At 46.6% G+C, this 57,671-nt stretch carries 49 protein-coding genes (2 of these 49 only partly in view); 25 read left to right on the top strand and 24 right to left on the bottom strand.

All coding sequences use genetic code 11. The features are described from left to right. Window positions 1-928, top strand: partial view of a chromate efflux transporter gene (gene chrA / locus Pcarn_RS16490; RefSeq protein ID WP_261837017.1) — the 3' portion only. The gene continues 218 nt to the left of window position 1, outside the view; only the last 928 of its 1,146 coding nucleotides appear in the window; the start codon falls outside the window, past its left edge; the stop codon is at window positions 926-928. 32 nt (window positions 929-960) lie between these two features. Here chrA and Pcarn_RS16495 read toward each other — a convergent pair whose 3' ends face one another. From Pcarn_RS16495 to traF, 4 genes are all read right to left on the bottom strand, one after another. Then, the gene (locus tag Pcarn_RS16495) at window positions 961-1,974 is read right to left on the bottom strand and encodes a helix-turn-helix transcriptional regulator (protein WP_261837018.1); all 1,014 of its coding nucleotides are present in this window, start codon (window positions 1,972-1,974) and stop codon (window positions 961-963) included. Window positions 1,975-2,080: 106 nt separating this feature from the next. After that, the gene (locus Pcarn_RS16500; protein WP_261837019.1) at window positions 2,081-2,926 is read right to left on the bottom strand and encodes a hypothetical protein; all 846 of its coding nucleotides are present in this window, start codon (window positions 2,924-2,926) and stop codon (window positions 2,081-2,083) included. 143 nt (window positions 2,927-3,069) lie between these two features. Then, entirely contained in the window at window positions 3,070-3,513 is a 444-nt protein-coding gene (locus Pcarn_RS16505) for a carboxymuconolactone decarboxylase family protein (protein WP_261837020.1), read from the bottom strand. 53 nt (window positions 3,514-3,566) lie between these two features. After that, complete coding sequence (traF, locus tag Pcarn_RS16510) at window positions 3,567-4,712, bottom strand: conjugal transfer protein TraF (protein WP_261837021.1); 1,146 nt, start codon at window positions 4,710-4,712, stop codon at window positions 3,567-3,569. A 159-nt stretch (window positions 4,713-4,871) separates the two neighbouring features. Between traF and Pcarn_RS16515 the strand changes: the two genes are divergently transcribed. Next, window positions 4,872-6,446 (top strand): sensor domain-containing diguanylate cyclase, encoded by a 1,575-nt coding sequence (locus Pcarn_RS16515; protein WP_261837022.1) that lies wholly within the window; start codon window positions 4,872-4,874, stop codon window positions 6,444-6,446. On the opposite strand, the gene Pcarn_RS16520 is transcribed toward Pcarn_RS16515, so the two are convergent. Beyond that, window positions 6,443-7,633 (bottom strand): multidrug effflux MFS transporter, encoded by a 1,191-nt coding sequence (locus Pcarn_RS16520; RefSeq protein ID WP_261837023.1) that lies wholly within the window; start codon window positions 7,631-7,633, stop codon window positions 6,443-6,445. The genes Pcarn_RS16515 and Pcarn_RS16520 overlap by 4 nt on opposite strands. 96 nt (window positions 7,634-7,729) lie before the next feature. On the opposite strand from Pcarn_RS16520, the gene Pcarn_RS16525 reads away from it, so the two are divergent. Next, the gene (locus Pcarn_RS16525) at window positions 7,730-8,623 is read left to right on the top strand and encodes a LysR family transcriptional regulator (protein WP_261837024.1); all 894 of its coding nucleotides are present in this window, start codon (window positions 7,730-7,732) and stop codon (window positions 8,621-8,623) included. A 231-nt stretch (window positions 8,624-8,854) separates the two neighbouring features. On the opposite strand, the gene Pcarn_RS16530 is transcribed toward Pcarn_RS16525, so the two are convergent. After that, entirely contained in the window at window positions 8,855-9,913 is a 1,059-nt protein-coding gene (locus tag Pcarn_RS16530; protein WP_261837025.1) for an MBL fold metallo-hydrolase, read from the bottom strand. A gap of 239 nt (window positions 9,914-10,152) precedes the next feature. On the opposite strand from Pcarn_RS16530, the gene Pcarn_RS16535 reads away from it, so the two are divergent. After that, window positions 10,153-10,755: a TetR/AcrR family transcriptional regulator gene (locus tag Pcarn_RS16535; protein ID WP_261837026.1), complete on the top strand. Its 603-nt coding sequence runs from the start codon at window positions 10,153-10,155 to the stop codon at window positions 10,753-10,755. 248 nt (window positions 10,756-11,003) lie between these two features. Next, window positions 11,004-12,056 carry a 3-deoxy-7-phosphoheptulonate synthase AroG gene (gene aroG / locus Pcarn_RS16540; protein ID WP_261837027.1) on the top strand — a complete coding sequence of 351 codons (1,053 nt, stop codon included), beginning with the start codon at window positions 11,004-11,006 and terminating at the stop codon, window positions 12,054-12,056. Between the two features lie 131 nt (window positions 12,057-12,187). Here aroG and Pcarn_RS16545 read toward each other — a convergent pair whose 3' ends face one another. The 3 genes from Pcarn_RS16545 to Pcarn_RS16555 form a co-directional block, all read right to left on the bottom strand. Continuing rightward, on the bottom strand, window positions 12,188-12,379 hold the full coding sequence (locus Pcarn_RS16545) for a hypothetical protein (RefSeq protein WP_261837028.1): 192 nt from the start codon (window positions 12,377-12,379) through the stop codon (window positions 12,188-12,190). A 312-nt stretch (window positions 12,380-12,691) separates the two neighbouring features. Beyond that, the gene (locus tag Pcarn_RS16550) at window positions 12,692-13,216 is read right to left on the bottom strand and encodes a porin family protein (RefSeq protein ID WP_261837029.1); all 525 of its coding nucleotides are present in this window, start codon (window positions 13,214-13,216) and stop codon (window positions 12,692-12,694) included. Between the two features lie 187 nt (window positions 13,217-13,403). Then, window positions 13,404-13,568: a hypothetical protein gene (locus tag Pcarn_RS16555; protein WP_261837030.1), complete on the bottom strand. Its 165-nt coding sequence runs from the start codon at window positions 13,566-13,568 to the stop codon at window positions 13,404-13,406. Between the two features lie 538 nt (window positions 13,569-14,106). Here Pcarn_RS16555 and Pcarn_RS16560 point away from each other — a divergent pair. Beyond that, entirely contained in the window at window positions 14,107-16,137 is a 2,031-nt protein-coding gene (locus tag Pcarn_RS16560; protein ID WP_261837031.1) for an ATP-binding response regulator, read from the top strand. A 38-nt stretch (window positions 16,138-16,175) separates the two neighbouring features. Here Pcarn_RS16560 and cqsA read toward each other — a convergent pair whose 3' ends face one another. From cqsA to glgX, 6 genes are all read right to left on the bottom strand, one after another. Then, on the bottom strand, window positions 16,176-17,357 hold the full coding sequence (gene cqsA, locus Pcarn_RS16565) for an alpha-hydroxyketone-type quorum-sensing autoinducer synthase (RefSeq protein WP_261837032.1): 1,182 nt from the start codon (window positions 17,355-17,357) through the stop codon (window positions 16,176-16,178). Between the two features lie 249 nt (window positions 17,358-17,606). Continuing rightward, window positions 17,607-18,962 (bottom strand): N-succinylarginine dihydrolase, encoded by a 1,356-nt coding sequence (astB, locus tag Pcarn_RS16570; protein ID WP_261837033.1) that lies wholly within the window; start codon window positions 18,960-18,962, stop codon window positions 17,607-17,609. A gap of 31 nt (window positions 18,963-18,993) precedes the next feature. After that, window positions 18,994-20,034, bottom strand: coding sequence for an arginine N-succinyltransferase (gene astA, locus Pcarn_RS16575; protein WP_261837034.1), 1,041 nt, complete (start codon window positions 20,032-20,034; stop codon window positions 18,994-18,996). Window positions 20,035-20,361: 327 nt separating this feature from the next. Next, on the bottom strand, window positions 20,362-22,200 hold the full coding sequence (locus tag Pcarn_RS16580; RefSeq protein WP_261837035.1) for an ABC transporter ATP-binding protein: 1,839 nt from the start codon (window positions 22,198-22,200) through the stop codon (window positions 20,362-20,364). Window positions 22,201-22,374: 174 nt separating this feature from the next. Next, complete coding sequence (locus tag Pcarn_RS16585; protein WP_261837036.1) at window positions 22,375-24,165, bottom strand: diguanylate cyclase domain-containing protein; 1,791 nt, start codon at window positions 24,163-24,165, stop codon at window positions 22,375-22,377. Between the two features lie 224 nt (window positions 24,166-24,389). Continuing rightward, window positions 24,390-26,390, bottom strand: a complete 2,001-nt coding sequence (glgX, locus tag Pcarn_RS16590; RefSeq protein WP_261837037.1) for a glycogen debranching protein GlgX — start codon at window positions 26,388-26,390, stop codon at window positions 24,390-24,392. Window positions 26,391-26,997: 607 nt separating this feature from the next. Here glgX and Pcarn_RS16595 point away from each other — a divergent pair. Next, complete coding sequence (locus Pcarn_RS16595; protein ID WP_261837038.1) at window positions 26,998-28,239, top strand: maltoporin; 1,242 nt, start codon at window positions 26,998-27,000, stop codon at window positions 28,237-28,239. A 122-nt stretch (window positions 28,240-28,361) separates the two neighbouring features. After that, complete coding sequence (locus Pcarn_RS16600; protein ID WP_261837039.1) at window positions 28,362-29,174, top strand: MalM family protein; 813 nt, start codon at window positions 28,362-28,364, stop codon at window positions 29,172-29,174. 285 nt (window positions 29,175-29,459) lie between these two features. On the opposite strand, the gene Pcarn_RS16605 is transcribed toward Pcarn_RS16600, so the two are convergent. Further along, window positions 29,460-31,244 carry an alpha-amylase family protein gene (locus Pcarn_RS16605; RefSeq protein ID WP_261837040.1) on the bottom strand — a complete coding sequence of 595 codons (1,785 nt, stop codon included), beginning with the start codon at window positions 31,242-31,244 and terminating at the stop codon, window positions 29,460-29,462. 243 nt (window positions 31,245-31,487) lie between these two features. Between Pcarn_RS16605 and Pcarn_RS16610 the strand changes: the two genes are divergently transcribed. The 5 genes from Pcarn_RS16610 to Pcarn_RS16630 all read left to right on the top strand — a co-directional run bounded on the left by Pcarn_RS16610 (window position 31,488) and on the right by Pcarn_RS16630 (window position 36,121). Continuing rightward, the gene (locus Pcarn_RS16610; protein ID WP_261837041.1) at window positions 31,488-32,126 is read left to right on the top strand and encodes a tetratricopeptide repeat protein; all 639 of its coding nucleotides are present in this window, start codon (window positions 31,488-31,490) and stop codon (window positions 32,124-32,126) included. Window positions 32,127-32,228: 102 nt separating this feature from the next. Continuing rightward, window positions 32,229-32,486, top strand: a complete 258-nt coding sequence (locus tag Pcarn_RS16615; RefSeq protein WP_261837042.1) for a hypothetical protein — start codon at window positions 32,229-32,231, stop codon at window positions 32,484-32,486. A 135-nt stretch (window positions 32,487-32,621) separates the two neighbouring features. Beyond that, a complete protein-coding gene (locus tag Pcarn_RS16620) occupies window positions 32,622-33,200 on the top strand; it encodes a YjbF family lipoprotein (protein WP_261837043.1) in 579 nt (192 codons plus the stop codon). 3 nt (window positions 33,201-33,203) lie between these two features. Then, window positions 33,204-33,956 carry a capsule biosynthesis GfcC family protein gene (locus Pcarn_RS16625; protein WP_261837044.1) on the top strand — a complete coding sequence of 251 codons (753 nt, stop codon included), beginning with the start codon at window positions 33,204-33,206 and terminating at the stop codon, window positions 33,954-33,956. Continuing rightward, complete coding sequence (locus Pcarn_RS16630) at window positions 33,953-36,121, top strand: YjbH domain-containing protein (RefSeq protein WP_261837045.1); 2,169 nt, start codon at window positions 33,953-33,955, stop codon at window positions 36,119-36,121. The genes Pcarn_RS16625 and Pcarn_RS16630 overlap by 4 nt, the downstream gene beginning before the upstream one ends. Window positions 36,122-36,150: 29 nt before the next feature. Here the strand turns inward: Pcarn_RS16630 and Pcarn_RS16635 are convergent, their stop codons facing one another. The 3 genes from Pcarn_RS16635 to Pcarn_RS16645 form a co-directional block, all read right to left on the bottom strand. Beyond that, on the bottom strand, window positions 36,151-38,220 hold the full coding sequence (locus Pcarn_RS16635; RefSeq protein WP_261837046.1) for a YjbH domain-containing protein: 2,070 nt from the start codon (window positions 38,218-38,220) through the stop codon (window positions 36,151-36,153). A 78-nt stretch (window positions 38,221-38,298) separates the two neighbouring features. Continuing rightward, window positions 38,299-39,258, bottom strand: a complete 960-nt coding sequence (locus tag Pcarn_RS16640; RefSeq protein ID WP_261837047.1) for a hypothetical protein — start codon at window positions 39,256-39,258, stop codon at window positions 38,299-38,301. Between the two features lie 59 nt (window positions 39,259-39,317). Then, the gene (locus tag Pcarn_RS16645) at window positions 39,318-39,878 is read right to left on the bottom strand and encodes an outer membrane beta-barrel protein (protein WP_261837048.1); all 561 of its coding nucleotides are present in this window, start codon (window positions 39,876-39,878) and stop codon (window positions 39,318-39,320) included. A 269-nt stretch (window positions 39,879-40,147) separates the two neighbouring features. Between Pcarn_RS16645 and Pcarn_RS16650 the strand changes: the two genes are divergently transcribed. Together Pcarn_RS16650 and Pcarn_RS16655 are read left to right on the top strand one after the other, a co-directional pair. Continuing rightward, window positions 40,148-41,044, top strand: coding sequence for a DMT family transporter (locus Pcarn_RS16650; RefSeq protein WP_261837049.1), 897 nt, complete (start codon window positions 40,148-40,150; stop codon window positions 41,042-41,044). Continuing rightward, window positions 41,034-41,876: a methylated-DNA--[protein]-cysteine S-methyltransferase gene (locus tag Pcarn_RS16655; protein WP_261837050.1), complete on the top strand. Its 843-nt coding sequence runs from the start codon at window positions 41,034-41,036 to the stop codon at window positions 41,874-41,876. The genes Pcarn_RS16650 and Pcarn_RS16655 overlap by 11 nt, the downstream gene beginning before the upstream one ends. A 49-nt stretch (window positions 41,877-41,925) precedes the next feature. On the opposite strand, the gene Pcarn_RS16660 is transcribed toward Pcarn_RS16655, so the two are convergent. Both Pcarn_RS16660 and Pcarn_RS16665 read right to left on the bottom strand, forming a co-directional pair. Beyond that, on the bottom strand, window positions 41,926-43,296 hold the full coding sequence (locus Pcarn_RS16660) for a YjiH family protein (RefSeq protein WP_261837051.1): 1,371 nt from the start codon (window positions 43,294-43,296) through the stop codon (window positions 41,926-41,928). 212 nt (window positions 43,297-43,508) lie between these two features. Then, window positions 43,509-43,907, bottom strand: a complete 399-nt coding sequence (locus tag Pcarn_RS16665; protein WP_261837052.1) for a GFA family protein — start codon at window positions 43,905-43,907, stop codon at window positions 43,509-43,511. Between the two features lie 894 nt (window positions 43,908-44,801). Between Pcarn_RS16665 and Pcarn_RS16670 the strand changes: the two genes are divergently transcribed. Then, complete coding sequence (locus Pcarn_RS16670; protein WP_261837053.1) at window positions 44,802-45,047, top strand: hypothetical protein; 246 nt, start codon at window positions 44,802-44,804, stop codon at window positions 45,045-45,047. A gap of 61 nt (window positions 45,048-45,108) precedes the next feature. Here Pcarn_RS16670 and Pcarn_RS16675 read toward each other — a convergent pair whose 3' ends face one another. Continuing rightward, on the bottom strand, window positions 45,109-46,746 hold the full coding sequence (locus tag Pcarn_RS16675; RefSeq protein WP_261837054.1) for a mechanosensitive ion channel family protein: 1,638 nt from the start codon (window positions 46,744-46,746) through the stop codon (window positions 45,109-45,111). A 388-nt stretch (window positions 46,747-47,134) separates the two neighbouring features. Here Pcarn_RS16675 and coxB point away from each other — a divergent pair, with 388 nt between their 5' ends. From coxB to Pcarn_RS16695, 4 genes are read left to right on the top strand one after another with little or no spacing between them, the layout of a single operon-like run. Then, window positions 47,135-48,289, top strand: a complete 1,155-nt coding sequence (coxB, locus tag Pcarn_RS16680; protein WP_449361601.1) for a cytochrome c oxidase subunit II — start codon at window positions 47,135-47,137, stop codon at window positions 48,287-48,289. Between the two features lie 15 nt (window positions 48,290-48,304). Then, window positions 48,305-49,933: a cytochrome c oxidase subunit I gene (gene ctaD, locus Pcarn_RS16685; RefSeq protein WP_261837055.1), complete on the top strand. Its 1,629-nt coding sequence runs from the start codon at window positions 48,305-48,307 to the stop codon at window positions 49,931-49,933. 5 nt (window positions 49,934-49,938) lie between these two features. Then, window positions 49,939-50,547, top strand: coding sequence for a cytochrome c oxidase assembly protein (locus Pcarn_RS16690; RefSeq protein ID WP_261837056.1), 609 nt, complete (start codon window positions 49,939-49,941; stop codon window positions 50,545-50,547). After that, window positions 50,544-51,419, top strand: coding sequence for a cytochrome c oxidase subunit 3 (locus Pcarn_RS16695; RefSeq protein WP_261837057.1), 876 nt, complete (start codon window positions 50,544-50,546; stop codon window positions 51,417-51,419). The genes Pcarn_RS16690 and Pcarn_RS16695 overlap by 4 nt, the downstream gene beginning before the upstream one ends. A 121-nt stretch (window positions 51,420-51,540) precedes the next feature. Here the strand turns inward: Pcarn_RS16695 and Pcarn_RS16700 are convergent, their stop codons facing one another. Then, window positions 51,541-51,756, bottom strand: a complete 216-nt coding sequence (locus tag Pcarn_RS16700; protein ID WP_261837058.1) for a DUF2909 domain-containing protein — start codon at window positions 51,754-51,756, stop codon at window positions 51,541-51,543. On the opposite strand from Pcarn_RS16700, the gene Pcarn_RS16705 reads away from it, so the two are divergent. Genes Pcarn_RS16705 through Pcarn_RS16725 form a run of 5 tightly spaced genes read left to right on the top strand, consistent with a single transcriptional unit; the run spans window position 51,755 to window position 56,903 of the window. Next, window positions 51,755-52,486, top strand: coding sequence for an SURF1 family protein (locus Pcarn_RS16705; RefSeq protein ID WP_261837059.1), 732 nt, complete (start codon window positions 51,755-51,757; stop codon window positions 52,484-52,486). The genes Pcarn_RS16700 and Pcarn_RS16705 overlap by 2 nt on opposite strands. Continuing rightward, complete coding sequence (locus Pcarn_RS16710; RefSeq protein WP_261837060.1) at window positions 52,476-53,036, top strand: hypothetical protein; 561 nt, start codon at window positions 52,476-52,478, stop codon at window positions 53,034-53,036. The genes Pcarn_RS16705 and Pcarn_RS16710 overlap by 11 nt, the downstream gene beginning before the upstream one ends. A 6-nt stretch (window positions 53,037-53,042) precedes the next feature. Then, window positions 53,043-54,107, top strand: a complete 1,065-nt coding sequence (locus Pcarn_RS16715; protein ID WP_261837061.1) for a COX15/CtaA family protein — start codon at window positions 53,043-53,045, stop codon at window positions 54,105-54,107. After that, complete coding sequence (gene cyoE / locus Pcarn_RS16720; RefSeq protein WP_261837062.1) at window positions 54,104-55,000, top strand: heme o synthase; 897 nt, start codon at window positions 54,104-54,106, stop codon at window positions 54,998-55,000. Before Pcarn_RS16715 ends, cyoE begins: the two co-directional genes overlap by 4 nt. A 49-nt stretch (window positions 55,001-55,049) precedes the next feature. Next, window positions 55,050-56,903, top strand: coding sequence for a M3 family metallopeptidase (locus Pcarn_RS16725; RefSeq protein ID WP_261837063.1), 1,854 nt, complete (start codon window positions 55,050-55,052; stop codon window positions 56,901-56,903). Between the two features lie 42 nt (window positions 56,904-56,945). Here Pcarn_RS16725 and Pcarn_RS16730 read toward each other — a convergent pair whose 3' ends face one another. Beyond that, a protein-coding gene (locus Pcarn_RS16730; protein WP_261837064.1) for an NAD(P)H-dependent oxidoreductase crosses the window boundary here: on the bottom strand, window positions 56,946-57,671 show its 3' portion. The gene runs 219 nt beyond the window's last position; only the last 726 of its 945 coding nucleotides appear in the window; its start codon lies beyond the right edge, outside the window; its stop codon occupies window positions 56,946-56,948.

The raw sequence follows: 57,671 nt of genomic DNA on the forward strand, positions 1-57,671 counted from the left end.
CGCGTTCGCAGCTTTTCTAGGATTTACCCTTCCTTCGATTCTTTTGATGATAACGCTGGCGCTACTCAGCAGTAGTTTGCTTGAGACCTCAATCTTTGTCTCAGTGATTCATGCCCTGAAATTGTTAGCAGTTGTGGTTGTGGCAGACGCAATCGTCGGAATGTACAAGAATTTCTGTCAGACCAAGCAATCTATCGGGCTTTGCTTGCTGGTGGCGGTGTCCATGCTGCTGTTTAGTGGCATTGCGGCTCAGATCATAGTGCTATTGGCGTGTGCAATCTTGGGCACCCTTTGGTTTAAATCAGAACCTGCAGAAAAGCCACAAGGTAAGGTTAAGTTGCAGATGCTGCCACTTGTGATCTTTGTTGCCGTGCTAGTGCTGGGTCCACTGCTCGCATCCCAAGCTCCTATCGCTAAGCTGTTCCACGACTTCTTCTATGCTGGCTCTCTGGTATTTGGTGGCGGCCATGTGGTACTTCCGCTTCTGCAAAACTTGATTGGTGACTCACTAAGCACAGATGCTTTCCTAACGGGTTATGCAGCAGCGCAGGCTGTACCGGGGCCTATGTTCACCTTTGCTACTTTCTTGGGTTATGAGCTATTGCCTCAGCAACCTATCTTGGGCTCTATTGTGGCAACTCTGGCTGTGTTCTTGCCAGGTTTCTTACTGGTGCTGAGCGTTATCCATAACTGGCAAGCATTGGCGAGTATTCCTTCGGTGTCGGCGGCACTTAAAGGTGTCAACGCGGGTGTAGTTGGCCTACTGATTGCGGCTCTCTATCAGCCTATCTTTGCGAGTGCAGTAAGCGGGGCACAAGACTTTGCGGTGGTGCTAGTAGGTTTCTTCCTACTCAAGCAGCTTAAGCTTCCTATTGTAGGCTTGGTTGCCAGCTTTATTGGCTACGGTGTGTTGGTTTCTTTCTTCTAAAAAGAATAATTAGGCATGCAAAGAGCTCAGAGTTATCTGGGCTCTTTTTGTATGTACTGCATGGGAGGCAGTCCGGTGATGCGTTTGAAGGCGCGGATAAACTTGGAGGAGTTGGCGTAGCCTAGGTGTGAAGCGACGTCGGCGACAGTGAATCTGTCCTCTCTCAGTACAGCCAGAGCGAACCTCACATGAAGCTTGTCGACGATATCTCGGAAGGTCATTCCCTCGCCTTGTAATTTTCTTTGTATGGTTCGCTTTGAGGTATTAAGGAGCTCACTGCACACGCCGAGTTCTAACTTACGCTCGCCGGTGTACGGCCAGAGCGCTGCTATCAATTGTTCCGAATATAAGCTCTGAACCGAGAGCTCAGGCAAAGAAACGCTCTGGGGTTCTATCTCAAGAGGCGTGTAGGCATCCTGTTTAGATAGAGTGATAGAGGTGACTTCGCGTTGAACAAATAACCCCTTGTGGGCAAGTGGGACATGTTTTTCAACTTCATCCACCTCTGCATGCTGCAGGCCCACCGATAAGGGAAGCCACTCATCTCCTAGTATGCGCCGAATGTACTGCACCAAGAACATCAGGCTCTGAAGCTCTAGCCAAATTGCAGTTCCGGAATAGCGCTCAAGATAGTGTTCATCTGTGCTTAGAGTCAAAGTGACCTGCTGTTCAAATCCCTCTTTTTCTATAGAGAGTAAAGACTGAGAGGAGTTGGATTGAAAATTCGCTACGTTGTACTCGAGTATGGAAACCAAGTTGTTACATTGGCTAGAGCTTGGAATCGGCCATAGCTTAGCCAGCTGTTTCATGCTCTCTTCTAGATAAAGAAAGAAGTCTTCACTGTCAGCGTGTTGGTGGAGTTGCTGCATAAAGTGAATGATGGCGTTTTCTGGAATCGCAGGGATAGTCAGTGTTCCGCGCTCAAGAGGAATAGGCAGAAACTCTTGCGCCTTGTGTAGCAAGCTCGATGGAAAGAAGTCTCGTGCGCTCTCTATGATGATGATGGCGCTTTCTACACGAATCAAGGGAAGCTGATTATCTGACACTGAATAGGCTATTGTTTTAAATGATGTTTTCAGTATATCCAGAAATCCTTGTATCTGCTTTTTAATAAAAAAACGCTCGATAGTGAGCTACCGAGCGTTTTGAAGATTAGAACAGACCAGCTAACTTATTCTCTACCACTGGAGTGATGTTAAGACCAATCATGAAGTCAGGACGGGTTCTTTCATCTTTTTCTATGTAGTAGTTAGCCTCAAGACCGAACTTCCAAGGGCGGTTACCTAGAATGACCGTTTTACTTACTTGGAAGTTAAGTGGAATTTCCGCTTGGTCTTCATTCCAGTCATAGCTCAGCGTTGGACTCGATGCGACTGTCCAGCCATTCCCTAGAAGCTCTACCCAACCAATCTGCACCGAGGTGCGGTTGATGTCTTTTGCATTCGGATTGTCAGACTGATTAGACACACCCCATAGATGGTTCGGGAAGAAGATAAAGATACGCTCTTTACTCAACTTACCAAGAAGCATCTCAGGACCTACTGCAAACTGGTCGGCAGTAAAGCCTTCCTGACCTGTTGGCAGTTGAGCAAATACACCAAATGCCATGATGCTGCCTGCCTCTGTCTTAGGGGCATAGGCAAGGTCGAAGCTGATGTCACCGAAGCCACTGTCGTCACCATACTCTCCGGCTTTGTCGTAGTTCATTGAGAAAGGTATCGCAGGGCGGAATAGGATCTTATCGCCGTTATCTAGCGGGAATGGCATTGAAGGTTGGAACAAAACAGTAGAGCTACTACCACCGTCGTCATAGCCGCCATAGTATTGAAATTTAAAGTTCAGGCTCGCTAGAGCCGTGTTTGGGTTCGCCAGTTCCTTTGCCGCTTTATCAGCTAACGCTTTTTTGTCCATCTGCTCTTGGTCCGCCATGGTTGGCAGAGCAATTAGGGATGCAAGCAGTGCGATAGCCGTTGTGGTTTTGCGTAGAATCTTGTTCATCAGTTCGCCCAATCAATCTTTCGAAGTTGAGGCGTAGTTTAATGATCAAAATCACACGCGATGCCCTTTACGCGCCACTATGTTTTTTGGTTTGTAATCTAGATAGCAGAAAAAGGCGGTAAGGGTTTACCGCCATGAGAGGTTTAGTATTTGGTTAGCTCGTTGGCGTGAGTTGCGACGCCTAGGCGGTTCCATGCATTCATCATGGTACAGAGCACGATAAATTGAGATATCTGGATTTCATCAAAGTGAGACTCTAGCGCTTGATAGGTTTCGTCACTGACACCCTTTTCAGTGATGTGTGCCATCTCTTCTACCAATGCCAATATCGAGCGCTCTTTTTCGTTAAACAGCTTGGACTCTTTCCATACTGATAGGGCAAAGATGCGCTCTTGTGTTTCTCCGTGCGCCAACGCTCCCTTGGTATGAACGTGAATACAATAGGCGCAGCCATTGATCTGAGAGGTACGCACACGCACCAGTTCTTCCAGGATAGGATCAAAGCCACACTGCTTAAGATAGGCTTCTACACCGAAGAAAGCTTTGTAGGCAGCGGGCTGATTTTTGTAGATGTTAACGCGGGACATGAGACTTCCTTATCATTCTAATTCCTTGCTAGGTCAAATCCTACACTAGCAAATTAAATCACCAGAGTTAACTGAGCCGATACGCCATAGTTGTCATCGTTGCCAAATTGTCCGGAGATATCAAAGCCAAATACGCCGTATGGCCTAAAGCCGATACCGGCAGTGAACACATCTTCGCTATAGCTAGTCATGCTGTGCATGTAGCCTGCGCGCAGTTGAGCCCATTTCCATAGGTCTGCTTCGGCACCTAGTCTTGCGTATTGGGTTTTGTAGCTCTGCTGCTTGAAGTAGCTACGGGAGTTGAGGTCGATATCGGCAGCTAGGGTGTACCAATTGGTGGAGTAAGCTGTACCGATTTTGTATTCGGGCTTTACCTCGAAGGTTGCACGCTCACCAAGCTGCATATTGGTATCTAGACTGTGAGAGATAAGGTTTCTTGCACTAATTGCTAGGTTCCAATGCTCTTGCACCTGCCAACTTGCGCCAAGATCAATATTGAAGGTGGTCTTAGATTCTAAGTCATCAAAGAAATCAGCATCGTCGATGTCATCCTCGGTTAGACGCTCTCTAAAGTAGGTGGTGTATATCTGCTGAACCTTAGGGGAGGCGCCAAAGCTCATATCTTGACCCCAGAGCTCTATGTTTTTAGCAAAGGTGAAACCATAGTCGAGCGTACCGCCGATAAGGCCAGTTGCGGTTGATTCAACCTCATCATCAGGACTGGTGTTATCAAGGTCGTTGTCGTCGATATCTGCAGTGGCGAGCATTGTCGCATGGGTGGAAACAAAGAAGTTAGTGTTCACAAACTTATTGGGGATAGCGAAAACCATACCAGCTGAGGCATCTGCTGTGATGTCCCCATTATTAAGATCCTGAAGTGCACGTCTCCATGCATTACGAGCTTCAATACTTCCTGGATTATCTATCCAGTCGTCTTCTGCATCGAAGTAGGTATCTAGCTTGTCCAACACGCCTTCCCCGTCATGAACCGAGGCGGTAACTGTTGGCAAGATCATGCCAAAGTTGTGCTCAGATTCGCCTTTTGCCGCTAGGGCAGGGTTGTGAAAGCTTGCTGACATAAAGTTGGCGGAGGCGACACCTGTTCCGCCCATGGCAACGCTGCGCGAGTCGGCAAGTGTAGGTGTTGAGAGTAGTAGTGAAATTGCCGAAAGCGGGATTCCTTGCTTAACTAAGTTCATGATATTCCTGTCATCAATGTATTTACCGTCTAATATTCTATATGCGTTATATTTGGTCGGAATAACATGGAAATTTTTAGCAACTTAAGCTAACAAGCTGTTACTTTTTAATCAGAAAACGTCTACAATTCTGCCGTTTTCATATCCCTGAGTTATTTAATGTCCTTATCAAAGAAGATCTTGCTAGCACTGTTCCCACTCTTTTTACTATTAGTGGGTGTGCTTGCGTGGCTTCAAATTAAGTATATTTATCCGGTATTTACCCAGTTAGAACAAGACTCTGCCATCAAGAACTTCGAGCGAGTAGTCTCTCGCTTTAATGAAGACTCTCAGACCCTAGATAAATTGAACCGAGACTGGGCGTCTTGGGATGACACCTATGCCTTTGTGCAAGGCCAAAATACCAACTATGAAAAGGCAAACCTAGGTGTTGAGTCGTTTAAGAATGGTGACTTCGATTTTTTGATGTTCTTTAACACCCGCGAGGAGTTGGTTTGGCACGGTATTTACAGTGAGACGGCGGACAATGTAGTTAAGAACAAAGATCTAGTGGATCAGACCATAGGTCAGCTTTCTCGTAAGTACGGTACAGACTCCTTCATGCCGAATACTCTAGACGGTAACTTCATGGGGCTGTTGGTAGTAAATGAGCGTCCGGTCTTGTTCTCTATCAGACCAATTCTTAAATCTAATAATCAGGGACCGATAATGGGTTATCTGATCCGCGGCAAACGCATAGATAGAGGCCTTATAACGGATTATATGAAGCAGACACAGGTGAGGTTTAAGCTCACTGCGGTGGAAAACGCAAATAAAGAGATCACGCCAGACCTTATGGTTGAGGTGATGGACGCACAGACTTTAGAGGTATCCCGTTATATCTACAGCAATGGTGTGCCGATTATATTGCTGGAATCCTACTACCCGAGAAATATAAGTCTGCAGGGTAAATTAGCAGTGCAAACCGCACTTATTGCTTCGGTTATCTTGGGCGTACTTTTGCTGGTGGTGCAGTGGTATGTTCTGCAAGTGGTTGTATTGGCTCCAATTTCTAAATTAAAAGAAACAGCTTCTTCAATCACTGAGAATCAGAACTATCGTCAGCGCACCAGTATTGAAACCAAGGATGAGATTGGTGGGTTGTCACTACAGCTGAACAATATGCTAGATGCCATCGAGACTCGAGAAGAGAAACTTCAAGAGGCTATGCGCGAGCTTAAACACCTTTCCGTGACAGACTCGCTAACAAAGATCCCTAACAGACTGCGCTTTGACTCAGCTTCTCGCACTGAGTGGCGTCGCATGAGTCGTGACAGAATGCCACTTTCTATCATTATGTGCGATGTGGACTATTTTAAGCAGTACAACGATTACTACGGTCATATTGGTGGTGATGACTGCTTGGTAACAATCGCTAATGCCTTGGCGAAGAGCGTGGCGCGTCCCGCGGATTTGGTGGCACGTTATGGCGGCGAAGAGTTTGTTTTGCTGTTGCCAAACACAGATATCAAGGGTGCTGAATTTATTGCTGAAAAGGTGATGAATAAGATAGCTGAGCTTAATATCGCTCACTCCAAGAGTGATGTTGCTGATCACGTGACCGTGAGTATGGGGATTTCGTCTGTCATTCCCAACTCGGGTAAGTCTCTGCGCCAGTTGCTGACTCATGCTGATGATGCCCTATATGAGGCCAAACTGACCGGTCGTAATCGCTATGTATCAGTGCGATATTAACAGTCTGAAGTCGAGGTCTCTCTAGCCTGTTTTGGGAGCATTACAGTTGCCAGAAGGACTGCGCCCATAGTCAGACCTAGTATCAGATAAAAGATCCCAAGTTCGGTTTTGTCTGATACCCAAGTACCTACCAAGTAGCTACCAAAAAAGCCTGCTAAACACATCTGAATCGAGCCTGCTAGCGCAGATACTGAGCCCGCATCTTTCTTATGTGGCTTGAGTAACAAGCTTATTGAGAGCGGGAAAGAGACTCCTTGCGCCACTGCTATCCAAGTGAAGGACCACACTAGGTTGAACACAGTGAACGGCGCAAATAGGAGCCATAAGCCCGCAAAGAAGAACATAGCTATGCTCAATCCAATCAACTGATAGGTTCCGAAACGGCGGTTGAGGGTGTTAAGTAAGATGCTACCCATCATCAAACCCGCCGATGGGATAATCATCACCACACCATAATCAGCGGCTGTCATACCCAGCTGTTGCTGCATCAAATATGGCATCAGTGACAAAGACACCACGGCAGCCAGATAACTTAACCAGTTATATGAGGCGCTAGAGATAACCTGCGGATTTTGGATAAGCTCAACATATTTCTTGAGCACGTTGCTGAGCTTAAAGCTACTTTTGGCATAGGGTAGGGTTTCTGGAAGTATGTACCAGCCCACCGCAAAGGTCGCAAGAAGATAGATTAAGACAAAGGTGAAGACCGCTTCCCAATGGATATGGAAGGCTATCCAACCACCAAATACCGGAGATATGATCGGCATGATAGAGGCGGTAATGGCGAGGTATGAGAGCGCCTTGGTGAGCTGACTACCATCGTAGCTATCGCGCAAGATGCTGCGCCCGAGCACTGACGCGCTACCTGCACCTAAGCCCTGTAGTAGTCTGCCCGATTCCAAGGCAATTAGGTTATCGGTAAAGCAAATACAAAGCAGGGTACCGCTTATGTAGACTGCCTGACCCATGAGAAATACTGGACGCCTGCCGATGGCGTCAGAGAGCGGACCATAGAACAGCTGTGATAAACCAAAACCAACCAAGAAAAGGGTGACGATAGATTGAAGGTCGGATTTGCTGACACCAAGGTCTGCGCTGATAAGGGGAAGAGAAGGTAAGTAAATACTTACACCTACTTGCCCTGTGGCGATAACCAGCATGGCAAGCATTAATGGGATGAGATTCATTTGAGACTTTTTATTCATGAATTGAATTTTATGTTGAAAATCATCGGATGATAATTGACCATTGAGGAACTAGATTGTTTCCATTTAGGAATTAATATGGATTGGATACAGAGTATTCGTAGCTATGTGATGGTAGTGGAGGAGGGAAGCTTTAACGGAGCAGCCCGCAGATTGTCCACCACCAGCTCAGCAGTTAGTAAGCGCGTACATTGGATAGAGGAGAAGATTGGCGTACAACTTCTCAAGCGCACAACACGCAGTGTCACCCAGACAGAGGCTGGCGCTCTTTTCTACAAACGTATGAAGCAATCGTTAGACAGCTTTCAGTCCATCATCGATGAAACCCGCTCGGTAAACGAGTCCCCAGTAGGGCTACTGAAGATAGGTGCAACCCTAGCGGTAGGCTCTAAGTTCCTGCTGCATTATATCGATGGATTCTTGCAACGTTATCCTGATATCCGTATTCAGCTCACCACCACCATTCCAGGCCAACTTCCCGAGATGAAGTTAGACCTTTTCATCAGTCGAGAGCTCGAGCAGTTCAACTCACTCAGTTTTCGTTCCAAGCTTTTATTCGAAGACAGGTTTCGCTTTTACGCCTCGCCGCAATATCTTGAGCAACATGGCGAGCCAAAATCGGTTGAGGAACTGCAACAGCACAACATCTTGATCTTCGGTGAGCAGCTTCAGCGGGAGTTCACCCTAGCCTCGGGCAAGCGTATTTCGGTATCGGGTAATTTTGCGACCACTAACCCAGAGGCTCTATTCCACGCAGGGAAGAATGGTATGGGGATATTGCCAACTAACTCAGTGATGATCCAGCAAGAGCTGCAACAGGGCGCATTAGTCCCTATCTTGCCAGAGGTGTATGCGCGAGATACTACCGTGTATGCCTACTATCCGAAGCTGGATTATGAGCACACGCGTACGCGGTTGTTTTTGGATTACCTTGTGGAGCAGATTGCTGAGGAGAAGCGGGTTAAGGATTGATGAGAATTGGTGTAGTGCAGTTGTTGGGAAGATCCCGGATAGTTGTTTCACAACTTCCGGGATGACTTCTTAATACTTGTTATTCAGTTAGTTAGTGTTAAAAACACCCGTCATACCGGAAGCCATAGGCTATCCGGTATCTAATGTGGTGCTGTAGTCATGAAGATCCCAGATCATTGCTTTGCAATTTCTGGAACGACAAGAGGGTATGTGCAGACTGCCCCAGTGAAATCACTTCACCGAAGCTGTTTGCATCTCACTTTCTGGTTGCTTCTGCACCTCTCGCCACCACGCATATTGTGCACTCGCCGGAATATCCTGCACTGGCATCATCTGGCCGAATATCGGGGTAACCAACTGCACGTTACGTGATTGTGCTGCGCTTAGTGCGCGGTCTAGGGGCTCAAACCAGTCGTGTACTGATAGGTCAAAGGTCGAGTTATGGATAGGCAGCATAGCCTTACCCTTGAGGTCAATGTGCGCCTGTACGCTTTGTTCTGGCATCATGTGGATTTGGCTCCACGCCTCTGAATACGCCCCAGTTTCCATCATGGTTAGATCAAATGGGCCGTATTTTTCGCCGATTGCTTTAAATCCAGAGAAGTAGCCTGAGTCACCACTGAAATACAGGTTCGCCTGTTCGCCTTTGATTACCCAACTTGCCCATAAAGTGCTGTCTTTGTCGAATAGACCACGACCAGAGAAGTGCTGAGTTGGTGTTGCCGCAAATAGGATAGAGTCGATCTGCTTCTCTTCCCACCAGTCCAGTTCTATCACCTTGTGCTCAGATACACCCCAATCGGTTAGGATCTTGGCAATTTTTAGCGGTACAAGGAAGTGATCTACCTTGTGATGCAGTGCTTTGATCGCCCCTTTATCTAAGTGATCATAATGGTCGTGACTGATTACCACCATGTCGATATGAGGCAGATCTTGCAAAGAGATCGCGGCATCTTGGAAGCGTTTTGGACCTGCCCACTGCACTGGTGAGGCGCGATCGCTAAACACGGGATCGGTAAGGATAGTTTTTCCATCGAGACGGATCAGCATGGTGCTGTGGCCCAGGCGGGCAACCGATGCCTGTTTGGTGTTTTCGATCTGCTCAGCGGTGAGCGTCATGCTAGGTAGCGGTTCGGTAGGTACAGGCTCGGTACGTGTGGTAGTGAAGTATGCCTTCATTGCACCGTAGATATCGCCCATCCCTGTGCTATAAGAGATTTCACTATTTTGAAACTTGCCATCAATCTGCTTTGATTCGAAGATTTCTGCTTGTAGTGGTGTCGCTGACATAAGAACCGCTCCTAACACGATATGTTTCATCACACTTACTCTCATAAAGTAAACTATACAGTGTAGTTTACATGCGAATTTCAAAAAGTAAACTAAGTAGTGTACTATTTTGGTATTGCTTAGTTCAGAGAGTGGTTAACTTGTTGAACATTAAGCCGTAATTTTGAACAATTATTTTTAAACTGATCTTAAGGTCACCCTCAACGATTAAGTTTGAATGACCATAGCGTTGAAGAAATATGAAGAAGACTCGAAGTGAATTAAAGCGAGAAGCTATCCTGGTTGCAGCCAAGCAAGCCTTTCTAGAATCAGGGGTTGCAGGTACCAGTATGGATAAGCTTGCAAGTCTAGCCAATGTTTCAAAGCGCACCGTATATAACCATTTCAGCAGCAAAGAAGAACTGGTGATAGAGCTTATTAGCTCACTATGGCGTGAAGCGGTTCAGCAGATAGATGTGACTTTTCACCCTGAACAAAGCCTGCATGACCAGTTCGAGAAGATACTGCTCGCGGAACTAAATGCCAGTTGCTCACCAGACTATATAGAGATAGCTCGAGTTATCTTTGGACACTACCTTTTCTCGCCAGAAGAGCTCAGAAAACAGGTAGACAAGTTCTCTAAGAAAGAGAGTGCGATAGCAAGTTGGATAAAAGCGGCTGTAGAGCATGGTTCTATCAAAGAGTGCGATATTGAGCTATTTACTGAGCAAAGCTACACATTAATTAAGGGAGTTTATTTTTGGCCACTTTTGGCTGGAATGCGTGATTTCCCTAGCCAAAAAGAGAAAGATGTACACGTTAAAAATAGCGTAGACTTGTTGCTAACCTATTATAAAGCATAGGTTTTCGAAGAAATTTAATTCATAGTAACTAGAATGAATATCCCTGTGTATTTAAATTTTTACATCTCATGTAAAATCAAATTTAATACTATCTATTGCCTTTTAAATAAAAAAGTGATTGCAACTCACGTTTTTCTTAGTTAAGTTGCACTCACTAGGCAAAATTATATAAGCCATGTAGCACTGCTTTTTAGCTAAAGCCCTGTTTAATTATTCTGCTACATGCATCAAAGCAAGGATTATTCGCTATGTATCAAACCGATGACGTACGTATCAACAAGGTAAAAGAACTACTTCCGCCAATCGCAATTTTGGAGCGTTTCCCAACATCTGAAACAGCGGCGGCAACCACCTTTAATGCTCGTACTGCTATCCACAATATTCTGAACGACAAGGACGACCGTCTATTAGTGATCGTAGGTCCTTGCTCAATTCATGACCCAGAAGCTGCTCTAGAGTACGGCAAGCGCCTTAAAGCACTGCGTGATGAGCTAAGCGATAACCTTGAAGTAGTAATGCGTGTTTACTTCGAGAAGCCACGTACTACAGTGGGTTGGAAAGGTCTGATCAACGACCCTTACCTAGATAACACCTTTAAGCTAAACGATGGTCTTCGTCTTGGTCGTAAGCTTCTTCTTGATCTTACTGATATGGGGCTACCAACAGCGGGTGAGTTCCTAGATATGATCACTCCACAGTATGTGGGTGACCTGATCAGCTGGGGTGCAATCGGTGCGCGTACTACTGAATCTCAGGTTCACCGTGAGCTAGCATCTGGCGTATCTTGCCCAGTTGGCTTCAAGAATGGTACCGACGGCAATATCAAGATCGCATCGGATGCAATCCGCTCTGCTGAATCTTCGCACCACTTCCTATCTGTAACCAAATACGGCCACTCAGCTATCGTAGAAACTGGCGGTAACCCAGATTGTCACCTTATCCTGCGTGGTGGTAAAGAGCCGAACTACAGCGCAGAACACGTTGCTGATGTTAAGTCAAAGCTAGATGCATCTGGCCTTCCTCAGAAGGTGATGATCGATTTCAGTCACGCTAACAGCTCTAAGCAGTTCCAGCGTCAAATGAACGTGTGTGAAGACGTTTCAGGTCAAATCGAAGGCGGTGAAAAGGCTATCTTTGGTGTAATGATCGAATCTCACCTTGTTGAAGGTCGCCAAGACCTAGTTGAGGGTGAAGAGCTAACCTATGGTCAATCTATTACCGATGCATGTATCGGTTGGGAAGACACCGAAACAGCTCTACGTCAGCTTGCTAAAGCGGTGGAAGCACGTCGCAACGCTTAATTGCTAGCACAACTTTTTAGAAGCCCTCGACCTAGTCGGGGGCTTTTTTGTAATTGCTATAAGGCATTGAATAACAGATAAAAAAAGACTCTCCAGTGGAGAGTCAAGGGCAGTTACGTAGTGCTTGTTAGCTACTTGTTAAAACTCACTTGCTCTAACATTTGTACTAATTCGTCTTCTGTTTGAGGCTCTTTCGACAGGTTGATCTCAGGGGAAGAGCCACCTCTTAGAACGTACGCCTTGGTACCGCAGTGATCATAGTGATACCAAAGTCCATTCACGCACACGTCTGTGTAACATCTTGGGTCTTGTTTCAGTTTCATGTGCATCTCCTGTTGCTTTACATTTCCTTAACAACACAAACCTTACCTCTGCTCGAAAGAATGAAAAATGATCGAGATCAATTTTGTTTCGGTTTTGTTGTTTTTATGTAAATAAAGAAAAATCCCGAGGGGACAGCCTCGGGATTGGAGAAAAGGGTCATCTTCGTAGTGCCAACTGACAGAGATATTGACCTGTTTTACGTTCTAGTTGTTTTGACGTCTTTACAACGTCTCTAAAGTCTAGCTTATTTAAACCGTACGAGCTGACTATAAACCGTAAATATTTGAATTAGGTCAATTTTTCCCATGTAACTAGAATTTGTAGTACACATTGGTGTTAATCATATAACCATCAACCGACACTCCGTTGTTCTCTTCATCGTAGAGGGATTGCCACTCAAGAGCGAAGATAAATGGAGTCTGATTGCGGAACGATACACCCAAACCATACACAAAATCTGAGTCTGACTCAGTGCTGCTGATGTAGTTGGCTTCTGTATTACCGTAACCAAGGATGAGATAAGGTTTGATCGCCGGCGTTGCTGGCCAGATAACCCTTACTAGAGCTGAATAGTGGTATTTGACCTGAACTTCATCGTCAGTGGTGCCACCATATCCTCTTATTTCAGCGGCGAGGTAGTCCCAGAACTGATATCCGAGAATGCCACCCACTAGAACGTCATGGGAGTCGCCTATCATGGAGTTGTCGAAGTTTGCGAAGCCGACGCCTAATCCGAAGTAAACTCCGTCATCGTCGTACACACCTGCGGCGTGAGAGGAAGGTGAGAAAGCGTAGCCTGCAACCACTGCGGTTAATGCGATAAGAGAATTGCGCATAATCCAAGTCCCTTTTATTTTTATGTTGATTGAGCTTTTTGGGTACCTAAATCGCGACTACTTTAATCGACTCAAGTACCGAATACATGCTTAAGCATAGCTCAAAGCATAAAATCGATAGGATTTTGAATATTATTCACAGGGGAGTAAAAGAAAGTCGAGGCAATTTATTACCTCGACTGGACAATCAAGCGGCGACTCCAAGGCGTTCAAATTTGATGCCATCGACCATTACAGGCCAGCCCGATTCAGCGTACTCCTTGGCAAGTGCAAGAGCCATATCGCGAGAAATGGTCACTGTGGTCCATTTACCAATGCCAAGTGGCTTATAAGCCAATTCTGCTTTGATCATTTTAATATCCTTATTACTGGGTGGTGCTCCCCAAGCGTGCTCCCTTGCATTGCTTGGTTTGTAGCGATTATCCCTAAGCAGGATAGAAAAACCATTCAAATAGGCTCGAATAATATTCTTATTAGCTCGTTATTGTCATAGTTTTAACTAGGTATATATAGAATTGTATATGGTATGCCCTCTGTGAATACTTAACGCTTTGGTGTGTCCATAGAAGGTTATGAATGTTTGTTTTAGTTGCCGATCTTTAGGCAAGGTTATTCTCATTTATTTGAAACCATCAGCCGGGCATTTTCTTCATATTGAGAGTGATTTTAAGCCACTAGTTATGGTAATTATTTGAGTAACCTTGTTGATGAAATGAGAGAATAACGACGGTTTACACTTTGTCTTTTGCGCCTAGCTAACGGTTGTGGGAGGCTAAATAAAAAATGTGTACCATTCGCACTTCATAAACAGTTAAATGTGTTTTAGTGGCAACTGAGCTTCAGGTTGTGTGTTTTTCAAAAACGGTTTCGCAATTTCACGGCGGTGGTTAATGGATGTAAAAAATGCTTCCCAGAAAGCGTATCAATATGCAGGCCCAAACCTAACACTGGTCGGTTGGATGGGTTTCGTTGGCTTTCCCATTTACTACATCACTTGGACCTACCTGTTCCCACAGCCCTATGAAAGCCTAGCGCTGAGAGTATTCTGTTCGTTACTGTTTCTAGGAGTTGTTCTGAGGGATAAGCTCGCGAGCCCTTGGAAAAAGCATTTCCATATTTATTACCAGATAGTCATAACCCTGTGTCTGCCCTTCTTCTTTTTCTACATGCTGATAATGAATGATTGGTCGACGATCTGGCTACTCTCCTATATGTCCGCCATTTTCCTGCATGTATTGCTGGTTCATGTGACCTGGCTGCTGTTTGCTCAGGGGATAGTTGGTGTCTTACTGGCAATAGCAATGACTTGGTTGTCTGGAGATCTGGCGGGAAATAGCGCCTTTGAATGGGCGTATGTCCCTATCTTCTTATTTGTGTATGTGTTTGGCAGTGCTTTTTATGTGCGTAATCAGAATCAGCATGAGGGCAGGGTTGCGTTAACTAAAACCCTCGGGGCAGGAATTGCACACGAGATGCGAAACCCCTTGGCGACGCTGTCTGCTGCAGTAGATGTATTTCAATCTCTTATCCCTAAACCAGACGGGAAAGACCTCACCACCTATCAGATTTCTGCATCCGAAGCTGAGCAACTGTTGCAAACCACTGAATTTGCTAAGAATTCAATCCAAGGTGGGCGAGAGGCCATCGACCTCTTATTGACATCCATAGACGAAAGTGAAATCTCCTGTGCGTCCTTTCAGTACTATTCCGCAAAGGATGTGGTGGAAAATGCCATTGAGAGCTTTGGCTACCAGCAGCCTCATTCAAAAGGCAACACCTCTTTATCTGTTTCTGGTGATTTTGAGTTTTTAGGTAGTGATGTATTACTGCGTTATGTGCTGTTTAATTTGCTGAAGAATGCGTATCAGCACGGTGTAGCCGATGGGCAGGAACTTCAAATCCAGGTTTCCATTGTGCCGTCGGAGCACGAAAACAGACTGGTTGTCACAGATAACGGCAAAGGCATGCCTCAAGAGGTAGTAGAGCGAATCTTTGATGACTTTTTCTCAACTGGGGGACAGAGCAACTCCGGTCTTGGACTACCGTTTTGTCAAAAGGTGATTCGCGCATTTGAGGGGAACATTCGATGTGAATCGCAGCTAGGTCAGGGCACGAGTTTTATCATCACAGTACCAAGGGTTGATTCTCAAGCGATCAAAAACCTTCAGCAGCAAGTACTTGGTTGTAAAACAGTGCATCTGGTCAGTGATGATAAATCACAGATACATTCGGTGCACAAGGTTGCAAGAAATATTGGTGTTAGCATTGAGACGCTGGATATTAATGCTTTGTTAGGCAATAAAAAGATTAAATCCGACCTGATTTTGATTGATAGCGATTGCTTAGAATTGCACCAAATCAAACAGTTAAGTGCAGTACCAAGGTTATCGAATACGGCGGTGTTGTCTAAGCATGAGCACGCTGGCATTGAGCTACTTTGGAGCAGCTATCCTAGATGGTCACAAGCCTCTGAGTTTATGTTGATAAATATGCTGTTGGGCAAACTTTCTAGTGACACGCAAGAGGTGCGCCCAACTAGTGCCAAGAAGTCTTATGCGGGCAGAACGGTTATGGTGGTGGATGACAACGATTCTCTGCGCATGCTGACATCGATTATTCTGCAGAAGCAGGGCTTTGAGGTTATCCAGAGCAATAGCGGCAGAAAAGCAATCTTGGCGCTGGAAGAGAACCAGATTGACTTAATTCTGATGGACGTGGATATGCCTGACATGAATGGCCTCGAAGCAACGGCAACAATCAGAAATTCACAGCGAGAGTTTTCGCACATACCGATTATCGCTCATACAGGGGATATCTCAGCGGATGCTGTGAATAATATAAAGCTCAGTGGTATGCATGATCATCTGCGCAAGCCTGCAAGCCAAGATGCATTGTTGGAGAAGATCTCCGACTGGATCTAATGACTCTCCGGCCAGTAAGCCGGAGAGTCACGATACGCTTAAATAAACTCCAACTCAGGGTTGTCATAGGCTAACTGACACACAGTTAGAATGTCGTCTATGTCTTGTTGATCCAAGTCGGCACAAAGTGAAAAACGAATGATGTTGCTGTTTTTGGTCGTCGCTGGTCGGCAAAAAACAGAGCCAAATATATTGTTATCTTCGAGAAAATCCCGCACACGCTCAGTATTCCTCTCATTGCCACATTCGAGCGCGACGATCTGTGATTGGCTACGAACCTTGAACCCAATACTCTTTAAACCCTTTCTAAGGGTTTGAGCATGACTAAACAATCGCTTTCGCTTGGTCTCGGCTAGCCGTATTTCTTCTAAAGTTGTATCCAGTCTGGCAATCTCGGAGGGAAGCATCGCTGAGCTAAATATTGCGGGAAAAGAGACGAAAGGCAGAGTTTGCGATATTTTCTTTGAGCCAAGGATAGCCCCCGCTCTGTATGCAAAAGTCTTAGCAAGACTCACGGTAATAAAATCCACCTGATGACTCAACCCAAGCTGTTTAACCAGTCCGGCACCTTGCGGTCCATGAGTACCCAGCGAATGTGATTCATCGACGACAAGGGCACACTCCGAGGTTTGTGCTATGTCGCAGATAGTTTCTAAAGGAGCAAGCGTACCTATAGTGCTGTAGACCGAGTCTACCAATATGATCCCTTTCCCATAGCGAGCGATCAGTTTGCGCAGATGATTGGTATTGTTGTGCATAAATGGATGTATATCGGCACCGGCTATTTTGGCTCCTTCCCATAGAGACATATGCGCGAAGAAGTCGATATAAACGGGAACCCCCTCTGCACAGATGGTTTGAAGCAAGCCTATGTTAGCGGCCCATCCTGATTGAGCCAGTAGGCAACTCTCCATCCCCATGAACTGGGCAAGTTCGGTTTCAAATTCAGGTTTAACCAATTCATCCTGTTGAAAGATGGCCGACATAACGACGTTATCATCATTCGCGGAAATAGCTCTTTGGTGGGCTCTTTGAATCTGGATATTTTGAGACAGAGACAAATAGTCATTGCTCTGCAACACAATGGCATCAGTAGTCGGTATTTTCCCTTGAACAAGGTGTTTTTTGTTCAAGTTACTCTCAATCCTATCTTGGAGGAAAAAGTCCAAGCGGTCTTCGATGAATCGGGGAAGTGATTTTTTAGGTGTATTAGCGTTCATACTCAGTTCTCTTTGTAATACTGAAAAAAACGCCAGCGCTGACTCTGTTTATCTTGCTGATTTTGTGCAGATAGTCACTAATAAATGTAGATTATTTAGAGTGTGCTTAGAAAAGTGTCCTCAGACAGGGGAAAGTGTTAGAACTCTCGAATGAGGAATTGATATTTTGGCTACCGAAGATTGTGTTCTATGACACGTAAAAAAAGAGCCGAGGCTATCAACCTCGGCTCTTCCTGTAATTGGCTTGGATTAAGCGCCAGTCTGCTGGAAGTCGTACACAGAGCCTAGATTTAGGATCTGGGTTAGCTCGTCCAGAGCGGCTTGGCTTTCACGCACTAGGCTTGGGTCGATCAAATCTTTGGCGTGGATCTCATCACGGTAGTGACGGTCGACCCACAGGTTCAGCGTCTCGAATAGGCTGTCATTCATGAGAACAGATGGATTCATCGCTGCTCGCTCTTGCTCAGAAAGAACAACACGCAGGCGCAGACAAGCAGGGCCACCACCGTTTTGCATGCTCTGTTTCAAGTCAAAGCACAGCAGTTTGTCGACGCCTTTTTTGCTGGTAATAAGGCTCTGTAGGTAGTCGTTTACGCGACTGTTCTCTTCACACTCACGTGGCACCACAAGGGTGGTTTCACCTGATGGTAGGGTTAGAAGTTGGCTGTTGAACAGATAGCTAGCAACAGCGTCTTGCACTGAAACCGATGCAGTTGGTACTTCGATGATCTTCATCTCTTTACCTAGCGCCTGGTTCAGATCTTGATATACCGATTCTTTGTTTAGGAATGCTTGTTCGTGGCAGAACAGCACATCACGGTTGCCTACAGCGATAACGTCGTTGTGGAATACACCCGCGTCAATCACATCTGGACATTGCTGAGCATACACAACCTTCTTATCAGCTAGGCCGTGGGTACGAGCGATAGCACTACTCGCTTCAAAGGTTTGGCGTGCAGGGAAGCGTTGTGGCTTAGGTGCATTATTATCAAATGCGGTTTCACCATAAACAAAGAAGCCTACGCCGTGATCGCCGTACTCATTACAGAAACGGGTGTGGTTAGCCGCGCCTTCATCACCAAAGTAGCTGCTCATTGGTAGGGCCTTGTGGTGAGCAAAGTGTTTCTCATCAGCAAACATCGCCTTTAGGATGCGACCCGTTTGTTCATGTTCGATTGAGCGGTGGAACTTGTTGACTAGGTTGGCAGGAGTGAAATGTAGGCGACCGTCCTCTGTATCCGCACTTGGGGATACGGTAGCAGCGTTTGCCGTCCACATGCTCGATGCTGAGCTACAAGCCGCTAAAAGCGCTGGAGAGTGCTCTGCTGCTTTCTTGAGTACGTTCGCATCATCACCACTGAAACCAAGCTCACGCAGTTTGCCAAGGTCTGGGCGAGATAGTGGTGCAATCACGCCTTGGGTCATACCAAGGTCGTGCAGTGATTTCATCTTCTTCAAACCTTCTTTCGCCGCAAGCTTAGGTTTTGAAGGTCGAGTCTTGTTGTTCAGCGAAGCTAGGTTACCGCCAGATAGGCCAGCGTAGTTATGGGTTGGGCCCACTAGGCCATCAAAATTCGCTTCTACGTGCGACTTAGTGTTGCTCATTGTAACTCCTTAGACAGTTATTGGGTCACACTTATTCAGCTTCGGCTGAAGAGTTAAACAGTGGTGCAATAGGGGCTAGGTCGCCCTCGGCTAGCTGAAGCACATCCGCAACCTTAGAGGTAATGTGTAGGTTGCCGTTGATGACTTCTGCTTCGCGAGTTGCGATAGCGCGGAATTCTTTCAACTTACCGTTACTTAGCATAAATGGGTTGCTAGTGTGCAGCTTGCGCTCATCATCGATCACAACGGTTAAGGTTTGCTGCTCACGTACCGCACGAATATCGCCCACTTGCGCTTCTAGCATAGGGCCCGCATCGAAGATATCGACGTAGTGGTTAAAGCGAAAGCCTTCTGATTCGAGTAGCTTGCGAGCTGGTAGCGTGTGTGGGTGGGTGTGACCAATCACCTCTTGCGCAGATTCTGGCAACAGGTTGGTATAAATCGGGTTCTTTGGCATTAGCTCGGCGATGAACACCTTGTCGTGCATCGAAAGCTTGTCTGCGGTTGCAAAGTCTAGGTTAAAGAAGTGGCGACCTAGACCCTCCCAGAATGGTGAGTTGCCTTCTTCGTCACTAAAACCGCGCATCTCTGCGATAACTGTGGAGTCGAATCTCTGTTGGTTTTGACCCATAAACAGGAAACGGCTTTTCGAAAGCAGGTGACCGTTGAAGTTCTTGCGCGCCTCAGGAAGTAAGAACAGGGTGCACATCTCACTGCAACCTGTGTGGAAGTTGCTTAGGCTTAGGGTTTGTACCTTGCTGTACACATCAAGCTCACGAGAAGCGTGTACTGTGGTATCTAGGTGATAGCTGTAGAAAGGTTCACTCAGACCAACGCCTGCCGCGATTGCACAGGTACCAACAAGCTTGTTTTGCTCTAGGTCTTCGGCAACAAATAGATAGTAACCATCGTCTAGTGGCTCACCGTCGGCGAAGGCTGCACAGCCAGAGCTGATCATGTCTTCGATACGCTTTGGACAATCCTGCATCGAGGTAAAGCCCGTGCCGGTTTCTTTTGCCAGTGCCGCTAATCCTTCGCGGTCGTTCTCTGTGATAGGTCGTACTATCAGCATCGTCCCTAAATCCTTTTTGAAAAATCCTTTTCTTCAAAATACAGACTTAGACTGGCCGATCAAGCGCTACAAAAGGTCATAAATGGAGGATTTGTGCACGTCCATCATCATTTATGCAGTTATATAACTTAAGTATGCAGAGATTTTCAAATTAACTGGTTGATGAGGGGAGCGGAGAGTGATTATTTATGGATTTGAAAAAATACGACAAAATTTGAGTGTGGATTTCAATATTTGTGATTGGATGCACTGTTTTAAAATCCAGTGTGCCATAGGTGAGGCTGATAAATGACCGCCCAAGACTCGGGCGGTCAATGATTTAGAGGACTAGTTTTCTACCTGTTCACCGATGAAACCACCGGTTTGGTGTGCCCAAAGTTGAGCGTAGATGCCCTTGTTATTGATCAGCTCCTGATGGGTGCCTTGTTCAACGATATGGCCCTTATCGAGCACTATCAATCTATCCATGGCAGCGATAGTCGATAAGCGGTGCGCGATAGCGATTACCGTCTTACCTTCCATCAATTGATTGAGCGATTCTTGGATGGCTGCCTCAACCTCTGAATCGAGTGCCGAGGTGGCTTCATCCAGTACCAGAATTGGCGCATCTTTCAGTAGCACACGTGAGATAGCGATACGCTGTCTCTGACCACCGGAGAGTTTCACCCCGCGCTCACCTACTTGAGCATCGTAGCCAACGTTACCGAACGGGTCGGTTAGGGTTTCGATAAACTCGTGGGCGTGTGCCTGAGTGGTGGCCGCAATTAACTCTTCCTCTGATGCGTCAGGATTGCCATACAGTATGTTGTCACGGATAGAGCGGTGCAGTAGCGAGGTGTCCTGAGTCACCATACCTATCTTGCTACGTAGGGAATCCTGAGTGACATCTGAGATAGTCTGACCATCGATCTGGATCTTACCGCCTTCTACATCGTGGAAACGCAGCAGCAGGTTCACGAGTGTTGATTTACCCGCACCAGAACGTCCAACAAGACCTACCTTTTCACCTGGCTTAATATCTAAGCTTAGGTTGCTGATCACGCCCTTGTTTTCACCATAGTGGAAGCTAACATCATCAAACTTGATGCCACCTTTCTCTACCTTGATAGGCTCGGCGCCTTTTTTGTCTTGGATATCTACTGGCTTAGATAGGGTAGACATACCGTCCACTGTGGTACCTAGGTTCTCAAATAACGCACCTACTTCCCACATGATCCACATCGACATACCGTTTAAGCGAAGTGCCAAACTGATGGCAATGGCGATAGCACCAACGCTAACTGCGCTGTCCATCCACAGCACGATAGAGATAGTAGCGATGGCGAACACCAACACATAGTTCACTATCTCTACGCTGACGTTAAAGCCAGTAACCAAGCGCATCTGGCGGTAAACCGTATCTAGAAAGCCCTCCATACCTTCTTCGGCATATTGGGTTTCACGCTTGCTGTGAGAGAACAGCTTAACGGTAGCGATATTGGTGTAGCTATCAACGATGCGGCCTGTCATTGTCGAACGTGCATCTGCTTGTTCCGAAGAAACCTTCTTCAGCTTAGGTACGAAGTAGATCTGAATGCCGATATAGGCAAGGAGCCAAACCAGCATAGGCAGCATCAAGCGATAATCCGCCTGTGCCAGCAGAACGATGATAGAAGTGAAGTAGACAGAGACATACACGAATACATCCAGCGTCTTCATCACTGTCTCACGTACCGATAGCGAGGTCTGCATTACCTTAGTCGCAATACGCCCTGCAAAGTCGTCTTGATAGAAAGAGAGGCTTTGTTTCAACAGGTAGCGGTGTGCTAGCCAGCGGATCGACATAGGGTAGTTGCCCAATAGCGTCTGGTGCTGAATAAGCGAGTGGGCCACTACCAACAAAGGCATAACGATAAGTAGCAAAACACCATAAAAAATCAGGGTGCTTGAGTTGTCAGCCCAAAAGGTTTCAGGGTTGCTGCTTCCTAGCCAGTCGACTAGCTTACCCATCATGCCGAAAAGGGAGACCTCGACAATAGCCACGATTGTACTCAGCGCCGCCATAAGAAGCAGAGGCTTCTCGAATCCACGAGTGTAATAGCGGCAAAAGGCAAACATGCTGTTTGGTGGCTGTTCAGGATCTTGTTTGGGGAAGGCCTTAGTGAATCCTTCGAATATCTTATACATACTGCTTTCCTAAACGATGAAAACGACTCATCCCCGCGAATGCGAGGATGAATCAAAAATAGCTTGAGATAAAAAATCGAGAAATCTCAATTAATTATATCCAAGGATAGTGAAAATGTAGGCACTCTTGAGCTAACAGCTCTACATTTTTAAACTTAGGATATAGCAATGAAGCTAGAGTACGTTCATTGTAGTCTGATTTTTACCATTTCGTTTGCTCTGTTCGAGCGCTTGCTGAGATTGTTTCAGGGTTTCGTCCACATTTATCTGCACTAGGCTGACACCGGCACTGGCAGTGAAAGAGATATCCTTGTCTTCATAGATGAAAGAGACCGACTCGATGTTCTGGCGCAGTTTTTCTGCCAGCGTAAAGCCCTGCGAATGATCTTCTGCTCTAAACAGAATTGCGAATTCGTCATCGCCAATACGCGCACTGCTGACGCTATCGGGGAAGTGCTCGTTGATAACGTCGGTCATCGCTAGAATCACTTGGTCCCCGCACAGATAGCCGTATTGGTAGTTAACCTGCTTTAGATCGTCTACATCTAAGGTCATCAGGTATAGGTCTTTTGCTCGGATATGGTTTCCCACGTGTTGACGCAGCGTTAGTTGGTTATCGAGGTCAGTCATGCTGTCGTGCAGATAGATCTTCTCGTTTAGTTCAAGATTCGATAATGAATTCTCGATATAAGTCTTAAGCAGATTGATAAGACTGGCGTAAGTAGCTAGCCAGCTCTCGGCGAATATCACACCGAGCAAGCGACCACGGCCATACAGTGGAATACGGTAGTAGCGTTTGGAAAACTGCAGGCGCTTAGCAAGCACATCGTCTTTTGCGCTTTTGATGAAACGGGTATGTTCACCAGAAATGGTGCGCGCATATTTCTCGTTCTTCATCACAAGCTGCTTCTTGCCGTGAAAATCTAAGGTATAGAAGTCACGAGTCTCGTTGTGGTAGAAGCACACCTGTACACGCTTAGAGGTTACAAAGCGACGGAAGATATGTAGCGTTTGATCCTTTGCTTTCTGCATGTTGGTGGCGCGGTTTAGGGTGTGAAGCTCCTTACGCAGGTTCAGCACTAGGTAGTTGAAGATAATCACCACCAGAATCAGGGTTGCTGAAACCAAGAAGATTAGGAAGTGCGAATAGGTGTAGGCGATAATATCAGAACGAAGCGCACCAGAAACAAACACCCAGTTAAGGTCGTTATAGGCGTTGTATTCAGCGATTTTGTATTGGTCTTCAAAGTAGTAGTTTACTCGACCAATCGGTTTATCTTGTTCAAGCTCTTTCTTTAGTGACTGATCAAAGATAACTGCTTTTTGTCCCACACGGTGTGGGTGAGGATGGAAGATGATCTGCCCATTGGTTTTGTCCATTACGAACACAAAGCCGAGATCTAGTGTGCGCAGGTCGATAAACAGCTGCGTCATATAGAGAAGGTCAAACTCGATATAGTAGCTAGGCCCTTTCGCCAGCTGCTCTTTGGTTAGGGCAAATACCCAGCGTCCCTCTATATTTCGATACATATTAGACAGCTGGTAGACGTGCTTACCTATGGTTACCGCTGACCAATTAAGGTTAGGTAGGGTGAAGCTTTGTACAGGCAAACCGTTATTTCTAGCTCTATGGGCCTGTTTTTCCGAGATGGCGGTAAGGGATTCGGTGTCGAAGCGAATGATATCGGCGAAGTTTTGGTTACTGCTTATCATCTGATAGGCAGTCTGGTTCGCGGCTACATCACCGCCGTTTCGCCATGCGTTTTGAAGTAGTGTGAAATTGCCGACACTGTTTTTCATCTGCTCACGGGCGAGCTTAGTTGCGGTGCGCAGGTTCGCTTGAGCCTGAGCGTATATCGCTTCTTTATTGGTCTGGTATTGCTGAAAGCTCGCGTATCCCACGAGTAAGGCAAGGCCGATTACATAGGGTCGCAGTGAGCGAATTAGTATTTTTGGTAAAGCCATCTGATGTTGTAACTGATTTATACTTGTTTATTTTTGTTCATTTCATGAACATGTTTGGCGCAGATACTAAAGAAAATATTTTTGTGATCAAGATCTCTTTGTAATTAATTGATTCCTTAATCATGTAGATGAATATATTTGTGCCCCACATATCAGGTTTACTTATTTTTAGACATTAAAAAGCCCTTACTGAGAGGGTAAGGGCTCTTAAGCTTTCAGAAGTCTTAGGCTTCTAAGGTTTCTTGCTTCACTGGAAGGTTCTTAGCCGGACCTTCCGCTTTCAAGATAACCATAGACTGGGGCTTGAGCAGCATATCGCGAGATAGGTTACCTTCGCCTGTCTTAGTAAAGGCAGTATCACAGATAATGCTCCAGCGCTCAGTTCCGCCTTGAGGCAGCTTAAAGCGTGCTGGGGTCTGCGATTGGTTGATGAAGTACAGAAGCTCTGCACCATCTTCACCGATACCTAGCTTTAGAGATACGGCGTTCAATCGGTTCCAATCATCCATCTCCATCAACTGACCGTCAGGGCGATGCCAGCTTACACGGTTGTCGTTGCGAGTCTCACCACTGAATGCCTCGATAAACGGCACCATGTGTTCCTGACGCGCAGCAATCATGTCCGCAAGCCAAGACTTAAATTCTTCGGCGTAGATGTTTAGGTCCCATTTCAGCCAGCTGATTTCGTTGTCCTGACAATAGGCGTTGTTGTTGCCCCACTGGGTATGCGACAGCACGTCTGCGGTCAGGATATGTGGGATACTGAACGAGAACAGCAGCGAACTCATAAAGTTACGCTTGCGTTTCTCACGCAGTAATTGAATCTCAGCGCTGTCTGTTTCACCCTCGACACCTAGGTTGTCAGAGCGGTTATCGCCATGACCATCGTGGTTATGCTCACCATTAGCCTCGTTGTGCTTCATTTTGTAAGACACTAGGTCCTGCATAGTGAAGCCATCGTGATAAGTGATGTAGTTAACCGTCATCTTATGTGGCCAGCGACTCGCGCTGTAGATGTCACGAGAACCCATGATGCGCGTGGCGAACTCTTTCAAGAAGCCTTGGTCACCGCGCCAGAAGCTGCGGGTAATATCTCTAAACTTATCGTTACACTCGTTCCAACCGTCAGGGAAGTTACCCACCTGATAACCGTTCGGGCCAATATCCCAAGGTTCAGCAATTAGCTTGGTCTGCTTTAAGATAGGGTCTTGCGCCACAGCCTTAAAGAAAGCTGCTTCACGATTAAAGTTATCGCCATTACGACCTAGGGTTGCCGCTAGGTCAAAACGGAAGCCGTCTACTTTAAACTCAGTTACCCAATAACGAAGGGTATCCATCACTAGGTTCATAGCTGGTTGATAGTTGAGGTCAACCGTATTGCCACAACCGGTGAAGTTAGCATAGTGACAGCCGTGTTTTAGGTAGTAGTCGTTGTCCAGCAGTTTAAGGTTAAACACTGGACCACCGTCACCGCCCTCGGCAGTGTGGTTGTAAACCACGTCTAGGATGACCTCAATGTCATTCTTGTGCAGCTCACGAATAGCCGTTTTTAGCTCATGTACCGCATCTACTTCTGCATAACGTGGATCTGGTGCCATAAACACATAAGGGTTGTAGCCCCAGTAGTTTACCTTCTCCATATCCAGAAGGTGCGGCTCATGCATGCAGGCCGCTACAGGAAGTAGCTGTAGACAGTTGATGTTCTGCTCTTTATAGAAAGAGATCATCTCATCGCTAACTAGACCTAGGTATTTACCTCGGTGCTGCATTGGCACTTTAGTGTTTAGCTTAGATGCACCCTTTACATGGGTCTCAAACAACACCATTTCAGAGCGTGGAATACGCGGATAGTCGCTTTCTTGCCAGTCGAAGTTATTTGCTGTGACCACAGACTTCGCCATCGACCAGCTTTTTTCTGGTGAGAATGGCGCATCATAATGAAGAGGCTTGCTTAGCGCCTTCGCGTACGGGTCAGATAATAGATATTGCTGATTGTTTTCGTCCGTAACCACAAAGCCATATTCTTGGCCTGCCACTACGTCCTCAATAAAGATATGTCGAATGCCACCGTATTGCTCGGTGATTGGGTAGGTTTTAAATTCTCCATTCTTATCAAATAGCACCAACGCAATGTCTTTACGGTGTGGCGCATGAATAGAGAAGTTACATCCACTTGCTTCCAGCTCGGCACCCAGTGGATAAGGGCGAGATCGCTTGTTACTCATTCTATTTAAAATTCGTTTTATATTATTTTTGAATGGCCTTCGCCTACGGTAAAAGGTTTGTGAATTTAACGCAACACCAAATGTCGAGAAGCTAGGTCTGATAACGGTTCGTTATAAAGCTTTAGATGTTTTATTTCTTTTAGAAATTTGAGAAAAACGGCTTATTTGCACTACTTCAAACTTTTGAGTGCACCGCGAGTGTGAATGTTTGCACCAGAATGAAACAATATTTTGCGAGAGCTCACATTTTTAAACGGAACCTGAAAAAAAATAAAAAAGAGATGAAACTTTTATAAATCGATCGGGATCTAACTTTGCACAAAATGGCTTGTGATCCATATCACTAGAGATCGCTAAAATACTCCCTAGATTTGTGATTCACCCTCCAAATCACTATTTCTACGCCCCCCTAATCCCGTCTACTTCCCCCTTCGCATTTTAGGGGGAGGAGTACAGAATTATTTTTTTATTCGCCCTATTATCTTTCTCGTCGAAAAGAAAAAGTTTTCGGATTTATCTTCACTACAGTATTTGCCAACGGAAAGGTGGTCAGCTGGAAGGTAATTAGGAAATTAAAAAAATAAAATCGTTCGGGAGTTAACGAGTAATGAAAAAGCTAAACCTATTAACTGCAGCGGTATCTGCTGCCCTACTATCAACCTCTGCTTTGGCAGTAGACTTTAATGGTTACATGCGTGCTGGTGTTGGCGTAAGTGGTCAAGGTCAAAACGTTTCTTTTGAAAGAAACAACCTAGGTCGTCTAGGTAACGAAGACGAGCTTTACGGTGAAATCGGCATCGGCAAAGACGTTTGGGAAAAAGATGGAGTTAAGTTCCGTGTGAACTCTATGCTTGCAGTTGTTTCTGACCAAGGTAACGACTACGAAGCTTTAGGTGGTGACAACCCTGATGAAATCGCTCTTCGTCAGTTTAACGTAGAAGCAACTGGTGTTCTAGGTTTTGCTCCAGAAGCTACTCTATGGGCTGGTAAGCGCTATAACCAACGTCATGACATCCACATCACTGACCGTTACTACTGGGATATTTCAGGTGCAGGTGCTGGTATCGACAACATCGAAATGGGTCCAGGTCGCCTATCTGTAATGTGGGTCCGTTCAGATCGTGAAGATTTCGGCTTCAGTGATCCAGGTTCAGCGTCACGTGGTGATGCAATGAATGTAAACATCTTCGACGTGCGCTATGCAGGCCTAGAACTTTGGTCAAACTCTTCTCTTGAGCTAGGTGTTGACTATGCTGTGACTAACGAGTCTGATGCTTATAACGGCAAGAGCCCTAAAGATGGTGTAATGCTTACTGCTGAGTTGACTCAGTCTATCTTCAATGGCTTCAACAAAACTGTGTTCCAGTATGGTACTGAAGGTTACGGTAAAGCAATCGCATACGGCGGTGCGGGTAACTGGTACGGCGCAGAAGCAGAAGACGGTGCAGCAGCTTACCGTATCATCAACCACGGTGTAATGACATTCGGTCAGTTCGACATCTCTCACCAGTTGTTGTGGCAAGCATCGACAGACGACGTTCAGCAATTCCAGACTGATAACATCGAGACTCTATCTGTAGTTGTTCGTCCTCAATACCGTTGGAACGAGCTACACACCACTATTCTTGAGCTAGGTGCGTTCACTGGTCAGACTGCTCTAGGTCAAGACACAGGCGGTCAGAAATACACAATCGCACAAGCAATCTCTGCTGGTGACAGCTTCTGGGCACGTCCTGAGTTCCGTGTATACGCGAGCTATGTTACAAACGACGAAGGCACTGTGGGTAACCCTCTAAACGACAGTGATTCTGAGCTGAACTTCGGTGTTCAGGTAGAAGCTTGGTGGTAAGGATTGATTCTTTGAATCAACTCTTAGCAATATAACGCTTTGATATAAAACGTGAAGGCCAGTCCGCAGGGCTGGCCTTTTTTGATACAGTTAGTCGCTTTGATAGCCAAAGGAAAACTAGAATGAAAAAGATTGTGCTAATGGTTGCGTTATCATCCGCGCTAGCAGGCTGTGCTTCAAATGTTCAGGTGTTGGACACCTCTGCAGCTGAAGATTTCAGTGCCGTAACCATTGAACAAATATCACAACTAAATAGTCAAAATGTAGCTTTGCCAGCTAATCTGGAATTCGTTATTAACGACCAGAGCCCGCAATTACAACAAGATTCACTTACAACTAACGTAGCCAGCTTTTCGGTTCCTGGTAACCGAGGTGCACTGAAGTTTGAAATCACCAGTGTTGCTACGCAAACCGTATATTCTCCAAATGTAGCGATTTATTCGAGTACAGGTGAATTACTGTTTAACTATGATGCGGACGAATTTAAGTATGAGTACGCGAAACTAATTTATCCTGATCGCTTGGAAGGTGAGTTCATCTTCTCACCACCGGCAGGGCAAGAGCAGCTTCAAGTTCTGATCTATACAACAGCAAAAGACTTGGCTGAAACTACAGAACTACTGCACCCAGCTAAAGCATTTGCAAGAAGCACTGGCAAGGTAGAGCCTGAAATCCCTAACCCGATTGCTGCACACGCTGATACGGGTGAGTTCAAGATTGAGATAACGTCACAGCTAGGTGTGACGCAGCCAGTGGAAGAGAACGTTGTTCGAGCAGACCAAGCTGGTGACTCGACAACCTATTACCACAGTGCAATTCGCCAAGCTGTTGCTGATAACAACATGCCAAAAGCCCTAGCTCTACTTGAAGAGGCTCAGGACCTAGGCGTTAAAGATGCGAAGAAGGTCTATATCGAGGCACTAGAAGCCCGATAAAAGAATGGTCAGTTAGATGTCTGAACTTTAACTGGCCTTTTAATCTAAATCCGGTTCAAAAAATAAAAGAAACTAGAAACGGTTTATATGTAATTCGATTGTTTACTTTGCTTGGTTCGTTGAGTTCTTAGAATCAATGTATCCAAAATCCTATGTAAATACTGTTAACTCCAAACCTTAGTGTTGTTCATTTTTGTTAACTTGTTAACCAGGGCTTAGACCCTGGTTTTTTTTATCTATTATCAAATAAAAAAGAGCTCCAATTGGAGCTCTTTGCACTTTTAGTTAGCTTCTAGTGAGAGCCAATGTCGCTAATGGCGGTAAATCCAGACTAAGCATACCTATGCCATCTTGAACTCTCAGCGTATGGCTTTGCGCTTCACCAATGTTCTGCTTCAGTTCATACTCACCATCTTCCAGTCTCCATTTAGCTACTAGAGATTGAGGTATTTCTATCTCAGTTTGGTAGCTTTGCTCTGTGCTGAAGTTGGTTGCAGCGATGACAAACTCTTTGTTGTCTTCACTGGTACGAGCAAATAGATAAACCTGGTCAGCCGCTTCACCTAGGCTCCCTTGGTTGTGCGGATAAAGAGGCTCGAAGTCACCGGTTAGAGATTTACACTGTAAACTAAAGGTCAACAGTTCTTGGTAGAACTCACGCAGTTGCTTCTCTTGCTTTGTTAGTTGACCACCATCGAATTCACCTTGGTTCATCCAACGTTGGTGATGCGGAACACCGATGTAGTCAAAGATAGAGGTGCGGCTTGGTTTACCAAAGCCTGCATCTTCAAACCCAGGTTCACCCACTTCTTGCCCAAAGTAAATCATGGTTGGTGCACTGCTTAGCAGAGCACTCACTAGCATGGCTGGGCGACCTAGTTCAGCATCTCCTGCAAACTCTGGATGAGCAACGCGCTGCTCATCGTGGTTATCTAGGAAGTGCAGCATGTGATGTTCGATATCCAACATCTGTTGCTGAATAGGGTCGATAGTCGCAGTAGATGCTTTACCTTGCATGATCAGTTTCACTGTATCGTACAGGTCTACCTTGTCGTATAGATAGTCCATCTTACCTAGGTGGATATAGTCACGATAAAGGTCTGGTTGGTAAACCTCAGCCATCAGGAAGGCATCTGGATTCTTCATCTTGATGCTTGAGTTCATAAAGCTCCAGAACTCTACTGGCACCATTTCAGCCATGTCGTAGCGGAAACCATCAACACCTTTGTCTAGCCAGTAAAGAGCGATGTCTCTGAACTTGATCCAAGAGCTAGGAACTGACTTGTCTTTCCAAAACTCAAAGTGCTCTTTGAAATCTTTCTCTGCGTAGTCTGCAGGCAGTTCATCGAAGTCTTTGTTGCCGTCTGGTTTGATGCCGTAGTTTACTTTGACCGTTTCGTACCAATCATCTAACTCTGGCTTGGCTAGGCGACTGCCGTTACCTGTCCACTTGGCTGGGAATTCTTTGAAAGGCTCTACTAGGTCTGGGTGTGCTTCGCCACCGAGAGGTGTGAATTCCTGAGGAATATCAGGTAGTTCAAAGCCTTGCTCTGGAATGTAGTAGAAGTTGTTGTCTCTGTGATAAACAACGTTGGTATCGTCTTCGGCGCCGAAATCTGTTACGCCCTCAGGGTTGTTTTTCCCTTCGTAACGACGCGCCACATGGTTAGGCACGATGTCGATGATCACCTTCATATCTGACTTGTGAGTGCGCTCAATTAGTTGCTCAAACTCTTGAAGACGCTTGGCTGGGTTATCGGCTAGATCAGGGTTGACTGAGTAGTAATCCTTTACCGCATAAGGAGAGCCTGCGCGGCCTTTCACTACCGATGGGTGGTCGTTGTTGATACCAAACTCGGCGTAGTCGGCAATTACCGCATGGTGTGGTACGCCAGTGTACCAAATGTGAGTTATGCCTAATTTTTGAATCTCTTGTAGCGCCTTGTCAGTGAAATCACTGAACTTGCCCACGCCGTTTTGCTGCGCGGTTCCCCAAGGTTGGAATTCGGTGTTAGTTATACCGAACAGACGAGTAAATACTTGATAAACATTGAACTTCTGATGAGACATCGCTGAGTTTCCAATAGGTGAGTTGAATGTGTTTGATGTTATTCATCTGTTTGTCAGTGAGCGTCACCCTTGGTTCAGATAAAAGGGGCGTAGAAATCGAAACTGTGATCTTGAACTATAATACTTTTGGGTAAACGTATTTTTTGTTTCGTTCCTAGGAAAGCGAGTCGAATCTCGCGAGTATTTGGCATTCATCCTTGAGGCAGAAACAGTGCACTCAAGGTGAGGAACAGCGGTGGTTGTATGGATGCAACAACTGAAATTGTATATACGATTGGTGCTATTGCCGGTTTCGTGGCACTGTTTTTCACCATAGGTAGATTCTTTGCCTACAGGGCAGAGCGTCTAAAGCGTAGTGAAATCGAAACAGAGCAGAGGCTAAAAAAGGCGGCTGCAGAACGCGTACGTCTCCACAATGAAAAGCTAGCTCTAGCCAGTGAAGGATTAGTATCTGCCCAACTTGAACTCGCGAGAGAAAGTGAGAAATCCAATCCCAAAGAAGCCCTTTTCTGGTATGAACGTGCTGCCGAACAAGATGACATGGAAGGTATTAAAGGTTTTGTTCGAGTCTGTGAAAGCTCCGACGAAGAGATAGTGGCGCAAGATAAATACCGTTATTGGAAAAACGCACTAGAAGCTGCAAAAGGTGATGAACAAGCCGAGTTTGAACAGGGCTTGGCACTGTTTGAAGGCTATGGCATCCGAAGCAATATGGACAGAGGTTTAGAGCTTATCGAACATGCTGCTTCGAAGCGCTGTGTTCGTGCTCAGATGTTTTTAGCTGAATGGTACAAGTCGCCAGAAAACCCATTTTCTAATAAAGAAACTGCCAAAATGTGGATGGATAGAGCGGATGGCAATATAGAGGATGAGTCCAAATAGAAGGTCTGCGAACTGCTTATTCGCGGTCTATACTTTTCGAGGTTGAGAAAGAAAAATGAGTAGGGGCAAAGGTTGTGCCCTGTTAGATCAGAAGGAATCGAGATGAAGAAGCTAGCTTTAGCGCTCGCTTTGGCGAGCAGCCTAGGAATGGCTCATGCAGCTGAAGAGGTGGCTGCAGAAGGAGCAGCAACAGGTTCAGCTCCAGCAACTGGAGCGGCTGCGGGAGCAGGAGCTGCAGGTGTCGCTACTGGGTCTGTAGTGGGTGCAGTAGTTGCTGTGAGTGCCGTGGTAATTGTTGGTGGCATAGCAATAGCCGATGCAGGTGATGACTCCCCATCTACCACCATAGATGTAGAATAAACCTTAGAGCCACCAAGATTTTGGTGGCTTTTTTGTGCCTGTTGCATGGAAGAATTTTTTAAACTCTTCGCTGTTCTCAAACACTCCACTCTTTCCACTCGAAGAGCTCTTTTTGTCTGCCTACTAGTCTTGCCTGTGTCTGCTTGTACCCAAAAGTTTAAAGACCTCGGGGCAACGGTAGACAATGCGGTATTCGGAGAGAAAGATATACAGCTTTCAGAGCAAGAATTGCGAGCCTCTCCCTATGCTAGCCTCTATGCTCGTGTGGATGACGGACGCCAGATCCACATGGTGCTGGCATTTGCTGAAACCGACCCATTAACGGGAAAACAGCTGTTGAAATGGATGTCGGCAGACAGAGCCATGATCGTTACCCTCGAAGGTCGTATCGTTAAGACCCTTGCCCTTCCAGATGCCAATTTAGCAGGCCTAACGCTTGATTCCGATAGAGCCAGTTATGATTGGCAACCTGGCTATCGCTACGGCTACACCGCAGCAATCTCTAGAGAGAGGATTGCTAGTGAGCTAGTTGAAACGCCATTGCAGGACTTCAAGACAGAGCACTACATAGAGACTGTTAAGTTCGCGCAATTGGACGAGAGCATAGAGAATCACTATTGGATTAACAAGAAGGGGCGGGTGATAAAAACCGTTCAATATCTAGGTCCGGATATGCACAAGATAGAACTTCTGCTGATAAAGGATTTTGGATAGCCGATGGGACGATTTTTATCATGGATGATAAGCCTATTTGTTAGCACTCATCTCTTCGCAGTAGAGTTAGTCGTAGAACTCCCATTGCAGAATAAGGCTCTGCAGTACACGGAAAAGACTAGGCTCAGCCAAATTCTGATAGATGTCCATGGTGTGGTGCCTGAGCGATACTCCTTAGGCTTGTTTCTAGCTGATCCAAGTAAGCAAGCAGAGGTAGAAGAGCTATTTCAAGAGATAGAATCGGAGCTTGTTCAACGAAAGAATAAACCTAACTACACAGCGCTTAATCAAGCCTCGCAGACGATTCTTGAGCAACTGACTGGCTTTCAATTCAAAAGCCGGATACTGCTCAACCTGGATTATGACTGGGCAAGAGTGCGTCCGATGAGCGACCCTATGCTCACCTATCTAGGTCAGTCTAAGTTTGAGGTGTACGCATTCCCGCGGACTGAGCACATCACCTTAATAGGCGCTGTTGATAGACCGGGAAAGTTGACCTTTGAACCCCATTTTCAACTCACTGACTATCTAGACGAGCATGGAATTGTTCTTCTTGATGGCGCAAATAAAACCGAGGCCTTTGCTATTCAACCCGATGGAAAAGTCGTTGAAATGGGGTTTGGATGGTGGAATAGCAAAGAAACGTACCTTGCTCCCGGAGCGATTGTTTTTGTCGGTCTAAGTAGCCTTTGGAATGAAAATGAAGAACTGAATCGGCAAATTGCTGAGTTACTCGTACACAAGGTGGGTCTATGAAAAGGACCGCCTTTATAGCTGTATGTCTAGCTCCAATGACTATTAGTGCTGATGAGTTTTATTCTGCAAAGCTTGAACCCTCCCAGTCGGATTTTGGTGGTGTGGGATTAATGCAGATGCCCACAGGGCGAATGGCAAGAGAGGGGCAGTTTAGCTTTAATGGTACCTGGAACAACGAATACCATTGGTACAGCATTAGTTTGCAAGTGATGCCTTGGTTGGAGGCGAGTATTCGCTACACCTTGGTTCAAGACCTGCTATACAGTGGTGACCTAGATTTTAGTGGCGACAATGAGTTGGCAGATAAAGGTATCGACTTTAAGGTGCGGCTGTTAAAGGAGAGTCGGTACATTCCTGAGGTTTCTCTAGGCTTTCGGGATTTTGGTGGTACCGGTTTATTTGATGGAGAATTTCTAGCCGCGACTAAACGCTTTGGTCCACTCGATGCCACTGTAGGTATAGGGTGGGGCTATCTGGGACAGAGCGGAAATATCTCCAACCCTATGTGTTCCATCGCCGACAGGTTCTGTTCTAGACCACAAGGTTTCAGCGGCAACGGTGGGCAGTTCGATGCAGATAGATGGTTTACTGGCCCTGCTTCTATCTACGCTGGGATCGAGTACCAAACGCCGTTTCAGCCCCTTTCAATCAAAGTAGAATACGATACTAACGATTACTCGCAAGATGCCCCTGTAGTTCGCGGTAGGGCGGATATGACTCAACATATTCCCGTCAACTTTGGCCTTGTTTATAAACACCAAGATTGGGCTCATCTTCGAATGAGCTACGAACGTGGGGATACTTTCACTGCGGGTCTAACTCTAACCACTAATTTCAATGACCTTTACGCTACTTGGCTCGATGAGCCTGAACCAGAGTTGCGTCCTAATGGTTCGAATAAAACAACCGACTATTCGAGGCTAGCTCAGGACCTTTACGATGTGGCGGGATACAAGGTCTCCCACATAGAATTGGAACAAGATACGCTGGTGGTCGTGGCTGAACAAAGCAAGTATCGCGACCGCACAAAAGCAAGGTCTCGCGCCTCTACGGTTATCGCCAATCACACGCCTGAAAGTATTAAGTCTTATCACATCATAGAAACCAAAGAGTCTCTAGCAGTGACTCAAGCAGAGATAGACCGTCAGTCTTATCTTGCCTACAAAACCCAGCAGAGCCTAGATGCGGATTTCTCTCAAGGAGAAAAGTCCTACCCAGTTTTAAGGCGAAAAGGTTTGTCAGAGTATGAGGAGTTTGACCGCTTTGATTATGCCTTTTCACCGCAATTGGTACAGTCGTTTGGCTCGGCGGAGAGTTTTTATCTGTACAGTATTGGTGTGAATGCGGAGGCAAGCTTTTGGCTAACCCGCAACCTACAAGCTAGCGGTTCTTTGTATCTCAACCTCATCGATAATTACGACAAGTTCAATTACATAGCACCGCCAGATGGCACCGATGTGCCAAGGGTGCGGACCCTATTTAGGGCTTATGTTGATGAAAGCGCCCTTCGCATGAATAACCTGCAATTGACCTGGTTCGAGGACTTTGGCGACAACTGGTTCTTCCAAGGCTACGGTGGGTATCTCGAGACCATGTTCGCTGGTGTAGGTGCAGAGGTGCTTTATCGCCCGGTTAATGCCAGCTGGGCAATCGGTGCAGATTTTAACTTTATTGCTCAACGTGACCCAGAGTCTTGGTTTGGTGTATTTGAAGATTCAAGGCAGTTTAGCGAGGCTGATCAGCGTTATTACAACGTGGTTGATAAAGGCACTACTGGTTTCTTAACCGCTTACTACATGCCACAGTGGTCATGGCTAGATGATACTTTGCTTAAAGTAGGTGCTGGTGAGTTCTTAGCTGGAGATATCGGTGCTCGTATCGATTTCTCTAAACAGTTTGATAGCGGGGTGATTGCAGGAGTGTTTGCCAGTATTACCGATCTAACCCCTGAAGAATACGGAGAAGGAAGCTTCACTAAGGGCTTTTATATCTCGGTACCCTTTGATGTGATGACGGTGAAACCAAGTGGCAATCGAGCTTCATTTAGCTGGCAACCTATTACCCGTGATGGCGGGCAGATGCTCAAGCGCAAGTATCAACTGTTCGACGTGACGGATGCGCGAAGTTCTTGGTATCAAAGACCTGCACAAAGAAATACCCCTTAGTAAGCTAAGGGGTATTTAGGGTCAACAGGTTAGTTTTCGTAAACCACCTCGTCTAGATAGCGCATATAAGCATTACGCAGACGAATTGGATTGCTGTCGAAGTAGTTCGGGTTGAGCCTAGCTCTATCGAAGTATTGTCTGTCTAGGTTGTGGTAGTTATTCGCTGTTTGACCAAGACCAGTGTTGAGCTCGTTTCGAGTATCACCAACGCGCGTCTGAACACCGAAGTTCCACTCGCTGACACCACGAACCGTCAGGTACTCTGGATTCATACCGCGCCAGAAGGTCAGTGGGATAGAGACATTCAGGGTAACGAATTGCTCGCGCTCGCTGTTTAGATAGGTCGCATCTAATCGAGTATCACCAAGCCAGTGGCTAGAGGTTGCCTTAACGCCCTGATCTCCACCCCAGAACTCACCACCTTGAACCTGCATTTGCCAGTTCCACTGTGCCACTGACAGTCGATAATGGGCAAGCATAGGGGTTTTTGCATCCTCAGTGCTGTTATCTGCATCAAAATAGCCAACCTCAAAGCCAAGGTTGTGCATACCTGATTGGCTGTACCACTGGGTCTCGTTTTGACCGCCGTAGTAGTCACTGCGCACCAAACCAAGGCTGAATTGAGTCATTAGGTCTGCTGGCAGGCGAAAGGCCTGATGCACAAGCGCTCGGTCTATCTCGTTCTCTAGCGCGTCTGGTGCGTAGTAGCCATCATCATAATCGTCACTATTTGCGATAGGCAGTATGTGGCGAATATCGATTGCGGCACCTTTCCATAGTGGCGTATACAGGTTAGTTCCAAGACCTATTGAATAGTCGAAGAAACCATACTCTGTGGCAACCGCGTAGTTCATCACTGGAGAGAAAATAAGCTCGCTGTAGCCAAAGCCATCGTTAACGGTTTCATAGCGCCAGTTTGTTTGCTCTAGTTTGGCATTCAGCCCTTCGTTTGAGAATTCAACTTGGCTACATTCAGCACCGGTTTTTAGGAAATCTCGATAGCAGTTAAGCTCGGTATTGATGGCGAGCATAGGGATCTTGTTCTGCAAAAGAACCAACTCAATCTTCTGGGCACTGTTAGAGCCTCGAGGCAATTCAGAGAACAAGTCTTCGCCAGAATTTGCAGAGATAATACCTAGAGCCACGCCTGCACCATCCATAGGGTTGTGCTGGTAGCGCTTACTTTCGAGGGCAATAACCAAGGTGTCTAGATTAGAACCAACTCGAATGTTTACAAAGCCCTCTTTTTCTAGCTGACCAATAAGCTGAGTAAGGCTACTTGCTTCAGCTTTGGCGAGCTCAGTTTCAAGTTGAGTTTGGGCGTTTGGCTTGATGTCTGAGTATTTTTTACGGGTGAAGGTATCTCCAAAGAAAGGAACTGAAGCACTTACACCCCATAGGGTTTGGTCTTGATTCTCATGACCAGAATAGAGTTGATACTGAGCCGCTAGTTGAGCACCGTATGGCAGCATATCCTGAGGCGTTATTAGACGAACAGCGGCATTGAATTCTTGGGCGTCGTACTCACCCGTTAGCTGAACAAAATCAAAGGGTTGCCACTCTGCACCAGCAAAAGGACCATCGAGTACACCTAGGCTCAAGTCAGACTTACCGTAACCGCCGCTCAAGCGAAGATTAAACGCATCGATCTCGGTATCGGCTACCACGAAGTAGGCATCGAAGTTGCTGGCCGCTCCGCCTATATCCTGGGCACCGAATGCTAGGTTGAATCCGGTCCACTCCTCGAGATAGGGAAGCTGGAATTTGGTGGTGGCTGACAGGTCGCGGATGCCACAGCCGGACTCGAAATAGCCATTACAGTCGTAGGTATCAGTAACGATACGACCACCTACTTCAAGGTGTGGGAACACCCCAGCATTTACGTACCAATGGTCAAGCTCGGCAATAGCTCCACGGTAGGGAACGCCCTGGCCAAATTGAGCACTGCCTCGGCCCGTTTCTAGGGTTTGCGCATTGGGTGTGAAGATTAGACCACTGAAGCCTTGTTGTGATGGCAATATATCGACCTTTGCCATAGCTGGGTAACTGAAAGCGGTGACGAGCGAGAGTGAGAGGGCTCGTGAAACAGGTGTGCGCATAGGAACATCCATATCCTAGGTTGCAAAGAAAAGAGAGACAAACAACGCCTCATGTGGAGGCGTTGTGATTGTTGGCTGTTAGCCTGTAGTACCGCCACCGCCGGTTGGTGGTGGAAGTTCCTCTTCAGGGATTGGTTCTTGTTCTTCACCCTCTTCCGGTGGTGGGACAGGAGGAGGTGTTGTATCTTCTGGGTCAGCAGCTTGTTCAAATACTGGTGGACTATTTGGATCGTCAGGGTCACTAGGAGAGTTGAATACCGATGCCATATCTACGTATGTAGGTACAACATTTCCATCGGCATCAGTTGTAGTCGGGAAGTCGGGATCTTCAGCTAAAACCTCTGCTGATTTTTTCGTTGCGGTTTGTAGTGCTGATGAATCAACAGTTCCATTATCAATACCATCTACCTGACTTGCGATAGCATCAGAAAGGATCATAGTTGAAGCTTGTAGGTTCTTAGAATCTTCTGCACTCAGGCCACTTAGAACTGATTGCGGATCGGTCAGGAATTGCTGACGCTGCGCCGCGGTAAGCTCTGTACCGCCAGGGATAGTCTCCGCAAACGCTTCTTCAAGAAATGCATCCACGTCCACTGGTTCGCCTTTTTCCTCCGCTTCAGCGATTTTCAGAGCAACAAGCGTCGAGTATGGTGTCGCTGCAATGGCTTGACCAGAAGTCATCAACTGAGAAGGCACGATATAACGAACATTGGTCATGTCTTTACCGTTACTTTCATCGATTGCGGCACGTGTACCACCAGCGCCGGTAAGATTCTCACCAAATTCAAAGAAACACTGAGCCGGGTCTTCGTCAAACAGTGGGAAGTTACCAACCCCAATATTGATAGTACCGTTACCGCCGGTTTCTCCAATGTAATCTAAGCCATTGCCACAATCGATGTAAGCATCGAGGTAACGAACTGCTCCATCGAAGGCTTGTAATGGTGTCGACTGAGGCTCGACTCGGTTTTCGTTATCACTGCCGCAAGCTACTAGCAATCCCGCGCTCACAGCTAAAGTTAGAATTTTATATTTCACAGTATCCTCCTGTGTGAAATAACTGTCTCGTGGACAATTCGAAAAAGGTTTACTTCACATTAGTGCCAGTGATAGGCCACTGAAATCCCGAAATAATCGATATCAGGTCCACCGATGTCGTTGTACCAAGTGTACTCAAGAGCGCCTGACCAATTCTTGTGGAACTGATACTCTAAGCCGGCACCAAGGTGCGGGGTCCAACCGTTTTCGCTCTCATAAACACCAGAGCCATTTGCATTCCAGTCGAACCATTGTGTCCCTGCCTTACCAAAGATAGACAGTTTCTCAACAATCTCATAAGAGGCTTTTGCGGTTAGGTTGATAACTTGAGCGTCGTAACTACCAGAAACGTCTTTTAGGTCTGCTTCACCAAGATCATGATAGCCCAATTCCACCGCTAGCCACGGTAGAGCTTGCATGCCTACAAATGCACCCCAAGAGAAGTCAGAGTCGTCAACGCCAGTGACGTCAGTTACTGCAGAGCCGAGACTTCCAAAGTTAGCTGAACCAAATTTCAGACCACCGTAGTAATGTGGAGAGAAGGTACTGTCAGTTTCAGCAGCGAATGCTGTTGATGAGATGGCCAACATTAATGGAACAGCTAAGGTTATTTTTTTCATTGGCTGATTTCCTTTTCTAGCTTTAAAAAAGAACCGTTGTTAGTGAGTTCAATATTTAACCTAACATATTGTTCTGTATAAGACTTTACAGTTTGTTTACTATTTATCTAAGGTTGTTGGCTTTGTGTTGTTATTGTGATCTATGCATCATTTTGTTGAATGTCGTTATTGAACTTTTCTTGTCTTGAATGAATGAGAGCAAGAATCGGGTTGCTTGAAACTAGGTCCTCTTACAAACTTTAAGTATCAGAAATATCGAGGAAAACAGTGTGAATCTTGCCAGTATGTTGCGTCTTATCTCTCTTGCAGCGATATGGGGTGGCTCTTTCTTGTTTATGCGAATGTCGGCGAATGCTTTGGGTCCTGCCTATCTTATTGAGGCTAGGGTAGCTCTAGCGGCAATCAGTCTTCTTGCTGTGGCGATTTACTTCAAACGTAGCCTGCCTTTGATAGCGCATAGAAAGCACTTCTTTATTATTGGTCTGTTCAATACGGCGCTTCCGTTTTTGTTATTTGCCTATGCAGCTCAGACTCTACCCGCATCTGTGCTTTCTATCTTGAACTCTACAGCAGCGATCTGGGGGGCGGCGATTGCGATTATTTGGACACGAACTCTGCCGAGCCTTAAAGCTGTGTTTGGTTTGATGTCCGGTGTTATTGGGGTGATTATCTTGGTCGGTGTCGATAAGACTAACCTAGGTGATGGCTCGGGTTGGGCGATGCTGGCTGGGGTAATGGCAGCCTGTTGCTACGGTATTGCCAGTAATTATGCCAAGAACGCGCCGAAGATATCTTCGTTTAACAATGCGCATGGCAGTATGTGGATGGCGAGCCTAATCGTTTTGCCGTTACTGCCTCTGATGCCGATGCGAGAAGAGCCGACTCTGACTATTTCTGTGTCTGTGATTGCCCTTGGGGTTGTCTGTACTGGTTTGGCTTATCTGCTTTACTTCCGATTAATTGAAGACATTGGCGCTGCGTCTGCGCTCTCTGTTACCTTCCTAATCCCTTTATTTGGCATCTTGTGGGGCAACCTGTTTTTGAATGAACAGGTTGGTTGGAATACTGTATTGGGGGCTGTATTTGTAGTTGGCGGCACTATGTTGGTAACGGGCTTTTCTATTAAATCCTTTGTGATGTCGAGGACTGCGCGCAATGAATCTTAATGAAACAGAGCGCCACTATGATGTGGTCAAGCGTGCTATCGAGTTCATCCGTGATAATACTTTGAATCAACCTAGTTTAGCTGAGGTCGCAGAGTCGGTTCATATGAGTGAATATCATTTGCAACGCTTGTTTGTGCAGTGGGCTGGGATATCTCCCAAGCGCTTTATGCAGTCTTTGACTAAGCAACATGCAATGCAAATGTTGAGACAGTCTGACTCGCTGCTTGACGTTGCCCATGAAGTAGGGCTCTCCGGTACTGGTCGTTTGCATGACCTTATGGTCACCTGTGAGGCTATGACTCCGGGTGAGATTCAAAGCTTGGGTGACAAACTGGTTATTGAATATGGGGTGGCTGTAACGCCCTTTGGTCAGGCTTTGATAGGGTGGACCAAACGCGGCATCTGTTATTTGCAGTTTGTTGATCAAGATATCAAGCTCAAAGAAACCCACCTTCGGGAGCAATGGCCATTGGCGAGTTTCCAGTTGTCTGATGCGCAATTTATCGCAGACAAGATATTCCCATCAGAAAAAGGGCATACACCTGAGAGGTTAAACCTGCTAGTTAAAGGGAGTAACTTCCAGATTAAGGTCTGGGAAGCGCTTATCAACAGCCAGCCTGGTGAGCTTTATTCTTACGGCCAAATAGCCAAGAAGATAGATTCACCCAAGGCATCAAGAGCAGTAGGCACAGCACTTGCCAACAACAACATCGGCTTTTTGATTCCTTGTCATCGTGTGATTCGGGGAGATGGAGAGGTAGGGCAATTTAGATGGGGAGCAAGCCGAAAGCTTGCTATCCAAAGCTGGGAATCTGCTCCAACCGCTGGATAAAAAAATGCCCCGAAATTGTTCGGGGCATTTTCATGTTTGTCTTGCTAACTTAGAAGATAAGGTGGGCAACACCTGCAATCACTGGAAGCGTGATAATGGTACGCAGGATAAAGATGATAAATAGCTCACCAATATTTACTGGGATCTTACTACCTAATAGCAGTGCACCCACCTCAGACATATAGATAAGCTGAGTAACAGACATAGCTGCAATAACAAAACGAGTCAGCTCGCTATCGATAGATGCCGCTAGGATTGATGGGATAAACATATCCGCAAAACCAACCACGATAGTTTGTGATGCTGCCGCCGCCTCTGGGATGGCTAGAAGCTCTAGGAAAGGAATAAATGGCTTACCTAGGATGGCAAATACTGAAGTGTATTCTGCGATAACCAGCGCAATGGTACCTAGACCCATAACCACAGGTAGTACGCCAAATACCATGTCTACAGCATTCTTAACGCCTTCTTGAGCAACTGATTTAACAGACTTCACTTGTGCCGCTTTAGTCAGTGCTAGCTCCATACCCCAAGAGAAGGTCGAGTGACCTGCTGGGATAGCGTTGTGCTCATGGTGAGGAGCTGTGCCATCGATAAATAGGTCTTTCTTACGGCTAAGTGGTGGAAGACGAGGAATGATGATCGCCGCAACCAGACCTGCAAGACAGATAGCGCCATAGAAAGGTAGGAACAGGTGCTCCAACTCAACCTGAGCGATAACCACAAGGCTGAAAGTAATAGATACAGCTGAGAAGGTAGTACCCACAACCGCAGCTTCACGCTGGGTATAAAAGTTGTTCTCATACTGCTTGCTGGTCATCAGGATACCAACACTGCCGTCACCCAACCATGAAGCGATACAGTCGATTGCAGAGCGACCAGGAAGGTTGAAGATAGGACGCATTACCTTACTAAGCAGGGTGCCGAATAGTTCAAGCAGACCAAAGTTCAGTAGGAAAGGAAGCAGCAAGCCCGCGAAGATAAACACTGAGAACAGAGTTGGCAGAAGACCGTCTAGAACCAGACCACCAGTGTTCTCTTCCCAAACCGCTTCAGGACCCACTTGGAAGTAAGTCATCACTACCGCGATACCACCGATTACACGTACGGCTAGCCATAGTGGCGATGGGTTGAATAGGCTATTAAGGAACGGGCTGCGTTCAATAAATTCAGGGTTCTTTACTTTGCAGGCAAGGGATGCCGCTGCCATAAGCGCAATAACAAGGGTAACGATAGTTACAAGATGCGTTTCTAGTACAGATTGCAATGTCTTAGCTAGAACGGCCACTGGGATAGTCAGTGAGTCGTTATAGCTGATCGGTGCCATAAACAGGAATAGACCGATCACAGACGGGATAAAGAACTTCCAGAAATTCGCTTTTTTTGGCGCTTCTGATTGTGTTGTGCTGTTGTTTTGCATAGTTCGCTCGCGAGCAACGTGATTAGTTCGAGAATCACGAAGATCGTATTCTCGTTTTGCTGAAATTTTAGTTGGCGCGAATCATATATGCACAATTGTTTCTTGGCAATAGTATTCACTAAACACGTTTAAGTATTCAGTTGGTAATATGAGGCTGATCGGAATTGGTAGATTTATGTAAATGAGATTGGGTTAATGTTGATATTTCGTACTTAATTGAAGTGTTCCATCTGACTGGCAAATTCTACCCAATCTTGTTTATGTTGCTCGTAAACAGAGAAACTTGGCGGTGGGAAGTCTTGCACATCAAACACACCCATAGGAATCACTGCGAATTCACGCGCCACTGATAGCGACAACATCATAGTAGTGCCGCAAGCTGGGCAAAAGCTGTGCTTTACTGAATTCTGGCTATCCGCAATACGGGTAAAGTGGTTGAGATTGCCATTTATAGAAACATTTTCCTGAAGGAACCTTACCTGAACACCGAATACGCTCCCCGTCCTCTTTTGGCAGGAAATGCAGTGGCACAGGGCTGAGCGGATTGGCTCACCACGGGTCACTATTTCTACCTCGCCACAACTGCAGGATGCTTTGCGTATTTTGGTCATCGTTTATCTCCGAACTTTGTTACTGAAATCTTAGCGCAAAGGCGTTTTGTTGCACCAAACTCGTGTTTAAATCTGCGACATATTCATTGGTAAGGTGAGATTTACGACCGTTTTGCCAGAGGCTTTGTGAGAGATCTCTTACAAATGCGTGAGAAAAGGGGCTTTTATTACTGGAATAAAACAGAATTCTTACTCTAAATTATTGTTATATATGGTTATTTTTTGTTTTTATCGATCCCATAAATTATCTGAATGCCATACATCTATTGTTAGATCAGCAGAAAAAGACGAAACTTTAGTTGTAGGCAGGAAGCCGAGGAAATGGATACCTCAGGATGAGGGACGATGACTAGGATAGTCATTGAAAAAGGACTTAGGACATTGTACGGATACATTAGTTACTAGGATGGTAGCTAGCAAAGGATCGCAATGGACACCTCTAGGATAGAGGAAAGGAACAACATCAGGATGATGTAAAGGATACCGCTCAAGGATATGAGTGAGCAGCACCAAAAAGGACATTGGTCAGCCGGGATAAGGCGTTGGACACCGCTAGGAAGGCGAGAAAGGAATAAGCTTAGGATAAGCAGGCTATCAAGGATTAGATGCAAGGAGCACTTTTTAGTAGCCGGATTGCTGCGAGTAAGACTATAACCCCGTCGGGCTTTCGCCCTTCGGGGTTTTTCTTTATCTGCTCTTGATAAAACCCTTCCCAGAGTCGCACCTTACTCTCCACCACATTTTGTCATCTTGATCGCGTTTCTTAGTTAAATCCGTTTCCTCATAACCGTTATTCATTGCAATTCATATGCTGAGTGGGAGCATAGTTTGTACAAGCGAAAAGGCTTGCTGTATCTGATACAAGATTTGCGTAACTTAAGGGGGAAATTAGTTATGAGTGTTCAGGGATGTATAGATTATCTTGCGTCGGTGAGAAACCTAAAGTCGAAAGAGAGCGACAGTAAACAATCTCGAATGTTAGACGTTGACCACTATTTTGAAGAGAAACGCCTGCAGCGCTTGGAAGACGGTTTGTTTGAGAGTGAGAGTATCTATCTGATGGGTGCGAGCAACAAAGGAACTAACAATTCAAGCGTCTCGCTAGACCAGGGAATGGTGTTTAGAAGCAGCGACGACTAGAAAAGTTTCATTAAAAATCCCGGAGCATGTCGGCACACTCCGGGATGGTTTCTTGCGTCTATTAAACGGAGTTTTTCAGCTCTGTCGTGATCTCTGCAGCACTGCCATTGACCACATTAAGATGAACATCTCGTTGTGGGAATGGGATGGTAATGCCTTTCGCGTCGAACTGACGTTTGATCTCTTCGGTGACATCCCAATAGGTATCCCAATAGTCGTCGGTCTTAACCCAAGGACGGACAATCAGGTCTACTGAAGATTCGTTTAGGGTATGAACACGCACGTTCGGTTCAGGCTTCTTCAGAACCATATCGTTCGCTTCAAGCACATCCATTGCAATTTTCTTCGCATAGTCGAAGTCGTCTTCGTAGGCGATACCAAATACCATATCCACACGGCGAACACGTTCAGCGGTCATGTTGTTGATCACATCACCCCAAATCTTATTGTTTGGAATGACTAGTGTTTGGTTATCTAGGGTTCGGATGGTGGTCGATACTAGGCTCATATGGCTCACAGTGCCTTGGATGCCAGCTACCTGAACCAAGTCTTTTACATCGAATGGACGGTAGATCAGTATCATCAAGCCAGATGCGAAGTTGGAGAGGGTATCTTGCAATGCAAAACCAATGATGACACCAGCGACACCGAAACCAGTAAGCAGTGGACCAAGGTTAATGCCCAGTTGTGATAGACCAATCAATAGGCCGATAAAGGTCACTGCCTTGGACGCGATAGAAATAAAGAAGTCCTGCATCAAGACGCTGAAATCCATCTTGGAGTGCGAGACACTCTTTTTGACCAGATTAGCGACTACCTTAGCCAGTGAACGTGTGATCCAAAGGATGACACAGAACACCAGTAGCTTAACTACTAGCGACGGTGTGCTGTCGAGCGCCCAGTCTTTAAATGAATCTATCCATTCACTCAAAAGCCCCCAAGCCACGTTTACATCCAGTACATCGGCATTGATATCACCCGTCATCGCAAACAGTGTTTGCTTGTAGTCGGTAACATCTAGGCCATATTTCTCCATCAGACTAACAGTGTTGTTCAGACTCGCGAGGAGGAACTTTTGAAGCTGAACCAAAGCGATGGTTTGTTTGGTCACGTTGCCTTTGTCTTCTTCAGCAGTGAAGTTGAGGCGCTCATCTAGGGCTTTTTTACGTGAATCTAAATAGATAGCGATGTCGTATAATTGTTCACCACGGGTAGCTAGGTCTTGTTTAAATTGAGTCTCGTCAATCTCAATTCCCAAGCTTTTAGCCCAATCCAAGGTCGTAGAAAGCTCGTTGTAATAAACATCTACCGTGCTGAGTCTCTGCTGTGCTAAGAACTGGAGTTCTGCTTTATCCGCAGCTTCTGCCCTACGTGAATCTTCAAATAACTGCGCTGACTTTATCTCTGAAAAATCGATGAGTGCTTGCAGGAGCGTGGCTTGCTCAGTCACCAAAAGCTTTAGCTTCTCTGGGTCAGATTTAGCACTGATTTCTGCTCCAATCTGCTCTCGCAGCACGCTGTTCTTACGACGTAAAACGTCTTCAAGGAAAAGGCTTTCTTCTTTCTCTGAGGCCTTCACCTTCTTGACTTGAGCAGAAATTGCAGTCTGCTGTTTTATTAGATGATCGATATCGGCGGCGTGCGCCAGACCGATACAAAGTGGAAGCAGTATCGCTAGCAGGAGTCTACCTAGTTTCATGCTCGTATCTCTTTGAATTTATGTGAAAAAATAGATGCCGAGTTGGCTAGCATGAGTATAGGAAACAAAGTTCGGTTTTGCTGACAGATGATTGTCAGGAAAATTTGGCGAACAAAGAAACGGCGGATTCCTTGAACAATATTTATTCTAAACTAGCATTTATTAACATAAAAATAACATTAAGTGATGTCAGTCCGTTGTCGGCATTAAGCATTTGGGTTGCGCATATCTGACGCCTCTGCTGTAGCAGAATCGGGTTCAGTTATGTTTTGAAGCTAAGCATAGAGGCTTAGCACAATGCATCAGTCGTCCTGAGCTTGGTCCTGACTCCCAATTGAGTCAGCTTCCTGGCCTCAAACCATGGCTCACCAGGAGGGTGAAACGCCAAATGAGAGACCACATCAAATCGCTCGTATCGATAGCGCCTCTAGGCGCGTGCGCTCTTGCGGGCGCTGCACATGCTCAAACAGAGCCCTCTTACAACATGACAAAAGGTGTTACCGAGATTAGCGGTAAGGTCTATGACCTGCACATGCTCATCTTCTACATCTGTGTCGCGATCGCCGTGGTGGTGTTTGGGGTAATGTTTTACTCCATTTACGCCCACAGGAAATCCAAGGGCGCGGTTGCCGCCAACTTCCACGAAAGTACCAAGGTCGAGATTATCTGGACCGTCATCCCTATCTTGATTCTGGTGGCAATGGCGATCCCCGCCACCAAGACCTTGATTGAGATGGAAGACACCAGTGAATCAGAACTTACGGTCAAAATCACCGGCTCACAGTGGAAGTGGCACTACAGCTACTTCGACCATGATGTTGAGTTTTTTAGTTACCTCTCCACCTCCAATGAACAGATCGAAGGCACAGACGAGAAAGGGGAAAACTACCTGCTTGAGGTAGACAATCCGCTCGTTCTGCCAATCGGCAAGAAGATTCGATTCTTGATGACCGCAGACGATGTTATCCACTCTTGGTGGGTGCCTGATTTTGCTGTGAAGAAAGATACTATCCCGGGCTTCATCAACGAAGCGTGGACCAAGATAGACAAGCCAGGCATTTATCGCGGTCAGTGCGCTGAATTGTGTGGTCGTAACCACGGCTTCATGCCAATCGTAGTGCACGCAGTCGAGGCAGCGGAGTTCGATGATTGGATTGCGAACAAAGAAGCTGAGCTAGCAGAGCAGAAGCTCGCACAAGAGCAGGCTCTACAAACTACCCTGACTATGGATGAATTGATGGTGAAGGGTAAGGAAGTGTACGAAGGCCGCTGTGCGGTGTGTCACCAGAGCAATGGCTTGGGTGTGACGAATGTATTCCCTGCGATGAAAGACAGCCCTGTGGTGTTGGGTGATGTCAACAATCACATCGATATCATCGTCAACGGCGTCAGTGGCACAGCGATGCAGGCGTTTGGCACTCAGTTAACTGCAGAAGAGATTGCGGCGGTTGTGACCTATGAGCGAAATGCTTGGGAGAACAACACCGGAGATGTGGTTCAGGCATCAGATGTGAACGCACAGATGGGCTCGCAAGGGGAATAGAGGAAGGGCGAAACTATGAAAGAGTACGATAAAACCTCTACTTACGAGAGCACTGCGGTCGATGACACCCATGTAGGGGGCGGTGCAGATCATGACGATCATGGGCCTGCCAAAGGGATCGCTCGCTGGATCTATTCCACTAACCACAAAGACATAGGCACTTTGTATCTGTGGTTCAGTTTAATCATGTTCTTCACCGGTGGCGCTATGGCCATGGTGATACGAGCTGAGCTGTTTCAACCAGGCCTGCAATTAGTCGACCCTCAGTTTTTCAACCAGATGACTACAGTCCACGGTTTGATCATGGTATTTGGTGCTGTGATGCCCGCCTTTACCGGCCTTGCCAACTGGATGATCCCTATGATGATAGGAGCGCCGGATATGGCGCTTCCACGGATGAACAACCTTAGCTTCTGGATCTTACCGTTTGCCTTCTTGATTCTACTGAGTTCGCTGTTTATGCCGGGCGGTGGTCCTGACTTCGGTTGGACCTTCTACGCACCGCTTTCCACCACCTATGGCCCTGACAGTACCGCTCTGTTTGTATTCTCGGTGCACATCATGGGTATCAGCTCCATCATGGGTGCCATCAACGTTATCGTAACCATCTTCAATATGCGTGCCCCTGGCATGACCTGGATGAAGATGCCTCTATTCGTTTGGACTTGGTTGATCACCGCTTTCTTGTTGATTGCGGTAATGCCAGTATTGGCTGGTGCAGTAACCATGGTGCTCACCGACAAGTACTTTGGAACTAGCTTCTTTGATGCGGCTGGTGGCGGCGATCCTGTGATGTTCCAACACATCTTCTGGTTCTTCGGACACCCAGAGGTGTACATCATGATTCTGCCATCCTTTGGCATCATCTCAGCTATCGTTCCAGCGTTCAGTGGTAAGAAGCTCTTTGGTTACCACTCTATGGTGTACGCAACCTGCTCCATCGCGCTGTTGTCGTTTTTGGTTTGGGCGCACCACATGTTCACCACGGGGATGCCGGTGTTTGCCGAGATATTCTTTATGTACTGCACCATGTTGATAGCCGTGCCGACAGGGGTGAAGGTGTTTAACTGGGTGGCGACCATGTGGCGAGGGGCATTAACCTTTGAAACCCCTATGCTATTTGCTATCGCCTTTATTGTGCTCTTCACCATTGGTGGCTTCTCTGGTTTGATGCTGGCGATAGTCCCGGCCGATTTCCAGTACCATGATACCTATTTTGTGGTGGCTCACTTCCACTATGTATTAGTGTCCGGAGCCGTGTTCTCCATTATGGCGGCCGCCTATTATTGGCTTCCTAAATGGACTGGCAATATGTATGACCACAAGCTTAGTCTGTGGCACTTCTGGACCTCAATCATCTCAGTAAATCTATTGTTCTTCCCGATGCATTTCCTAGGTCTTGCGGGCATGCCAAGACGTATCCCTGATTACGCTATCCAGTTTGCTGATGTGAATCAGATCGTTTCTATCGGTGGCTTTGCCTTCGGTCTGTCACAGCTTCTGTTCCTCTGGGTAGTGGTGAAATGTATTCGCGGTGGTGAGAAGGCTAAAGCTAAGCCTTGGGAGCGCGCGGAGGGTCTCGAGTGGACGGTGCCAAGCCCTGCGCCACACCACACCTTTAGCGTACCGCCAAAAGTGGAGTAGTAGTTATGGCTAAATCCATGTCGAACAAGAAGTTAACCCTAGTGCTATGTGGCGCTACTCTGGCTATGTTTGGCTTTGGATTTGCCTTGGTCCCTTTGTACGACATCCTATGCGAACAGCTAGGTATCAATGGCAAGACCTCAACAGAGGCTGCTGTCGCGCCTGAGACCATGCAGGTGGACACCAGTCGCACCATTAAAGTCGAGTTTATCTCGCATATCTCTAAGGGCTTACCTCTTTCATTCGAACCTGAAAAGCGAGTGATGAAGGTTCACCCTGGGCAGGTGATTCGCACGGCCTACTTCGCGACTAACAAATCCGGTAATTCTATGGTGGCGCAGGCAGTACCATCTGTGTCCCCAGGTTTAGGTGCGACACACTTCAATAAGATTGAATGCTTCTGCTTTAATCATCAGCCTTTAGAAGGACGAGAGAAAGCTGAGCTACCTTTGATATTTTACGTGGAGCATGACCTTCCAGAGTCAATCCACACTTTGACTCTTTCCTACACCCTTTACGATATTTCCCCTGAGCTTGCTTCTACGGCGTCGATTTCCAATGAGATTGTGAAGCCCTCTGTCAATGCGGATGACACACTAGGAGACACCTTATGAGTAATAAGCATCAGGCTTACTACGTACCTGCTCAGAGTCACTGGCCCTTGGTCGGTGCTATCGCTCTGTTCTTCATTGCTGTTGGCGCAGGCCTAACTGTACAGACTAAGGATACTGGTGGGATCCTTGGCCCTTGGGTGCTGGCGATTGGCATGGTCATTTTGTTGGTGATGCTAGCGGGCTGGTTTACCAACGTGGTGCAGGAGTCTTTGGCAGGTTATTACACAGACCAGATAGCACGCTCATTCAGACAGGGCATGAGTTGGTTTATCTTCTCCGAGGTGATGTTCTTCGGTGCCTTCTTCGGCGCACTCTTCTATGCGCGTATGTTCTCCGTACCTTGGCTAGGTGGTGCCGATAATAACGCCATGACCCACGAGGTGTTGTGGCCGACCTTTGAGGCATTCTGGCCACTGACCACCACCCCTGATGGAACCACTACCCAAGCCATGGGCTGGGAAGGTCTGCCACTTAAAAACACCATTATCCTGCTTATCTCATCCGTTACTCTGCATATGGCACACGTCAGCCTAGAGCAAAACAAGCGTATGGCGCTGATTGTGTGGCTCGAGATCACCATAGTGTTAGCCGCCTTCTTCCTTTACTACCAAGGCGTGGAATACATCCATGCCTATCAGGATATGGGACTGACCCTGCAATCGGGCATTTACGGTAACACTTTCTTCTTGCTCACTGGTTTCCATGGTTTGCATGTATTCCTCGGAACAACCGTGCTGGTGGTGTTGCTGTTCAGGATTGCGAAAGACCACTTTACGCCAAAAGACCATTTTGCCTTCCAAGCGGGCAGTTGGTATTGGCACTTTGTAGACGTGGTCTGGTTGTGTTTGTTTGTGTTTGTGTACGTGATTTAAAGCTATGTGGAGTGGGTGTTCAGTGAGATAAAAGGTGTCACTCGCATGGAAGCGAGTGTCAAGCCTATAGGGATATATTCACGGCGTCCTTTTAGCTCGCGGAATACCCATCTAAGAAACATCAATAAGGACGAGGATTAGGAGTCACCCACCCAAGTTTAAGGGCAAGTATTAGAAACAAGATAACAGACGCAGAGAGCAAAACACGTCTGCCTAGATAGCGAGTCATGGGTTTCGACCCGTCTTCTTTCACCATGATGAACAGAGCCTTAGCGAGATTCACTAGGATAAAGAGCAGTAGTCCAATGATGATTAACTTAAAGATGAATGGTGACATGAGTGCCCCTGCGTTGATGGTGCGAGTGACCGTGACCCTATTAACTGTGGGAGTGTTTGTTCTGCTCGTCAAACTTGGATTTTGGCAACTCTCCCGTGGTGAAGAAAAGCTAGGCTTTGAGGAAGATCTAAGTGCAAGAGATTCGATGGCTCCCCTCTCTTTGGAGCAGATTGAGAGTAAGGTTGGCAAAGAGGTATTAACTGGATACCCACTTAAAGCTAAGGTGGGGACAACCTCGAGCCCCCTCATTTATTGGGACAACGTGACCCATGAATCTCAGGTTGGATATCGAGTGTTTCAGGTAATGAAAGTAGTGGTTGATGGAGAGCCCCAAGGCTTGTTGGTGGAGCTAGGTTTTATCAAAGGAGAAAGCTCCAGAGAAAGCGTGCCCAAGGTTGAAACAGTGTTAGACACGCAGGAAGTCACTGGAAGGGTATTCGAAAAAAGTCACAATCCGCTTAGTTCGGATCTGCTACCTGAGATGCTCGATGGTGGTTTAAGAATCCAGAACCTTAACATGACGCAATTGAGTGCTTATCTTGACCTGCCAATCCTACCATTTGCACTACAACCAGAGATTAGTGAGTCGTCACTCCCCCTTATCTGGAAGCCTTATCCAATGACCTCAGAAAAGCATTTCGGGTATGCCTTTCAGTGGTTCTCTATGGCGGGTGTCTATGCCCTGCTGGTGGTACTCATTGTTGTAAGAAGGAAACTACATGCAAGCTAGTTTGGCAAAAGAGAAACAGCGCAATGGACGAATCAAACTACTCGCCATCCTTGCCCTGTTCGTTATCCCTGTTATTGCCGCCAAAGTTATTCTCTATATGAACTGGTATGAGGGTGGGGCCACCAACAAGGGTACTCTCATAGAGCCAAGGTTCACCTTCGAACAAGTGGGGCTTTCAAATCCTATTCCTGAGTCTTGGCAGCTGGTATTTATCGTCCCTGAGGTGTGTGACTCGGTGTGCGAAGAGCGCTGGTATCTGCTCAACCAAAGCAAAATCGCACTGGGCGCTTATTCTGAGCGTGTAGAAGTGGCGCTGTATGTGTCCACTTCATCAGATGCCAAATGGGTAGAGGCGCTTGATATTGAGCACAAGGTCCTTGTGCTACCAGAGCAAGAGCTACCAATCGCAGACCAAGATTATTTGCTGGTGGATCCTCTCGGTCAGTGGGTTATCCGCTACCCAGAAGTGGACTCAGAGCAAGCGGTGAGCCAAAGCAAGGGGCTCATCTCAGATGTTAGGAAGATACTCAAGCTATCACGAGTGGGGTAAGGATAGATGCAAGGAAGCACAGCACCACAGCAAAGACTACAGAAAATCACATTGGGCGCCCTTGCTCTCACCTTTGTGGTGATTGGACTAGGTGCCTACACTAGGCTTGCTGATGCAGGTTTGGGTTGTCCAGATTGGCCGGGATGCTATGGGCAACTTTCAGTCCCAATGAAAAGCCAAGACGTGATGGCTGCTGAGCAAGCCTTTCCGGAAAGACCTGTGGAAGCCTATAAAGCTTGGCTAGAGATGATTCACAGATATTTTGCCGGCACCCTTGGTTTGGTGGTGTTTGCGCTGGCATATCTTCTTAGTAAACATCAACCTAGCATGCGCAATCTTGGGATTGGGATGAGCGTACTTATCGTGGCACAAGCCGCTCTGGGTATGTGGACGGTCACCCTCAAGCTTATGCCGGTTATCGTCATGCTACACCTCCTCGGGGGCTTTACACTCTTCTGCTTGTTAGCACTCACTTTCTGCAGACTCAGGTTTGCCAATGCCGAACCGAAACTCCTACCTATGAGGCCTCTGTTTAATCTTAGAAGCTTTGCGGCCGTCGCAACTGTGGTCTTGGTATTACAGATCTTGCTCGGCGGATGGACTTCTTCCAACTATGCCGCCTTGATGTGTACTTCCCTACCTATTTGCCAAGGCGAGTGGGCCACACATCTAGACTTTGCCAATGCTTTTGCCTTCATTCAGCTAGGTCATGATAACTATGAGTTTGGGGTATTGGATTACGGGGCTCGCATGACCATACATGTCTCCCATCGCATCGGTGCCATGATCACCACCATCTGTTTATTGTTCTTGATAGTGCAGTTGATCCGCAGTGAATCTCAGATGCTGAAGAGCTTCGCTAAAGTTATCGGCGTGGGTTTAGCCATACAGGTATGGCTGGGTATCGCCAACGTAATCTTCCACCTTCCCCTAATTAATGCCGTCATGCATAACCTAGGTGCGGCCTTGCTACTGGTCACCTTGGTAGCCACCAATCACGCTCTCTGGTCTCGAGTCACAACGGATCCTCTCTCATCACAAGTCTCATCAGATAAGGAACTGTCGCTATGAGTCAATATTCAGCCTCCACCGAATCGATAAAAGCGCGCAGTAATTGGCGCAGTTACTATGAACTGACTAAACCGAAAGTGGTTGCCTTAATGTTGTTAACGGCTGTGGTGGGAATGTGCCTTGCAGTGCCGGGCGCTTTACCGTTGAAAGCCTCTCTGCTTGGTTTGTTTGGCATTGCCTTGATGGCAGGTTCTGCGGCGGCCTACAACCACCTTATTGATCAACGTATCGATGCCATCATGGCGCGCACCTACAAGCGCCCGCTACCTTCTGGTGAGCTTTCCTCAAACAAGGTATTCGTGTTCGCGACTAGCATAGGCGCAATTGGATTTGCGGTGCTTTGGCTTGGAGTAAATGCTCTCACTGCAGTGCTTACCTTTGCCAGCCTACTTGGATATGCGGTGGTTTATACCTTGTATCTGAAAAGGGCAACACCACAGAATATCGTGATTGCCGGAATCGCTGGTGCTATGCCACCACTGCTAGGTTGGACAGCAGTGACAGGAGAACTGCATGCCAATGCGTGGCTGTTGGTGATGATCATTTTTGTCTGGACGCCTCCACACTTTTGGGCGCTCGCTATCCATAGGAAAGACGACTACGCAAAAGCAGATGTGCCTATGCTGCCCGTGACTCATGGTGTGGAATACACCAAGACCAGTGTTCTGCTCTACACCGTGCTCCTGGCCCTTGTGTGCGCCATGCCCATCTTGGTGGGTATGAGTGGTTATATCTATATGATTGGTTCAACCGTTCTCAGCGCTGGCTTTATCTATCATGCGTGGAAGCTGAAGTATCGCAGTGATGAGAAACAGGCGATGGAGACATTTAAGTTTTCCATTTATCACCTGATGTTGTTATTCGTTTTCTTGCTGGTGGATCACTATATCTAATTTCTGCTACCGTAGATTAAGTAACGGATATAAAAGGCATAAATAGAAAATGGAACGAACCCCTACACAATTTCTCAACCAACTGAATCAAGACTATCTAGCAATCCACCGCAGTAAAGAAGACCTGTTCTGGAGCACTTATATGGGCACCAGTGATGACCATAAAGGCTCTACAGCGGCTCAAACAAATTGGACTCAGTTTCTAAGCGATGCCAACCAGATCTCTGAGGTGGAAGCTCAGATAGAGTTGGCAAAATCTATCTCTGATGCCACAGAAAAACAGCAAACCCTGCAAGGCTTGACTGGTTGGCTGAATACTTTCAAGGCACACGCCATTCAAGGCGAACAGTCTCAGGCTCTAAAGAAAGAGTTGATCGAGTTTGAGGCGGAGCTTTTTGAGAAGAAACAGGCTCATCAACTTAGCTACGTAGATGAGAACGGTAATTCAGTAGATGCCTCTCTACCTGTATTGGCTTCGATAATCCGCACCAATGAAAACGCTGATGTACGTCAGTCCGCTCATAAAGCCTTGCTTGATTTAGAGCAATGGCTATTGCAAAACGGTTTTATTGAGTTGGTTAAACTGCGTAACAAGTTTGCTCAATCACTAGGGTATGGCTCTTTCTTCGATTACTCGGTAGAAAAGACCGAGCACATGACCACAGAAGAGCTATTCACCATTCTTGATGATTTTGAACAGCGCACGCGCGAGGCCAATGAGCGTAGCTTAAAACAACTGGCGAGTGACAAAGGAGAGCAGGCTTTAACAGGGTATAACTTCAACTTCTCATTCTCCGGCGATGTTATGAGAGACCTAGACCCTTATGTGCCTTTCTCTAAGTCTTTGCGTCGATGGGTGGAGTCGTTCGGTCGTCTTAATATCGATTATTCAAAGGCTGAGCTATGCCTAGATCTGTTGGATCGCAAAGGTAAGTATCCGAATGGCTTCTGCCATGGACCTATTCCGTCGTTCTATGACAATGGCGATTGGGTAGCGGCTCAGGTTAACTTCACCAGTAACGCAAAGCCAGACCAAGTAGGCAGTGGCTTCGACGGCATTAATACCCTGTTTCATGAGGGCGGCCATGCGGCCCATTTTGCTAACGTGAAAATGAATGCTCCGTGCTTCTCGCAAGAGTTTGCGCCTACCTCAATGGCGTACGCAGAAACCCAGTCTATGTTCTGCGACTCATTGTTAAATGACGCCGATTGGCTTAAGCAATACGCCACCAATGAGGCAGGCGAGAGTGTGCCTGACTCGGTTATCAAATCCATGATAGAGAGTCGTCAGCCATTCAAAGCGTATCAAGAGCGCAGTATCTTGGTGGTGCCATACTTCGAGCGTGCCTTGTATGAGCTTGCTGAGGACGAGTTGACGCCTGAACGTATCACTAATCTGGCTCGTGAGTGTGAGCAAGATATCCTTGGTTTAGAGTGCAGTCCGAGGCCGCTAATCGCAATTCCACATCTGCTATCAGATGAGGCTGCCTGTGCATACCAAGGCTACCTTCTAGCGCATATGGCGGTATACCAAACTCGCGCATACTTTATTGAGAAGTTTGGTTACCTCACAGATAACCCAGAGATAGGTCCGCTACTTGCTGAGCACTATTGGAAGCCGGGTAATAGTCAGTCTCACAATGAGACTATCTTGGCACTGACCGGAGAGGGCTTTAATGCCAAGTATCTTGCTGATGACTGTAATCGCACCGTAGAAGAAACATGGCGTGAAGAGCAGCAGAAGATCGACTCTCTAGCCACTCGCAAAAGGGCAGAGATTGCCTCTTTGAATGCTAGTATCAGAGTGGTTGATGGTGATGCAGAGCTGGCGAGTAACACAGAGTCGGATACTCAGATGTGTGATCAGTTTGAGGCCTATATAGCCAAAACCTACGCTAGTTAATTGAGAACACCCCGCTTTATAGCGGGGTGTTCTTTTATTGCATTAGCCTTGCACTGGCTCAACAAGATATTTCGTGATGATCAGCTTGCCATCGTGCTCTACTAGGTTCCATTTCTCATTGACCAGTAGGTTGATAGATTCGCCTTGATAGGTATCCGCAATCAATCGAATGCGAAGCTCGGCTGTAATTGCGCCATCTTGCTCAGATACCTCGACGTTCTCCACAATATGTTCGCAGTTTGGCTTAAAGATGCCGCGCACTGTTGTGTACCAATCGTTAAAGCCAGCATGTCCCCTGAACTCACCCTCAGGTGAAGTCCATCGGATCTCTTCAGATAGAGACTCTAGGAAGTAGTCATTGCTTTCTGGAAGCACATCAAACTCGGCAAACCACTCTTTAACCAGTTTCTTCACGCGATTTTCAGTTGAGCCAAGCAGCTCATTGATGTTCTCGGCAAGCTCAGCGCCATGCTGCATCGCTTTCACCTCAACCCCTTCTTGAGTGTTGTAGACGCCAGGGATGAATACCATGCCATGGGTGTAGATTGGTTTACGGTAGTTCATGCCCGCTAGATAAGCGGTTTGTTGAAGAGGCATCAACAGCTGCTCAATGGTGAAATGGTTGTATCCTAATGGGTCATAAGACTCTTCAGGACCGCCGATAGTCACAGACAATAAGAAGTCTTTGCCCTTAAGTTTGTCGCCTCTTGAGCCGTAGGCAAAGTTGTACGAGAACACATCGTCTACCCACTTCTTCAGCAGTGCTGG

Source organism: Vibrio ishigakensis (assembly GCF_024347675.1).
GTDB lineage: Bacteria > Pseudomonadota > Gammaproteobacteria > Enterobacterales > Vibrionaceae > Vibrio > Vibrio ishigakensis.

Bases quoted from the DNA above. Each gene is read 5' to 3' on its own strand.
- Pcarn_RS16705 (WP_261837059.1), top strand. From the start codon at position 51,755: ATGAGTGCCCCTGCGTTGATGGTGCGAGTGACCGTGACCCTATTAACT.
- Pcarn_RS16670 (WP_261837053.1), top strand. From the start codon at position 44,802: ATGAGTGTTCAGGGATGTATAGATTATCTTGCGTCGGTGAGAAACCTA.
- Pcarn_RS16615 (WP_261837042.1), top strand. From the start codon at position 32,229: ATGAAGAAGCTAGCTTTAGCGCTCGCTTTGGCGAGCAGCCTAGGAATG.
- traF (WP_261837021.1), bottom strand. From the start codon at position 4,712: ATGAACTTAGTTAAGCAAGGAATCCCGCTTTCGGCAATTTCACTACTA.
- Pcarn_RS16505 (WP_261837020.1), bottom strand. From the start codon at position 3,513: ATGTCCCGCGTTAACATCTACAAAAATCAGCCCGCTGCCTACAAAGCT.
- Pcarn_RS16635 (WP_261837046.1), bottom strand. From the start codon at position 38,220: ATGCGCACACCTGTTTCACGAGCCCTCTCACTCTCGCTCGTCACCGCT.
- glgX (WP_261837037.1), bottom strand. From the start codon at position 26,390: ATGAGTAACAAGCGATCTCGCCCTTATCCACTGGGTGCCGAGCTGGAA.
- Pcarn_RS16715 (WP_261837061.1), top strand. From the start codon at position 53,043: ATGCAAGGAAGCACAGCACCACAGCAAAGACTACAGAAAATCACATTG.
- Pcarn_RS16660 (WP_261837051.1), bottom strand. From the start codon at position 43,296: ATGCAAAACAACAGCACAACACAATCAGAAGCGCCAAAAAAAGCGAAT.
- Pcarn_RS16580 (WP_261837035.1), bottom strand. From the start codon at position 22,200: ATGTATAAGATATTCGAAGGATTCACTAAGGCCTTCCCCAAACAAGAT.
- aroG (WP_261837027.1), top strand. From the start codon at position 11,004: ATGTATCAAACCGATGACGTACGTATCAACAAGGTAAAAGAACTACTT.
- Pcarn_RS16695 (WP_261837057.1), top strand. From the start codon at position 50,544: ATGAGTAATAAGCATCAGGCTTACTACGTACCTGCTCAGAGTCACTGG.
- Pcarn_RS16665 (WP_261837052.1), bottom strand. From the start codon at position 43,907: ATGACCAAAATACGCAAAGCATCCTGCAGTTGTGGCGAGGTAGAAATA.
- Pcarn_RS16630 (WP_261837045.1), top strand. From the start codon at position 33,953: ATGAAAAGGACCGCCTTTATAGCTGTATGTCTAGCTCCAATGACTATT.
- Pcarn_RS16555 (WP_261837030.1), bottom strand. From the start codon at position 13,568: ATGATCAAAGCAGAATTGGCTTATAAGCCACTTGGCATTGGTAAATGG.
- Pcarn_RS16645 (WP_261837048.1), bottom strand. From the start codon at position 39,878: ATGAAAAAAATAACCTTAGCTGTTCCATTAATGTTGGCCATCTCATCA.
- Pcarn_RS16610 (WP_261837041.1), top strand. From the start codon at position 31,488: ATGGATGCAACAACTGAAATTGTATATACGATTGGTGCTATTGCCGGT.
- Pcarn_RS16595 (WP_261837038.1), top strand. From the start codon at position 26,998: ATGAAAAAGCTAAACCTATTAACTGCAGCGGTATCTGCTGCCCTACTA.
- cyoE (WP_261837062.1), top strand. From the start codon at position 54,104: ATGAGTCAATATTCAGCCTCCACCGAATCGATAAAAGCGCGCAGTAAT.
- Pcarn_RS16655 (WP_261837050.1), top strand. From the start codon at position 41,034: ATGAATCTTAATGAAACAGAGCGCCACTATGATGTGGTCAAGCGTGCT.
- Pcarn_RS16500 (WP_261837019.1), bottom strand. From the start codon at position 2,926: ATGAACAAGATTCTACGCAAAACCACAACGGCTATCGCACTGCTTGCA.
- Pcarn_RS16535 (WP_261837026.1), top strand. From the start codon at position 10,153: ATGAAGAAGACTCGAAGTGAATTAAAGCGAGAAGCTATCCTGGTTGCA.
- Pcarn_RS16710 (WP_261837060.1), top strand. From the start codon at position 52,476: ATGCAAGCTAGTTTGGCAAAAGAGAAACAGCGCAATGGACGAATCAAA.
- ctaD (WP_261837055.1), top strand. From the start codon at position 48,305: ATGAAAGAGTACGATAAAACCTCTACTTACGAGAGCACTGCGGTCGAT.
- Pcarn_RS16700 (WP_261837058.1), bottom strand. From the start codon at position 51,756: ATGTCACCATTCATCTTTAAGTTAATCATCATTGGACTACTGCTCTTT.
- coxB (WP_449361601.1), top strand. From the start codon at position 47,135: ATGAGAGACCACATCAAATCGCTCGTATCGATAGCGCCTCTAGGCGCG.
- cqsA (WP_261837032.1), bottom strand. From the start codon at position 17,357: ATGAACGCTAATACACCTAAAAAATCACTTCCCCGATTCATCGAAGAC.
- Pcarn_RS16560 (WP_261837031.1), top strand. From the start codon at position 14,107: ATGGATGTAAAAAATGCTTCCCAGAAAGCGTATCAATATGCAGGCCCA.
- Pcarn_RS16550 (WP_261837029.1), bottom strand. From the start codon at position 13,216: ATGCGCAATTCTCTTATCGCATTAACCGCAGTGGTTGCAGGCTACGCT.
- Pcarn_RS16525 (WP_261837024.1), top strand. From the start codon at position 7,730: ATGGATTGGATACAGAGTATTCGTAGCTATGTGATGGTAGTGGAGGAG.
- Pcarn_RS16545 (WP_261837028.1), bottom strand. From the start codon at position 12,379: ATGAAACTGAAACAAGACCCAAGATGTTACACAGACGTGTGCGTGAAT.
- Pcarn_RS16520 (WP_261837023.1), bottom strand. From the start codon at position 7,633: ATGAATCTCATCCCATTAATGCTTGCCATGCTGGTTATCGCCACAGGG.
- Pcarn_RS16625 (WP_261837044.1), top strand. From the start codon at position 33,204: ATGGGACGATTTTTATCATGGATGATAAGCCTATTTGTTAGCACTCAT.
- Pcarn_RS16690 (WP_261837056.1), top strand. From the start codon at position 49,939: ATGGCTAAATCCATGTCGAACAAGAAGTTAACCCTAGTGCTATGTGGC.
- Pcarn_RS16725 (WP_261837063.1), top strand. From the start codon at position 55,050: ATGGAACGAACCCCTACACAATTTCTCAACCAACTGAATCAAGACTAT.
- astA (WP_261837034.1), bottom strand. From the start codon at position 20,034: ATGCTGATAGTACGACCTATCACAGAGAACGACCGCGAAGGATTAGCG.
- astB (WP_261837033.1), bottom strand. From the start codon at position 18,962: ATGAGCAACACTAAGTCGCACGTAGAAGCGAATTTTGATGGCCTAGTG.
- Pcarn_RS16600 (WP_261837039.1), top strand. From the start codon at position 28,362: ATGAAAAAGATTGTGCTAATGGTTGCGTTATCATCCGCGCTAGCAGGC.
- Pcarn_RS16530 (WP_261837025.1), bottom strand. From the start codon at position 9,913: ATGTCAGCGACACCACTACAAGCAGAAATCTTCGAATCAAAGCAGATT.
- Pcarn_RS16675 (WP_261837054.1), bottom strand. From the start codon at position 46,746: ATGAAACTAGGTAGACTCCTGCTAGCGATACTGCTTCCACTTTGTATC.
- Pcarn_RS16585 (WP_261837036.1), bottom strand. From the start codon at position 24,165: ATGGCTTTACCAAAAATACTAATTCGCTCACTGCGACCCTATGTAATC.
- Pcarn_RS16605 (WP_261837040.1), bottom strand. From the start codon at position 31,244: ATGTCTCATCAGAAGTTCAATGTTTATCAAGTATTTACTCGTCTGTTC.
- Pcarn_RS16515 (WP_261837022.1), top strand. From the start codon at position 4,872: ATGTCCTTATCAAAGAAGATCTTGCTAGCACTGTTCCCACTCTTTTTA.